This is a genomic window from Antricoccus suffuscus, assembly GCF_003003235.1.
Lineage (GTDB): Bacteria > Actinomycetota > Actinomycetes > Mycobacteriales > Antricoccaceae > Antricoccus > Antricoccus suffuscus.
The window spans coordinates 1-45,940 of record NZ_PVUE01000026.1 but is presented as its reverse complement, the minus strand read 5'-3'; the positions used below and the strand labels follow the sequence as shown (position 1 = coordinate 45,940).

Annotated in this window: 44 protein-coding genes and 1 riboswitch; of the genes, 14 read left to right on the top strand and 30 right to left on the bottom strand. The window is 64.3% G+C overall.

The genetic code is table 11. The features are described from left to right. Positions 1–1,401, top strand: a 1,401-nt coding sequence (locus tag CLV47_RS22180; protein ID WP_170111186.1) for an HNH endonuclease signature motif containing protein, incomplete at its 5' end; no start/stop codon positions are given. A 75-nt stretch (positions 1,402–1,476) separates the two neighbouring features. On the opposite strand, the gene fbaA is transcribed toward CLV47_RS22180, so the two are convergent. The 16 genes from fbaA to CLV47_RS20280 all read right to left on the bottom strand — a co-directional run bounded on the left by fbaA (position 1,477) and on the right by CLV47_RS20280 (position 16,796). Continuing rightward, positions 1,477–2,514: a class II fructose-bisphosphate aldolase gene (gene fbaA / locus CLV47_RS20355; RefSeq protein ID WP_106350964.1), complete on the bottom strand. Its 1,038-nt coding sequence runs from the start codon at positions 2,512–2,514 to the stop codon at positions 1,477–1,479. Positions 2,515–2,616: 102 nt separating this feature from the next. Continuing rightward, positions 2,617–3,573 (bottom strand): lysophospholipid acyltransferase family protein, encoded by a 957-nt coding sequence (locus CLV47_RS20350; protein ID WP_106350963.1) that lies wholly within the window; start codon positions 3,571–3,573, stop codon positions 2,617–2,619. Beyond that, positions 3,573–4,331 (bottom strand): GNAT family N-acetyltransferase, encoded by a 759-nt coding sequence (locus CLV47_RS20345; protein WP_106350962.1) that lies wholly within the window; start codon positions 4,329–4,331, stop codon positions 3,573–3,575. The genes CLV47_RS20350 and CLV47_RS20345 overlap by 1 nt, the downstream gene beginning before the upstream one ends. Before the next feature lie 98 nt (positions 4,332–4,429). Then, positions 4,430–4,849 (bottom strand): hypothetical protein, encoded by a 420-nt coding sequence (locus CLV47_RS20340; RefSeq protein WP_146135471.1) that lies wholly within the window; start codon positions 4,847–4,849, stop codon positions 4,430–4,432. 129 nt (positions 4,850–4,978) lie between these two features. Continuing rightward, a complete protein-coding gene (locus tag CLV47_RS20335) occupies positions 4,979–6,370 on the bottom strand; it encodes an FAD-binding oxidoreductase (RefSeq protein WP_106350960.1) in 1,392 nt (463 codons plus the stop codon). A gap of 85 nt (positions 6,371–6,455) precedes the next feature. Continuing rightward, entirely contained in the window at positions 6,456–6,806 is a 351-nt protein-coding gene (locus CLV47_RS20330) for a hypothetical protein (protein ID WP_106350959.1), read from the bottom strand. 9 nt (positions 6,807–6,815) lie between these two features. Next, positions 6,816–7,673: a LemA family protein gene (locus tag CLV47_RS20325; RefSeq protein ID WP_106350958.1), complete on the bottom strand. Its 858-nt coding sequence runs from the start codon at positions 7,671–7,673 to the stop codon at positions 6,816–6,818. Positions 7,674–7,848: 175 nt separating this feature from the next. Then, positions 7,849–8,385 (bottom strand): orotate phosphoribosyltransferase, encoded by a 537-nt coding sequence (gene pyrE, locus CLV47_RS20320; RefSeq protein WP_106350957.1) that lies wholly within the window; start codon positions 8,383–8,385, stop codon positions 7,849–7,851. Positions 8,386–8,390: 5 nt separating this feature from the next. Beyond that, positions 8,391–9,416, bottom strand: a complete 1,026-nt coding sequence (locus CLV47_RS20315) for a TAXI family TRAP transporter solute-binding subunit (RefSeq protein ID WP_106350956.1) — start codon at positions 9,414–9,416, stop codon at positions 8,391–8,393. 17 nt (positions 9,417–9,433) lie between these two features. Further along, on the bottom strand, positions 9,434–11,605 hold the full coding sequence (locus tag CLV47_RS20310) for a TRAP transporter permease (RefSeq protein ID WP_106350955.1): 2,172 nt from the start codon (positions 11,603–11,605) through the stop codon (positions 9,434–9,436). Positions 11,606–11,719: 114 nt separating this feature from the next. Then, positions 11,720–12,367: a fasciclin domain-containing protein gene (locus tag CLV47_RS20305; protein ID WP_106350954.1), complete on the bottom strand. Its 648-nt coding sequence runs from the start codon at positions 12,365–12,367 to the stop codon at positions 11,720–11,722. Continuing rightward, positions 12,364–13,086, bottom strand: a complete 723-nt coding sequence (locus CLV47_RS20300) for a DUF3137 domain-containing protein (RefSeq protein ID WP_146135470.1) — start codon at positions 13,084–13,086, stop codon at positions 12,364–12,366. Before CLV47_RS20300 ends, CLV47_RS20305 begins: the two co-directional genes overlap by 4 nt. Positions 13,087–13,173: 87 nt before the next feature. Then, entirely contained in the window at positions 13,174–14,172 is a 999-nt protein-coding gene (locus CLV47_RS20295; RefSeq protein WP_106350952.1) for a C40 family peptidase, read from the bottom strand. Between the two features lie 48 nt (positions 14,173–14,220). Continuing rightward, a riboswitch (cyclic di-AMP (ydaO/yuaA leader) is annotated at positions 14,221–14,400 on the bottom strand. A 226-nt stretch (positions 14,401–14,626) separates the two neighbouring features. Continuing rightward, positions 14,627–15,412 (bottom strand): SDR family NAD(P)-dependent oxidoreductase, encoded by a 786-nt coding sequence (locus tag CLV47_RS20290; protein WP_106350951.1) that lies wholly within the window; start codon positions 15,410–15,412, stop codon positions 14,627–14,629. Beyond that, on the bottom strand, positions 15,413–16,246 hold the full coding sequence (locus CLV47_RS20285; RefSeq protein WP_106350950.1) for a hypothetical protein: 834 nt from the start codon (positions 16,244–16,246) through the stop codon (positions 15,413–15,415). Between the two features lie 16 nt (positions 16,247–16,262). After that, entirely contained in the window at positions 16,263–16,796 is a 534-nt protein-coding gene (locus CLV47_RS20280) for a hypothetical protein (protein ID WP_106350949.1), read from the bottom strand. Positions 16,797–16,972: 176 nt separating this feature from the next. On the opposite strand from CLV47_RS20280, the gene CLV47_RS20275 reads away from it, so the two are divergent. Beyond that, positions 16,973–17,935: a DUF389 domain-containing protein gene (locus CLV47_RS20275; RefSeq protein WP_106350948.1), complete on the top strand. Its 963-nt coding sequence runs from the start codon at positions 16,973–16,975 to the stop codon at positions 17,933–17,935. 6 nt (positions 17,936–17,941) lie between these two features. Here the strand turns inward: CLV47_RS20275 and clpB are convergent, their stop codons facing one another. The 8 genes from clpB to CLV47_RS20235 all read right to left on the bottom strand — a co-directional run bounded on the left by clpB (position 17,942) and on the right by CLV47_RS20235 (position 27,759). Then, positions 17,942–20,518 (bottom strand): ATP-dependent chaperone ClpB, encoded by a 2,577-nt coding sequence (gene clpB / locus CLV47_RS20270; protein WP_106350947.1) that lies wholly within the window; start codon positions 20,516–20,518, stop codon positions 17,942–17,944. Between the two features lie 235 nt (positions 20,519–20,753). Then, positions 20,754–21,218 (bottom strand): MarR family winged helix-turn-helix transcriptional regulator, encoded by a 465-nt coding sequence (locus tag CLV47_RS20265; RefSeq protein ID WP_106350968.1) that lies wholly within the window; start codon positions 21,216–21,218, stop codon positions 20,754–20,756. Positions 21,219–21,237: 19 nt separating this feature from the next. Beyond that, entirely contained in the window at positions 21,238–21,816 is a 579-nt protein-coding gene (locus tag CLV47_RS22825) for a heat shock protein transcriptional repressor HspR (RefSeq protein WP_272946814.1), read from the bottom strand. A gap of 22 nt (positions 21,817–21,838) precedes the next feature. Further along, positions 21,839–22,852, bottom strand: coding sequence for a DnaJ C-terminal domain-containing protein (locus CLV47_RS20255; protein ID WP_106350946.1), 1,014 nt, complete (start codon positions 22,850–22,852; stop codon positions 21,839–21,841). 82 nt (positions 22,853–22,934) lie between these two features. After that, entirely contained in the window at positions 22,935–23,693 is a 759-nt protein-coding gene (grpE, locus tag CLV47_RS20250; RefSeq protein WP_238145535.1) for a nucleotide exchange factor GrpE, read from the bottom strand. Then, complete coding sequence (gene dnaK, locus CLV47_RS20245) at positions 23,694–25,571, bottom strand: molecular chaperone DnaK (RefSeq protein WP_106350945.1); 1,878 nt, start codon at positions 25,569–25,571, stop codon at positions 23,694–23,696. A 241-nt stretch (positions 25,572–25,812) separates the two neighbouring features. Beyond that, positions 25,813–26,913, bottom strand: a complete 1,101-nt coding sequence (locus CLV47_RS20240; protein WP_106350944.1) for a fatty acid desaturase family protein — start codon at positions 26,911–26,913, stop codon at positions 25,813–25,815. 114 nt (positions 26,914–27,027) lie between these two features. Further along, positions 27,028–27,759 (bottom strand): GAF and ANTAR domain-containing protein, encoded by a 732-nt coding sequence (locus CLV47_RS20235; protein ID WP_106350943.1) that lies wholly within the window; start codon positions 27,757–27,759, stop codon positions 27,028–27,030. Positions 27,760–27,876: 117 nt separating this feature from the next. On the opposite strand from CLV47_RS20235, the gene CLV47_RS20230 reads away from it, so the two are divergent. Beyond that, the gene (locus CLV47_RS20230; protein WP_106350942.1) at positions 27,877–28,545 is read left to right on the top strand and encodes a formylglycine-generating enzyme family protein; all 669 of its coding nucleotides are present in this window, start codon (positions 27,877–27,879) and stop codon (positions 28,543–28,545) included. Here CLV47_RS20230 and CLV47_RS20225 read toward each other — a convergent pair. Next, positions 28,542–29,288 (bottom strand): TetR/AcrR family transcriptional regulator, encoded by a 747-nt coding sequence (locus CLV47_RS20225; protein WP_106350941.1) that lies wholly within the window; start codon positions 29,286–29,288, stop codon positions 28,542–28,544. The genes CLV47_RS20230 and CLV47_RS20225 overlap by 4 nt on opposite strands. 137 nt (positions 29,289–29,425) lie before the next feature. On the opposite strand from CLV47_RS20225, the gene CLV47_RS20220 reads away from it, so the two are divergent. Continuing rightward, entirely contained in the window at positions 29,426–30,976 is a 1,551-nt protein-coding gene (locus CLV47_RS20220; RefSeq protein ID WP_106350940.1) for an MFS transporter, read from the top strand. Between the two features lie 68 nt (positions 30,977–31,044). On the opposite strand, the gene CLV47_RS20215 is transcribed toward CLV47_RS20220, so the two are convergent. Beyond that, the gene (locus CLV47_RS20215) at positions 31,045–31,521 is read right to left on the bottom strand and encodes a MarR family winged helix-turn-helix transcriptional regulator (RefSeq protein WP_106350939.1); all 477 of its coding nucleotides are present in this window, start codon (positions 31,519–31,521) and stop codon (positions 31,045–31,047) included. A gap of 62 nt (positions 31,522–31,583) precedes the next feature. Between CLV47_RS20215 and CLV47_RS20210 the strand changes: the two genes are divergently transcribed. Further along, positions 31,584–31,952, top strand: a complete 369-nt coding sequence (locus CLV47_RS20210) for a VOC family protein (RefSeq protein WP_106350938.1) — start codon at positions 31,584–31,586, stop codon at positions 31,950–31,952. A 62-nt stretch (positions 31,953–32,014) separates the two neighbouring features. On the opposite strand, the gene CLV47_RS20205 is transcribed toward CLV47_RS20210, so the two are convergent. Together CLV47_RS20205 and CLV47_RS20200 are read right to left on the bottom strand one after the other, a co-directional pair. Further along, positions 32,015–33,052 (bottom strand): patatin-like phospholipase family protein, encoded by a 1,038-nt coding sequence (locus tag CLV47_RS20205; RefSeq protein ID WP_106350937.1) that lies wholly within the window; start codon positions 33,050–33,052, stop codon positions 32,015–32,017. 132 nt (positions 33,053–33,184) lie between these two features. Then, on the bottom strand, positions 33,185–33,847 hold the full coding sequence (locus tag CLV47_RS20200) for a hypothetical protein (RefSeq protein ID WP_106350936.1): 663 nt from the start codon (positions 33,845–33,847) through the stop codon (positions 33,185–33,187). 160 nt (positions 33,848–34,007) lie between these two features. Between CLV47_RS20200 and CLV47_RS20195 the strand changes: the two genes are divergently transcribed. From CLV47_RS20195 to CLV47_RS20185, 3 genes are all read left to right on the top strand, one after another. Then, positions 34,008–35,243, top strand: coding sequence for a sensor histidine kinase (locus tag CLV47_RS20195; RefSeq protein WP_106350935.1), 1,236 nt, complete (start codon positions 34,008–34,010; stop codon positions 35,241–35,243). Then, the gene (locus CLV47_RS20190) at positions 35,240–35,911 is read left to right on the top strand and encodes a response regulator (RefSeq protein WP_106350934.1); all 672 of its coding nucleotides are present in this window, start codon (positions 35,240–35,242) and stop codon (positions 35,909–35,911) included. Before CLV47_RS20195 ends, CLV47_RS20190 begins: the two co-directional genes overlap by 4 nt. An 86-nt stretch (positions 35,912–35,997) precedes the next feature. Continuing rightward, on the top strand, positions 35,998–36,690 hold the full coding sequence (locus CLV47_RS20185; RefSeq protein WP_106350933.1) for a L,D-transpeptidase: 693 nt from the start codon (positions 35,998–36,000) through the stop codon (positions 36,688–36,690). Between the two features lie 13 nt (positions 36,691–36,703). On the opposite strand, the gene CLV47_RS20180 is transcribed toward CLV47_RS20185, so the two are convergent. Beyond that, positions 36,704–37,339: a class I SAM-dependent methyltransferase gene (locus tag CLV47_RS20180; protein WP_106350932.1), complete on the bottom strand. Its 636-nt coding sequence runs from the start codon at positions 37,337–37,339 to the stop codon at positions 36,704–36,706. A gap of 138 nt (positions 37,340–37,477) precedes the next feature. Between CLV47_RS20180 and CLV47_RS20175 the strand changes: the two genes are divergently transcribed. The 3 genes from CLV47_RS20175 to CLV47_RS20165 all read left to right on the top strand — a co-directional run bounded on the left by CLV47_RS20175 (position 37,478) and on the right by CLV47_RS20165 (position 40,888). Then, positions 37,478–39,736, top strand: coding sequence for a (Fe-S)-binding protein (locus tag CLV47_RS20175; protein WP_106350965.1), 2,259 nt, complete (start codon positions 37,478–37,480; stop codon positions 39,734–39,736). Then, complete coding sequence (locus tag CLV47_RS20170; RefSeq protein ID WP_106350931.1) at positions 39,736–40,272, top strand: hypothetical protein; 537 nt, start codon at positions 39,736–39,738, stop codon at positions 40,270–40,272. Before CLV47_RS20175 ends, CLV47_RS20170 begins: the two co-directional genes overlap by 1 nt. 79 nt (positions 40,273–40,351) lie before the next feature. Next, complete coding sequence (locus tag CLV47_RS20165; protein ID WP_106350930.1) at positions 40,352–40,888, top strand: gamma carbonic anhydrase family protein; 537 nt, start codon at positions 40,352–40,354, stop codon at positions 40,886–40,888. A gap of 3 nt (positions 40,889–40,891) precedes the next feature. Here CLV47_RS20165 and CLV47_RS20160 read toward each other — a convergent pair whose 3' ends face one another. After that, entirely contained in the window at positions 40,892–42,403 is a 1,512-nt protein-coding gene (locus tag CLV47_RS20160) for a long-chain-fatty-acid--CoA ligase (RefSeq protein WP_106350929.1), read from the bottom strand. Positions 42,404–42,531: 128 nt separating this feature from the next. Between CLV47_RS20160 and CLV47_RS20155 the strand changes: the two genes are divergently transcribed. From CLV47_RS20155 to CLV47_RS20145, 3 genes are read left to right on the top strand one after another with little or no spacing between them, the layout of a single operon-like run. Then, the gene (locus CLV47_RS20155) at positions 42,532–43,368 is read left to right on the top strand and encodes an esterase/lipase family protein (protein WP_106350928.1); all 837 of its coding nucleotides are present in this window, start codon (positions 42,532–42,534) and stop codon (positions 43,366–43,368) included. Between the two features lie 4 nt (positions 43,369–43,372). Next, on the top strand, positions 43,373–44,284 hold the full coding sequence (locus CLV47_RS20150) for an alpha/beta fold hydrolase (protein WP_106350927.1): 912 nt from the start codon (positions 43,373–43,375) through the stop codon (positions 44,282–44,284). 38 nt (positions 44,285–44,322) lie between these two features. Then, positions 44,323–45,810, top strand: coding sequence for a WS/DGAT/MGAT family O-acyltransferase (locus CLV47_RS20145; protein WP_146135468.1), 1,488 nt, complete (start codon positions 44,323–44,325; stop codon positions 45,808–45,810). Positions 45,811–45,940: the final 130 nt, after the last annotated feature.

The following is a 45,940-nucleotide window of genomic DNA, read 5'->3' as shown; positions in this document are numbered from 1 at the left end:
CTCGGCGACCTGCCCCTCCCCCACGCACGCGCGCTGGATCTCGCCCTCGACGCGCTGGCCGACACCGCCGACGCCGATGATCCGCGTACCCACGCCCAACGCCGTATCGACGCGCTGCTGGCCTGCGTCCTAGGACCCGCGGTATTCCACACCCACCCCGCCAAAACCACGAACCACCGAACCGACGGCGACAGCGGTCGCGGTCGCGGTCAGGACAATGAACCCGGCGACACCAGCCAGCACCGCGACGACAGTGACGCGCCGGCGTGGCCGGCACCGCGAGACGAAGACGAACCGGTACCGGACTACGGCCACGGACAACCCGACGACCGCGATAACGACACCGTGGCGCCAACGGGAAACAACAACAACACCACCGGTAGCGACGAGGCCGAGACCAAGGGCGAGCACGTGGTGGATCTCGACGCGGACGAACAGAACCCCTACCGCGCACTACCACTACCGGTATTCGGCGACCGGGACGAACCCCAACCCGATCCGCACGCCCCCGACAACGACGACGCGGACCCCCTCACCCGCGCCCTATGGGACCCCGACGACCGTGGCGTGTTCGCGTTGATCGACCCGGCACAGGCTGAACGGGTCACCGAGCTCTGGGACCTGATCCGGCAACTCGCCGCCCACATCAACCTCACCATCCCCACCCCACCAGAGGTGCATTTGGATGTCACGATCCCGGTCGACCTCCTCGCCGGCAGCGACCACGCCACCGATCCCGACACCAGCACCACCAGCCCCGACGCAAACAGAAGCCACGCACGCGACGACGGGAGCAGTCTGCCTCCAGACACCGACAGCCCACCCGACCGGTCAGATCCCGGGGACACCAGCACCAACGACGTCCGAAACAGCAGCGGCAGCGATACGTCCTGCCCACACACCGGAACGACCCGGCGGCGCGCCGGTGACCTCATCGATGAACGACACACCGCGATCATCGACGGCATCGGGCCGGTCGACCCCGACCTCGCCCGCCACCTCGCCGCCGACGCCCGCTGGCGCCGGGTCCTTCACGACCCAGTCACCGGCATCGTCTACGACGTCGGGAAAACCCGCTACCGCCCACCAGCAGACATGCGCCGCCGCGTCATCACCCGGGACGTGACGTGCCGCTTCCCCGGCTGCACCCGCACAGCCGCATACTGCCACCTCGACCACGTCATCGAATACCCGAACGGGCCCACCGCCGACACGAACCTGATCGCGCTATGCGAACTCCACCACCGCGTGAAACACCAAACCGGATGGCAACTAGTCCTCCACGACGACGCCAGTATCGACTGGACCAGCCCCACCGGCCGCCGCTACACCACCCACCCGCCAGGACGTAAAACACCACCCCGCCGCCGCAAGCGCAACAAGAAGAGAACCGCCGCCTGATCCGTGCAGGTCCGCGTCCCGTGCTCACCCGACTAGCGGATGAGTAACTAAAGGATTTAGATCCGCGTCAATTGGCTAGGCACGGGCGAGCGAGGTACCGCTCGACTGCAGGTCGGCGCACGCCTCGACGACGCGCTCAGACATCGCCTGTTCGGCCGACTTCATGTAGGAACGCGGATCGTAGAACTTCTTGTTACCCACCTCGCCGTCGATCTTGAGTACGCCGTCGTAGTTGGTGAACATGTGCGAGACGATCGGCCGCGTGAACGCATACTGGGTGTCCGTGTCGACGTTCATCTTGACGACGCCGTACGACAGGGCTTCCTTGATCTCCTCGGGCGCGGAGCCAGATCCGCCGTGGAAGACCAGGGAGAACGGCTGCGATCCCGCGGCCAGGCCGAGCTTTTCGGAGACGGTGTCTTGGCCCATCTTCAGTACGTCGGGGCGCAGCTTGACGTTGCCCGGCTTGTAGACGCCGTGCACGTTGCCAAAGGTCGCAGCAAGCAGGTAGTAGCCGTGCTCGCCGGTGCCGAGCGCCGCGGCAGTCTTGAGGAAGTCCTCGGCCGTCGTGTAGAGCTTGTCGTTGATCTCGTTGGCGACGCCGTCCTCCTCGCCGCCGACCACGCCGATCTCCACTTCGAGCACGATGTTGGCCTTCGCGCACTCGGGCAGCAGCTGCTTGGCGATGTCCAGGTTTTCGTCGATGGGTACGGCGGAGCCGTCCCACATGTGTGACTGGAACAAGGGGTTCTTGCCGGCGGCGACCCGATCTTGCGAAATCTTGATCAGCGGCCGCACATACGTGTCGAGCTTGTCCTTCGGGCAATGGTCCGTATGCAGTGCGATGTGTACGTCGTACTTATCGGCGATGACGTGCGCGAACTCGGCCAGGGCGCTCGCGCCGGTCACCATGTCTTTGACATTGAGGCCGGACGCGAACTCGGCGCCACCGGTCGAAACCTGAATGATTCCGTCAGAACCAGCGTCCGCGAATCCCTTGATGGCGGCGTTGACCGTCTCCGACGAGGTGATGTTGATGGCCGGGTAGGCGAAACCCTGCTTCTTCGCGCGATCGAGCATCTGCGCATAAACTTCCGGCGTTGCGATAGGCATTTAAGGGCTCCTAGTACGACGTCATTGTCTTCGCGGTGTGGCTGGTGCGGCCCAAGTATCCCGCATCGACAAACCGTCAGGGCAGCCACCTCGCCGTTCTGCCTAGCCGATCAGCGTCGACGGCAGCTCGAGCTCGGCCACCAGGTCGTCACGTTCGGGTACGACGATCGGCCGCGCCTGGCAGGTGCTCGGCCGGCGGTGCTCGGCGTACGGGTCGACGTATGGCGCCAGTGCCTCACCGATCGAGTCAACAGCGGCCTGCCGCAACGCCTTTCGGCTGCCGATCGGACGCACTTGCGTCGGCATGATGAGCGGTCGAATCGACACTCGCACGGTCATCTCGCGTTGCCCGAGGACGCTGCGGATCGAGTCCCACAGCGACATATCACCGATGAACGACGCTGCCGTGGTCAACTTCGCGTCCCGGTCCAGGAAGCTCAAGGCGACCGGCCGGACCGGCGTGCCGGTGTCCGCGGCCGCCTGGAACATCGCCGATCGGAAGTCCCCCAGTCCTCGCCCACACGTCGTCGTACCCTCCGGGAAGGTCGCGACGAGCGCACCCCCGCGCAATGCATGACCGGCGACGACACGGGTCCGCGCGACGTCGTCGTACGAGGTGCGGTCGAGAAAGATCGTGCCCAACTTCGCCGCTATGGCGCCAATCAGCGGCCAATGCTCGACCTCGGCCTTAGAAATCATCGTGACCGACTGCAGTGAGCCAAGCACGATCACGTCGAGCCACGACACGTGGTTCGCGACGACAAGTACCGGCGTACCCGGCGCGGCGAAGGTGGTGCGTGGCCCGTCGACCGCCACCTTGACCCGGCAGGTCTTCAGCAAGGTCTTGTACAGATGGCGCATATATGTGGAAACTAGTCGGCGCGTCACCGGAATGACGCGCGCCAGGGCCAACAACGCGAAGATGACCATCGCACCGATGAGCACCCGCGAGACGAGGGCCGCGAGCCTTACCCAGACCGCAAACGCCGCGACCTCGTGTCGTTTCGTCGTACCCTGACGAGCACACAGATCCGGACAGGTTGTCACCGAGATCGCCATTACGCCGCCTGAAGGAAGCGGCGCGCAATGCGCCGGTCGATACGCTCCATGTCGAGCAAGATGTACAGGTCCGCCGTACCGAAGTCGAAGTCGATCGCGGGACCTCCGCACACCCACGCACCGAGTCGCAGGTAGGCCCGCAACAGTGGTGGCACCGTTGGCCGCGCCACGTCCGCCCGCTCAGCGTAGTTCCACGGCTGGAGTGGAAGTACCGAAAAGCCGCGGGGCGGTGGACTGTTTGACATTGACTGACGTACGACGGAGGCCGCGTTGTCGAGCCCGTCGCGCAGCGGAATCGAGGCGCATCCACCGAGATAGCGGTGGCCAGACAGAAGCATGTAGCGCGCTAATCCGCTCCACAGCAGACCGATGACGGCGCCGTTGCGGTGCGCCGGGTCGACGCACGAACGCCCCACCTCGACCAAAGATCCGGCGATAGAGGCGAGCTCGGAAAGGTCGAACTCTCCGGCAGAGTAGCTGCGACCCAACTGCATCGCAACGCGCGGAGGAAGGATCCGGTAGGAACCGACAACCTCACCGGTCGTGTCGTCGCGGACCATCAAGTGGTCGCAGTGCGCGTCCCACTCGTCGAGGTCACGGCCGGCGTTGTTTGGCAGGTGTGCGCCCATCTCGTCGGCGAAAACACGATAGCGAAGGCGCAACGCCAACTCGGCCTGCGGGCCGGGCGGGACTATCTGTAGCGAATAGGTCGTGGACTCGGTCTGGGCTGTCTGCGTTGCAGGACGCGAAGTAACCATGTCTCACTAGGTAACAAGGCGACCAACGCGGTACGGCGTCATCCACGTTGCGGCCACATGTCGACCCGATGAATCATGGCCAACTCAGCCTTGTTCAGTTATGACACCGTCTCCTCGGACAGCAGGTAGGCGTGATGCGACGAGGTCAGACGACGTATCGCATAAGGCAGATCGTCTTCGAGGAGAAGCCATTCGATAGTCGCGGCCGCGGTGCGTAAGGGAATAGTCACGAGCATCCGGTGGTCGTGATGACGACTCCCCTCGCGGCGGGCGCGGGAAACGAGCACTCTTTCAACAGGTACCGGCAGTCCATTTTGGCGAACAAGACCGGGAATTACCTTGGCCGAACCGCCGAACCGATGAGAGTTCAGTCCGGAAAATTTGCCGTCGAGAACCCGCATCTGGCTGAAGATACTTCCCGACAGGCGCAACTCCGAGTCGTCTATCCAGTGTTGTGGTCCAACGACACTTCCAACAGTGGGCGCATCTTGCAACTCTAAGAGGAACTCGTTGTCCATCTTGGTTCCTTCCTCAAGTACCTGGCTCAAGTGTGCGCCTTGAGCAGGTTTCTTGTCACGTAAGCGATCGCGCACCAAAACGCAGTACTCACGGCCATGTAATCGAGGTGAGGAAATGGAACTGACGGGCTACGGCGTGAAGAGCTTGCCCGGGTTGAGGATCCCTTGCGGGTCGAGCGCGTTCTTGATCGTCCGATGCACACGCAGACCGATGGGGCCGATCTCCTTGGCAAGGAAGTCGATCTTGATGCTCCCGATGCCGTGCTCACCGGTCACCGTCCCGCCCATCGACAGCCCGAGGTCGAGAATCCTGCCAAACGCGTCACGGGCCCGGACCATCTCGTCTTCATCTGCGGGATCGACGCAGATAGTCGGATGCATGTTGCCGTCACCCGCGTGCCCGCACGTACCGATCGTCGTGTCGGTGTCGGCGGCGATTTGTTCGCAGCCGCCGAGGAAGTTGGCCATCTGGGAACGGGGTACGGCGACGTCGTCGACCAACGAGCTGCCCTTGAGCGCTTCCAGCGCGGGCAGTGCCTGTCGCCGCGCGAAGAGCAGCATGTTGCCCTCTTCGAGGTCGTTAGTGCGGTGGATTTCGTTGGCGCCGGCTTCCTTGCACGCCAGCTCGAGTCCGTCCATCTCCATGTCCGCTCGCGCGCCGCCGCTGTCTGACTGCGCCAGCAGAAGCGCCTCGGCATTTTGGTCGAGGCCGAGCTTGTGCATCTTATCGACCGCGCGAATCGTCGTACGATCCATAATCTCCAACAGCGACGGCACCAAGGATGCGCCGATCACTTTCTGCACCGCCTCGCCCGCGTCGTAGACCGAGCCGAAGGTCGCGACCAGGGTGCACGGCGCCTGCGGCAGCGGTTTGAGACTGACCGTCGCCTCAGTGATCACGCCCAGCGTGCCTTCAGACCCGACAAACACGCGGGCCAGGTCGTAGCCGGCGACGCCCTTGACGGTACGACGCCCAGTCCGCAGGACCTCCCCGTCGGCTAGCACGACCTCCAGACCCATGACGAAGTCAGTGGTCACGCCGTACTTCACGCAACAGAGCCCGCCCGCGTTGGTCGAGAGGTTTCCACCGATCGTGCACCAGTCGTACGACGAGGGGTCCGGCGGATAGAACAACCCATGCGGTTCGAGGGCCTTGCGAAAGTCGAGATTGACCACGCCCGGCTGCAGTCTGGCATAGCGATCGACCGTATTGATCTCAAGGATTTCGTTCATCGACGCGAGCGACAGCACGATCGAGTCCGTCGTCGCATTGGACGAACCTGCCAGGCCACTCCCGGCACCGCGCGGATGGACCGGTACGCCGTACTTCGAGGCGATCTTCATAACGGTGCTGACGTCGGCGGTGTCCCGCGCACGTACGACGACCGCGGGAATTTCGCTGGACGCGAGCATTGCCATGTCCCGCGAGTAGCTCACGGTGATGTCGGGATCGGTCGCCAAGATCGACGCGGGCAGGGCACTGGACAACTCGGCCACGGCCGAGGCGATATCGAACGTCATCTTTCGACTGTAACCGCGCGCCCGCGACGCAGTTCCCGTTACCCGCGCCGTCGGGCGCTGTGATCACCGGCTCAAGGCGTTTCGGCTACGCTCGCTCGCTCGCTGCGCTCAACGACTGCAGTTCAATCGGGCCGAGGCTGACGGCGGACTTACACTTCTGCGCGAGGCTGTCGTCGGGGATTTTCAGTTTCAGGCCGAAGAAGCTGCACGCACATGTCTTGGGGCATTCAGCGAGGTTGTCGCGTTCGATATACACCGCTACCGCCAGCGCCAGCACCAACGCGATCGTGATCACCTTGGAGACGATTTTCCGGACGATGAACAGCGCGGCGACCGCGAGCAACACCAACACACCAATGATGATCACGCTCACCGTCTGCACGGTGCTGACATCGAAGGTCGCGGCGAGCGGGTTCGAAACGGTTGCGATCGGCATCGCCCCAGATTACTGGCCCGGCTGGCCGAACTGTGGAGGCTGCCCACCGCCCGGGTTTTGTCCTGGATTCGGTACCGGCGGCTGACCGTACGGCTGCTGGCCATAGGGCTGCTGCTGCGGGGCAGGCTGCTGGGCCGGCATCGGCTGGCTCTGCGGGAACTGCTGCTGCGGCGCGCCGAAAGCGGGCGGCGCCTGCGGTGCTTGCTGGATCGACTGCGGCACGAACGGCTGGTTGCCCTGCTGCGTGTAGGTGCTCTGGTCCGACGGGCCGGCGCCGGTCAGCGAGGAGAAGTCGGCGCGTACGGCGTCCCGCGCGGCTGGCTCGTCCAGCTCGAAATACTGCTCCTTCTCAAACTTGAAAGCACCCGCGATCAGGTTCGAGGGGAACGCTTCAATCCGGGTGTTGAGCGCGCGGACATTGCCGTTGTAGAAGCGGCGACCGGCGGCGATGCGGTCCTCGGTATCGGTCATCTCATTTTGCAGACCGAGGAAGTTCTGGTCCGACTTCAAGGTCGGGTAGTTCTCGGCGACCGCGAACAGCCGCCCCAGGGCACCGCTGAGGTTCTTTTCGGCACCTGCCTGCTCGGCAGCGTGGATGCCCTGCTGCGAGCGCACCTGCTGCGCCTGGGCGCGGGCCTGTACGACCGACTCGAAGACCTGGCGCTCGTGCGTCGCGAAGGCCTTCACCGTCTCGATCAAGTTGGGGATGAGGTCATAGCGACGCTTGAGCTCGACGTCGATCTGTCGCCACGACTCGGTCACCAGATTTCGCTGGGTCACAAAGCGGTTGTAGCTCACGATCAGCGAGACAACCACCAGCACGACAATGATGCCGATGATCAGCAGGACAATTCCGATGGCACTCATTAAGGGCTCCTCGCACCTGTCCCCGCAGAACGTCCGCAGGCAGTCAGGTCAATTGATCAGTGTCAGTCAAATCGGGACTTCAGATTTCGACGCGCACGCGTGTCGAGATCAACGGTATCCCACGCAGTTAGTCGCCGCCGCACAACGAACGGTTCCAGCGGTAACAAAAGACGTCCTAGCCGATGTCGAGCTCTTCGAGACGGAACACCGCGCTGAGGCCGAGTCCGGTCATCTCGATCGACTCATGCGCGCCGCGGTCGACGATCAGGCCGACGCCGACGACGTCCGCGCCAGCCTCCCGGAGGGCATCGACGGCCTGCAGCACCGAGTTGCCGGTCGTCGAGGTGTCATCTACCGCGAGTACTTTGCGTCCTTCTACGCCGGGGCCCTCGATCTGGCGCTGCATCCCGTGCGCCTTCTTTTCCTTGCGTACGACGCACGCGTCGAGGGCACGCCCCTGCGCGGCCGCGGCGTGCATCATTGCGGTGGCCACCGGGTCGGCACCGAGCGTGAGTCCGCCGACTACGTCGAAATCGAGGTGTTTGGTGACCTCGAGCATGACGCGGCCTACCAGCGGACCACCCTCGTGGTGGAGGGTGATCCGCCGTAGATCGACATATCGATCGGCCTTCTGCCCACTCGACAGGGTCACGTCGCCACGGACCACCGCGATCTGGTTGACGAGTTCGAGGAGCCGGGCACGATCGGTCATAGCTACTACTTCCCTGAGAGGTCTTCCAGCGCTTGCTTCGAACCCGCGTTGAGCTCGATCGGGCCGGTTTTCGTTGCGGTCTTGGGGTCGAACTCGTTAGCCGCGGGGTGAACTTTAGCCAAGTCCGATTTCTTCTCCATGATCAGCTTAGTAATCGCGCACGCGTTGTTGTCGGCGAAGTCGCCGCGGACCACCAGCACATTGGGTACGACGACGGTCTTGACGTCGCTGGCCAGGCCGTAGGTGTCGGCCGGGATCGTGCCCTGGTCGTAGACGTCATTGACCTTCTTCAGTTTCGGCAGCAACGGCGTGATGTCAAGGAACTCGACCTCATCCTTCTTCGACGTAAACAGGTCGGTCAGCGCCGGCGTCGGCAGCCCGCCGGACCAGACGAACCCGTCGATCGAGCCGTCTTTCATCGAGTCGACGGTCTTGCCCAGATCGAGCCGCTGGGCGTTGAGGTCGGAGTCGATGTTGAGACCAGCCGCCTCGATCAGTCTGGTCGCGATGACCTCCGTACCGGACTTCGGCGAGCCGGTCGAGATCGTCTTGCCCTTCATGTCCGCAACGGATTTGATGCCGGCGTCCTTGCGTACGACGACCTGCGTGTAATTGGCGTAGATCCGTCCGAGCGACTGGATGTCCTGCTTTTGGCCTTCGAAGGCGCCCTTGCCATTGACCGCATCGGCCGCCGTGTCGGCCAGGGAGAACGCGATATCGAACTGCTTGGTACCCAGTTGCTGGATGTTCTGCACCGACGCGCCCGTCTCGGCCGCGGTGGCCTTGACCTTGCCGCCGGAGTTGTCGTTGATCAGGTTGGCGATGCCGCCGCCCATGACGTAGTAGACGCCGGTCGAGTTGCCGGTCGCGATCGTGTACTGCGCCTGCGTGAAGTCGCAGGTGACCGATCCGTCGGCCTTCTTGGCGGACTCTTTCGCTTCTTGCTTGCCACCACATGCGCTAAGCGTGAGACCACATGCGGCGACAAGGGCAAGCGCCGCAACCGTACGGCGCTTGCGTAGGGGATTCATAGATTTGTGTAGGGATTTCATAGAGTGGCCTCCAAGCCAGATGTATTCGTCTTCGTGCGGATGAAGTTGAGCGCGACGGCGACGACGAGGAACGCCATGCCGATCCCGATCGACAGTGGCTGCAGGTAGAGCAGTAGAAGCGCGCCGGGCACGCACAGCAGCCGTTCGTACCAGGTCGCTGCGTCGAAGATCCAGCCGCCGGTGATGGCGGCGAGCGCGGCGACGGCGATGATCGACACGGCCGTGGTCCAGACGATGCTGATGAAGTTGCCTTGCATCAGCAGGTGCGAGCCGTTGTCGGTGATGACGAAGGCTAATGGCGCGAGGAATGCAGGCAGCGTGTATTTCCACGTCTGCCACATTGTCTTGATCGCGTTTCCTCCGGTAATCGCCGACGACGCGACCGCGGCCAGGGCTGTAGGCGGCGACACCTCGGACAGGACCGCGTAGTAGAAGATGAACATCGCCGTCTCCGGACCGCTGACGCCCAGCGTCTGTAGCGCCGGCCCGAAGATGACCCAGGAGATGATGAAAGACGCGGTGACCGGGACCGCCAGCCCGAGTATCGTCACCGCGACGGCCGCGAAGATCGCGGTCAGGATGAGTACCCCGGTCGGGTCCTCGGTGATCCCCTTCGCGGCCTTGACCAGAATATTGCCGAGGGTCAGGCCAAGGCCGGTCTTCGCGATGACCGACGTGATGATGCCGGCCGCGGCACACACGGCCGCGACCGGAAGCACGGAGCGGATTCCACTGGATAACGCGTGGTAGAGGTCGCCTAGGTACGCCACTAATGCCGCGCTCGCGCTGGCCCGTTCGGGGGCCGGTACGCCGGTCTCCTCCGGTTTGGCGAAGTCTGGGTCAAGCGGGTCTCCGCGCGAGATGAGCCGTTCGATCAGGCCAAACGCCGCCGCGACAACGCTCGCGTAAACAACCGCCTTGAACGGCGGGATATCCAACGCGAGGAACACGACGATCACAATCAGCGACAAGAAGTGGTAGCCGAAGCGGCCGATCAGCTTCAGCGCGCTGCGCTCAGGCAGGTCGACCGACTTCGCGCCGAACTTCCGGGCATCGATCTCGACGGCGAGGATGATGCCGACGTAGTACAAGATCGTCGGGATGGTCGCCCACAACAGCACCGTGAGGTACGACGTCTGCAGAAACTCCGCGATGATGAACGCGGCCGCGCCCAGCGTCGGCGGCGACAGGATCGCGCCGATGCCCGCTGCGGCGAGCAGCCCGCCCGCGGCTTCCTTCGGGTAGCCGGCCCGCTTCAGGATCGGCCATGCGACCGCACCGAGGCTGACCGCGGTCGCCGTACCGGAGCCGGAGACCGTGCCCAGCAGAAAGCCGGACAGCGTCACGGTCCGGCCGGGAGCGGTCTTGGACCTGCGGAACGCGGCGAAGCTGACGTCGATGAAGAACCGACCGGCGCCCGTGGCGTCGAGAACTGCGCCGTAGATCGTAAAAAGCACGATGTACGTCGCGCACACATCGAGCGGGGTGCCGTAGAAACCCGACGCATCGTTGTAAAAGCCGTTGATGATCTGATCGAAATCGACCCCGGCGTGGCTGATTGCCCACGTCTGCGGCATCAATCCGCCGTAGTAGGCGTAGGCGAAGAACGCGATACACACCAACGGCATGATCATCCCGGTGGTGCGGCGTACGGCCTCGAGAATCAGCAGCGTCAACAGCGTGCCCATGACGATGTCGAGCGGCGTCAGCAGCCCTTGCCTGTCCAAGAACGCGTCGAATCCTCCCCCGCCTTTGCCGATTGAAATCGGCAGCACGGGATAGATGCAGACGATGAACGAGACCACGGCCAGGGTCCAGTCGAGGACCGAGGGGTTGTCATTCTTGCGCGCCTTTGTGGTCGACGGTTTGCGCGAGCCGGTCCGGTAGCAGACGAAGACGAACGGCAGGATCAGCGCCAGGAAGATGATGAGGAAGTACTGATTGCCCTTACTCTGCGGGTAGAAAACTTGGTAAAGCACAAACAGCGAGACCGCGAATGTCAGCGCGACAATGACCTTGTTGAGTTTCGCGGTGAGCTGGCGTTGGGGACGCTCCTCGTCGTACTCCGCGATGAGCGCATCGACATCCGGCCGGGCCTGGGCGACCGTCTGGTTGGTGTCGTTTTCTGTTTCGGGGGGATCTTGCTCGGCAGTCGGGGGAGAATGCATTGCCAAAACTTAAGGCACCGCACACCGTCGTAACACCCCAACGGGGTCATCCTGACCGATCGTTACCGAGCCTCAACCTGCAGGTATGTGGTTCGCGTGTCCTGTCGCCGCGGGTTAGGCCGGCGGGAAGAGCACGGTGTCGGTGAGGTAGATCGTCGCGCGGGCGGTTGTAATCGCGCCGCACACGACGGTCGCTGCCGCATTGAGCCGAAGCCCGGTATCGCTCTTGGTCAACGTGAGCGGTGAGGAGGTGCCGTTGACCGTCGGCACCTGCTGCGCGTCCTTGAGACTCGCGGGATCAACCGGGACAGCGGTGATCATGTATGTGAGCATCGAATCACGCAGCGTCGCGTCGGAATCGAGCGTGGCAAGCTGCTCAGGAGTGAGCTTGGCGAACGCCGCATCGTCCGGGATGAAGATCGCGTACTTTCCCGCCTTGTCCAACGACGCGCGCAGCGACGTGTTGAGCTTGAGGTACGCGGAAAACTTCGTCGTACCCGGAAACTTCGCGACAGCCTCGCTCAGCATCAGGTCGCCCATGGCGGCAAGTTGTTCAGGAGTCCCGGCATCGGTCGCGCATCCTGGCCCGCTCGCCGCCTGAGGTGGCGGCGACGCAGAACTCGACTTGCTGGCGATCGGGTTCGAGGAGTCAAGGGGCTTCACACCGGAACATGCGCTCAGGCCGAGGGTGATGGCGATCGCGGCGAGTGCGGCGAGTGCGGCGAAGCCACGAGACGCAGCGGGACGGCGGGCTCGGCTCAACGCGCGTTGGCCCAGACGAAACCGGGCATGTGCTCGATGACCGCGGAGATGTAGGCGAAATTGGCGTCGATTTCCTGCTCCTTGAGACGGCCCGTCCGGTGGATGACGACGTACGGTCCTGCGATCGTAAAACCGTTGGAGTCGATAGCGGTCATCCACTCCATAAAGCGGGGATGCAGTACGTCGTACGCGAACTTCCGATTATCGCACTGGATCTTGTATTTCCGGTTAAACGCCTCGCTCTCCAGCTCGATGTCTTTGAACCCGAGCTTGCGCGCGAACCGTCCGGTGATGCCCTCGAGCCCGACCTCGAGCTTGGGGAAGGCTCGCGGGATCTGGATCGCGGTCACCATCGTGTGCACCGTCCGACGGTCATCGCCAGACCCGGTCGTGTATTCGTGCGCGAACGTCACGACCGGCCGGCCGTTGAGGTGACCGGTCATCACGTGCCGAGCCTTCTGAGCACGGCCTGCGCCGAACGGATAGCCCCAGTCCATGTTGGCCCACGCATCGTTGCGCTTCTCGTAGGTGAGCCCTTTTGCCTGGGCAAAGCGCATGAGCTGTTCGGCGCGCTTCTTCTGCGCGAAGTATCCGCCGACAATGATGAGCACAACCACGGCGATCACGAGAATCGAGCCGATCATCCCAGCGGCCGAACTCGAGTCAGCTAAAGCAGGGATTGCGGCGCCGTGATCGGGCGGGACGAGGGCGAAAATCATGAATCGGACTCTCTCGGTGCGACGAAAATAAGGAACGGATGCTGGTCTATGACCAGCATCCGTTCCTTTTCGTTCCGTGCTACGTGGCTAGACCAGTCGGCGTGCCGCATCGAAGTTCATGTACTTCATAGGCATCGTCCGGACCGGTGAGCCCGGGGTGGGGGCGTGCACGACGGTGCCGTTACCGATGTAGATCGCGACGTGCCCTGGCGCGAAGACCAGGTCACCGGGTGCGAGTGCGGACAGCGAGACCGGCGTACCGTAGCCACGCTGAGCGCCCGACGAATGCGGCAGGCTGATACCGATGGAAGCGTATGCGTACATCGTCAGACCCGAGCAGTCGAACGAGCCGGGGCCCGCAGCACCGAAGACGTACGGCTTGCCCTGCTGCGCCATCGCGGTGGTGACAACCTGTGCGGCCGAGCCGGACGCGGCCGGAGCGGCAGTCGGCGCGGCGGCCGGAGCGGTGACGGCCTTGGGCGCGCTGGCTCCCTGAGTCTGGCCCGAGGCCTGGTCGACCTGAACCTGCTGCGCGGCGGTCAGCGTCGCGAGCTTGGCTTGCAACGTCGGCAGTTCAGCCTCGTAGTAGGCCTTTTTATCGCTGATCTGCTTCTCGGCGGCCGCAGCGGCGGCCTTGGCGCCGTCGATAGCGGTCTTGTTTGCGGCGGCGGACTTCTGGGCCTTCGCGTACTTCGCCAGCGTCTGGGCGTTGTAGGCGGAGATCGTGTCGAGCGTGCCGAGCTGATCGATGAGGTCCTGTGGCGAGGAGCTAGTCAGGATGGCCTGCAGGCTCTGCGCATTGGAAGTCTTGTACGACGTCGCACCTATCGCCGCAACCTGCACCTTCGCGGCATCGACGTCGGCCTTCGCCGCGTCGAACTGCGTCTGCGCCGCGGCCGCGGCCGCGGTCTGCTTGTCGAGCTCGATCTTGGCATCGAGGTACTTCTCGTTGGCGTTGGCGAGGTCGCCCTGCATCTTGATGACCTGGGCCTGCACGGAGCTGGAGGTCTCGCTACTGGTCGCCGGGTCGGCGTGCGCGGCGGATGGGAGCAGGCCTAGTCCGAGTGATGCAACAACTGTGGCCATCGTGCAAACGACGGCATTTCTCTTCGAGGGCGCCATACAGGCGGCTCTCCATTCTTCCTATTCCGCCTGCCGAGTTAGCTGTCGGGTTCGGGCCGGGAAGTATTCGGCCCTACAACGCGTCCACCCGCGGCATTCGCTACGGGCCCACACGCCGATTCACCCCGGATACCACTGTGGGTCCCCGGCACGCTCCCCCTCAAACGACTCCATTGCTGGCGCTGTCCGATCGGTGATGCGTTTAGGCGTGTCTCGCGGTGTCGTTCCGATCGAACGACAGACCTCCGTGAGACTCGGAAGACGTTACCCGTCGTAACCAGTTCGAGACACTCTCGTCACCGGTTATCCACCAAGACCACACTGTGCGATGAGCCACATGAGGGTTTGGCTGTGCGTCGACTGAGAGCTTTTCGGCGTACGGCCGCTCTTTCGCGGTGCGCTCGGTCACCCAGCGTCTTCAGTCCGGACGGTGCTGCAGGGCCCGACTCTTAACCAAGACTCGACGCAGCGCAGCCCGCGGCACCACCCTGAGTACCTGCACGACGGACTTGTATTTGACCGACGGCACGCTGCGATGGCGCCCGGCACGATGATCGCGCAGTGAGGTCGCGACCACCTCCGGTGCCTTAAGCCACGCCCAGCGCGGAATCCAACTGACGTCCTGCTCGATGCGCTCGTGGAACTCGGTGCGTACAAACCCCGGGCAGACCACGCTGACGTGTACGCCGGTGCCTTGCAAGGTCACGGCCAGCGAGTCGGTGAAGGCCACGACGTATGCCTTGCTGGCGGCGTACCCGGGGCCGGTATCGCTCGGCAGGAAGGCGGCCACCGAGGCAACATTGATCACTCCGCCCGTCCCGCGCCGCACCATGCCGGGTAGCGCCGCGTGGCACAGCCGCATGAGCGCGGTCACGTTGACATCGAGCATCTGCTGCTCGCTCTCGACGGGTGAGGCCAGAAATTCGCCCTTCGTGCCGAACCCGGCGTTATTGACAAGCAGGTCGACCGGCTCGTCGTCACTGGCGACCCGCCCCTCTACCAGCGCGAGGCCCTCAGGCGTGGACAGATCGGCCGGGAGTACGTCGCAGCGCCCGCCAAAGCGACCAGTCAGGGTGCCGGCCAACGCCTGCAAACGATCCTCGCCGCGCGCGACAAGGATGAGGTCATAGCCGGACCTAGCGAGCTGTTCGGCGTACTGCGCGCCGAGTCCGGCCGACGCTCCGGTGACCAGCGCGCGAGGCACTCACTCGCCTCGCGGCGGACGTGGCCGGAACAGGCTGCCGAAGATGCCGCCGGCGCCGCCGGGTCGACCGCCGCCGATTGGCACCGGCGCAACGAGGCGTCCTTTCATCAAGAAGAAGAACGCCGCGCCGCCGCTCAGCACAATCGCCACCACGATGATGCTCAGCGAACCGTTGACCACCTGCATCACAAACATGATGGTGACCAGGCCCGAGACAAACATGCCCAGCATGCGGGCCCAGTTGGCGCCTTGCCGGTAGAAGTACGCCGCCGCGGCCGCGGCCAGCCCGACGATGCCGAAGATGATCGTCTGGGTACGAATCGAGCTGTCGAGCTCCTTGATCGTCGGGATCGTGAGCGTGACCTTGTTTTTCTTCAGCGAGTCCGCAACCTGCTTCTCGGTGACTTGCTTCTTGTCACCGACCGATGCGTTGAGCACTTCGGCCATCTGCGCGGCAGTCGGGGTGATCGTCGTACCCATCGACTTCCACTTGTCCGCGGCCTTCTTGGTCTCGCTGTCGGTGTAGTTGACGACCTTGTCCTTTTTCAGCACCTGCGCCGTCACCGTGACCTGGACCGGGACGTAACTACTTTGCAAGTCCTTGGAGTTCTGCGAGAGCCCAAGTCCGGTCATCGTGAACATGATCAGCGCGAGTACGGCGAGCGCGATCCAGGCCGACTTCTTCGGCGCGAACGTCTGCGGCCCGTCATCCTCGGCTTCGGCGGCGTCCGCTGGATAGACGACCGAGTCACCGAGCTCGTCTTTCGACGGCTCACGTGGGACGTCGTCCGGTTCTTCGGACGCAGATCCGGTGGGGTTGTCGCGATCGGTCACGCTGAGGCTCCTTGTGTTAATTATGAGAAAGATATGTCTTGACCGCGGGGCGGCTAGTCAACACGATCGCCCACACGGCCAACAGCCCCATGAGCAGGACCGGATAGCTCATCGCGCCACTGAACATCGATAGCACCGTCAACGCGACAAGCAGCCCGCTGAAGACGAAGCCGACCGGACGCGCCCACGTCTTGCGGCTGCGCAGCCCGTGTGCCGCGGCACCGTGCCCAAGACCGATGATCAGCAGGACCACCGCCGCGGTCCGCACGACGCTGGCGAGCTGAGCGATCGAGATGTCGGCGACCATTTTCGCGTCGACCGACTCCATCGCCCGCATGAGCTCGCTGGTCAGGTTGTCCGTCTGGGTCAGGTAGAACACGCCGAAGAACACCAGGATCACCGCGATAACCGTCTGCACGACCGACGCGCGTCGTACCTCTCGAGGCGGTTTAGGCGCCTCGCTCTGCGGCCCGTCGGCGCGATCTGGTTGTTCCGGAGCGCTCTCGAAGCCGCCGAACGGTTTATGGCCGTCGTCGGGCTGCTGCGACAAGACGCACTCCTCATACCTACGCGCGAGCGCGGGTGCTACTTGGGTTGGTGGGCGAAACCGCCATGGATATCCACGCCACTTTACTCGAACTATGTGGCGCTGACCGTCGCGTCGCCGGCTCCTTGTCGCGCGTTTACTGCCGTCATGGAGCGCCGCGATGCAAAGATCAAGACGTGATGCAGCTACAGATCGTCGTACCCACCGACCGGTCCGACACGATCACCGACCGTCTGCGCGACGACCCTCGGGTCACCAACGTCGTACGGTTCGACCGCGTCGCGCTGCGACCGGAAGGCGACTTCGTGCAGTGCGACATCGCCCGTGAGGCCGTTTCGGACGTGCTCGACTGGCTGCACACCAATGGAATCGACGAGGACGGTTCGGTCTCGCTGATCGAAGTTGACTCTTCGCCCAGCCCCAATGCGTGGGCGGCCGAAAAGGCGGCACCTGGTGCTCCCGACGACGCGATCGTATGGGACGCGGTCCTCGACACGGCGTGGACGCAGGCGAAGGGCTCGTGGTCCTTCTACGCGTTTCTCACGGTCGCCTGCATGATCGCGGCGGTTGCGGTCGTCACCGACTCGCCCATCCTGGTCGTCGGCGCGATGGTGGTCGGACCAGAGTTCGGCGTCATTGCCGCTTTCGCGGTGGCCGTCGTGCTGGGCAAACGCCGTCTGGCGTGGCGGTCGGCGTACCTATTATTTCGAGGGTTCCTCGTCGCGCTCATCATCACGATCAGCTTCGCGCTGATCCTGCGCTCCATCGGCTGGATCAGCCCCGCCTCACTCAGCGGCCCCCGGCCACTCACCGGTTTCATCTGGCAGCCAAACCACTGGTCACTGGTGGTGGCGCTGCTCGCCGGGGCGGCCGGCGTGCTATCGCAGACCGCCGGGCACAGCAACGCACTAGTGGGCGTCTTCATCTCCGTCACGACCATCCCCGCGGTCGGAGAGTTCTCGCTATCGGTTGCCGTGTGGGCGCCCAAGCACCTGAGCGGGTCGGCCCAGCAACTGGGCATCAACTTGCTCGGGATGACCGTCGCCGGGGTCGTGACCCTCGCATTCCAACGACTGATCTCGCGGCGTAACGAACGCCGGCGGGCGGCCACGACGTCGTACGCCGAACCGCCCGCCGACTAGAACCCGCTACTTCGCGCCGACTACCAGCGCCGTGTCGCCAACGTCGACCGTTACCGTGTCGCCATCGACGATCTCGCCGGCCAGCAGCTTCTTGGCCAGCTGGTCGCCGATCGCGGATTGGATCAGGCGACGCAACGGACGGGCGCCGTAGACCGGGTCGAACCCGTCGATGGCCAGCCAGTCGCGCGCGGCCGGCGTGACCTCGAGCTCTAGGCGCCGATCGATGAGCCGCTGCGCCAGATTCTGCAGCTGGATATCGACGATCGAGCCGAGCTCCTCAGTGCCAAGGCTGCTGAAGACGACGACCTCGTCGAGCCGGTTGAGAAACTCCGGCTTGAAGTGACCGTGCACGACCGACATGACCGCGTCGTACTTGCCCTTCTCGTCCAGTCCCGGGTTCGTGATTGCCTGCGAACCGAGGTTGGAGGTCAGGATCAGGATCGTGTTGCGGAAGTCGACCGTGCGACCCTGGCCGTCGGTCAGCCGGCCGTCGTCGAGCACCTGCAACAAGATGTCGAACACGTCCGGGTGCGCCTTCTCCACTTCGTCGAGGAGTACGACGGTGTAGGGGCGGCGGCGTACTGCCTCGGTGAGCTGGCCGCCCTCGTCGTACCCGACGTAGCCCGGAGGCGCGCCGACCAGCCGCGAGACACTGTGCTTCTCGGAGTACTCGCTCATGTCGATGCGGACCATTGCGCGGTCATCGTCGAAGAGGAAGCCCGCGAGCGCCTTGGCCAGCTCGGTCTTGCCCACGCCGGTCGGACCGAGGAACAGGAACGAACCGGTCGGCCGGTTGGGGTCAGCGATACCGGCCCGGGACCGGCGTACGGCGTCGGCGACCGCGGTGACGGCCTTACTCTGACCGACGACGCGGCCCTGCAAGCCTTCCTCCATGCGCAGCAGCTTGGCGGTTTCGCCCTCGAGCATCCGGCCCGCGGGGATACCTGTCCAGGCGCTCACGACGCCAGCGATATCGTCCGCGCTGACCTCTTCTTTGAGCATGAGGTCGGCTTGGTTCTCGGCCTGTGAGGCCTCGTCGATTTCCTTGAGCAGCTGCGGAATCTTGCCGTAGCGCAACTCCGCGGCGCGCGCCAGGTCGCCGTCGCGTTCGGCGCGTTCCTCCTCGCCCTTGAAGGCATCGAGCTGTTCTTTCAGCTCGCGACCCTTGTCGATCGAGCCCTTCTCGCGCTGCCAACGTGCGGTGAGCTCACTCAGGGTTTCGCGCCGGTCGGCGAGGTCCTTGCGCAGCGTCTCGAGGCGGATGCGCGACCCTTCGTCCTCCTCCTTGGCCAGCGCCATCTCCTCGATTTCGAGGCGTCGTACCGCTCGTTCGACCTCGTCGATCTCGACCGGCCGGGAATCGATCTCCATGCGCAGCCGAGACGCGGCCTCGTCGACGAGATCGATGGCCTTGTCCGGCAGGAACCGCGAGGTGATGAACCGGTCGGACAGCGTCGCCGCCGCAACCAGCGCCTGGTCGAGGATGCGGACGCCGTGATGCACTTCGTAGCGGTCCTTGAGCCCGCGCAGGATGCCGATCGTGTCTTCGACGGTCGGCTCACCGACGAACACCTGCTGGAATCGACGTTCCAACGCAGGGTCCTTCTCGATTCGCTGTCGGTATTCATCGAGGGTCGTCGCCCCGACCAGCCGCAGCTCGCCGCGCGCGAGCATCGGCTTGATCATGTTGCCGGCGTCCATCGCGCCCTCACCGGATGCGCCGGCGCCCACGATGGTGTGTAGCTCGTCGATAAACGTCACGATCTCGCCATCGGACTCGGAAATCTCGTGAAGGACAGCCTTGAGCCGTTCCTCGAACTCCCCGCGGTATTTCGCACCGGCCACCATCGAGGCCAGGTCCAGGCTCATCAGGCGTTTGCCCTTGAGCGACTCGGGTACGTCACCGGCGATGATCCGCTGCGCCAGACCCTCGACGATCGCGGTCTTACCCACACCGGGCTCGCCGATGAGCACGGGGTTATTTTTGGTACGGCGCGAGAGCACCTGAATGACCCGCCGGATCTCCGAATCACGCCCGATAATCGGGTCGAGGTCGCCTTTACGCGCCTGCTCGGTGAGATCGACGGCGTACTTCTCGAGCGCCTGGTACGACGACTCGGGGTCCGGCGAGGTGACGCGTCGCGAACCACGCACCGTCTTGAACGCGTTGATCAAGTGATCGGGACTCGCGCCCTCGCCCACCAGGATGTCTCGCGCCGCGCCGCCGTCCTGCGCGACGCCGACCACGAGGTGTTCGGTCGAGACGTATTCGTCGTTAAGGGTGGAGGCGAGCTTGCCCGCAGCGTTGAGTACGGCGAGCAGCTCGCGGCTGGCTTGCGGGGCATTCGTGGTCGCACCGCTCGCGCTGGGCAACTGCTCCATCCGTTGCAGGGCAGCGTTTTTCACCGACGCGGGATCGGCGCCGGCGGCCTGCAGTAAGGGCCCGGCAATGCCGTCGGCCGGTTCCAGCAGAGCAATGAGGAGGTGCAGCGGCTCAAGCTGCGGATTTCCACGATCGGTCGCGAGGCGCTGCGCTGCGGCAAGAGCTTCGGCAGACTTCGTGGTGAACTTGTTTTGATCCACGCGGGGCTCCTTTAGAGATCTGTCAAATACTGCCAGGTACAACGCCCGTCAAAGTTGAGTCTATTCCGCTCAACTCTGCTTTTCCCGCGATCCGTCACAAAATCCAGCCCATCCGTCACCGCTGCGTCCCCGGGTCACGCCGATGTCGAGGCGGACTCCTCCTAATCACGGCTGATGCGGCGTGATTAGCAGGGGTTTGGCGATACAAGGAAGCCGAACGGCGATACTGGCCCGGCTAGTCGGTGATGTCGGCGAGGTCCTTCGTGATCCGGCTGACTAGCGTCAGCAAAACCGTGGCGTCTTCCTCGGACCAGTTACGCAACCCGGTCTTGAAGATCGCGACGCGCCGGCTGAGTCCGGCCGCATGCCGCTGCCGACCATAGTCGGACAGGCTCAACATCGTTACCCGCCGGTCTTGATCATCGGCCCGCCGACAGATGCAGCCGGCCTCTTCGAGGGCGCCGACCTGCCGGCTCACGACCGACATGTCGCTGCCGACCCGCGCGGCGAGGGTTTGCATGCGCATCTCGCCTTCATTGCGAAGAATTGACAGGAGCGCGAAAAGTGGCGAGCTGATGATGATCCCGGACTCAGGATCCTCTTCCGCTCCCCACTTGGCGGACCGGGCGCGCCCGGTCCGCACTAGCTGGCCAAGGGTTTGGACGAGATCGGCGCACGTCTCGTCCTGAAGGTCAGTCATCGCGGGTTCCACTTCTCAATCAACGCCGCCAGCGGATGATCGCTGAGGGCTGTACCGGCACGAGGTCGCGACGGTATGACGCATGGACGGCCGCCTCGGCCGAGGCGACGCGGGCCTGTGCCTCGGCCACGTCGACAACGAGTTCCTCGACCCGCGACTGCAAAGCACGGACCTGGTCTTCCAGATCGATGATCCGCTTGATGCCGGCGAGGTTGATCCCGTCGTTCTGACTTAGGTGCTGCACCATCTTCAGCAGCGCGACGTCGCGCGCCGAGTAGCGCCGCCCGCCACCGCTGGTCCGACCGGGCTTCACCAGGCCGACGCGGTCGTACTGGCGCAGGGTCTGCGGATGCATCTGGGCAAGTTCGGCGGCAATGGAGATGACAAATACCGGCGTCTCGAAATCGACGTACGACGCCGCCTGCTGCGAGCCGGTTGCTCGCTGATCGCCAGCTACCGGCTGACCAGGCACCGAGGAACCAGGCACCGATGAATCGGTCATCGGTCGACGGCCACCGAGTGGCCGTGACTGGCCGAGCGGTTCGCTGCGCACACGGCGCGACGACGCCCCGTCGTCGCGGTTTCGCGGTGCAGTCATCTCGACCTCCTTTACGTAGATCTTACGTGGCGAAGAATTGTTCGCGCGGATTGTCCGTTTGAAGCGCGGCGTAGTCCTCAAGAGCCTTCTTGGCCTCGTCGGACATCTTGGCCGGTACGGCGATCTCGACGGCCACGATAAGGTCGCCGGTCGTCTTACCGACCGTGACGCCTTTACCTTTGACCCGGAACTTGCGCCCATTGGAGGTGCCGGCCGGAAGCTTGAGGCTGACCGACGAGTCGAGGGTCGGCACCTTAATCGTCGCGCCGAGTGCCGCCTCGACGTAGGTCACCGGGACCGTGAGCTGCAGGTTGGCTCCCTTGCGGGTGAACATGCCATGCGGTTTGACCGTCACCTTGACCAACAAGTCACCGGCAGGGCCGCCATTAAGACCAGGCGACCCCTTGCCCCGGACGCGGAATTTCTTTCCATCGTCAATACCCGAGGGCACTCGCACGGTCAGTGTCTTGCTGGTCCCGTCGGGGGCCGTCAAGCGTAGCGGCAGGCTCACGCCATTGATCGCGTCCTCGAAGCTGAGCGTGACCGCGGCGTCGAGGTCTTGCCCCTTCATCGGGCCAGCCTGCCGGCCGTAGCCGGCGCCGTCGTTGAAGCCTTGTTCACCGAAGACGTCTCCGAACAGGTCGGAGATATTGGGCCCGCCGCGACCGCCTCCCCTGGCGCCGCGTGCGGCGCCGAAAAGATCGTTGAGGTTGAACGACTGGCCACCGGCGCCGGCCGAGAAGTCTCCCGGGTAGCGCCCCGGATAGCCGCCCCCTCCGCCAGGGAACCCTCCGCCGTTGGAGACCAGACGCTGCGCCTCGTCGTATTCCTCGCGTCGTTTGGCGTTACCGAGTACGTCGTAAGCCTCCGAGACTTCCTTGAATCGGGTCTCCGCGGCCGCATCGCCCGGGTTTTTGTCCGGATGTGACTGCGATGCCAGCTTGCGGTAGGCCTTCTTGATCTCGCTGGTGCTGGCGTCTTTGGACACGCCCAGCGCGGCGTAGTAGTCCTTCTCGAAGTAGTCCTTCTGGCTCACTGGGCGCCTCCCTTCCTACGAACTTCCAACAAATTTCCTACTGATGCGCGTTGCGTGAGTACGGCGTCGCGTGCGTGCGCCGTTACTCCGGCGCGACCACTGCGACCATCGCGGGCCGCAGCACGCGATCACCCTGCCGGTAGCCGCGGCGCATCACACCGGAAACCGACTCCGACTCCACGTCCGGGCTGGTGGCGTGGGCGACCGCTTCATGCACGCTCGGGTCGAACGGCTCCCCGTCGGACCCGAACGCCTCTAGGCCGGCGCGTTCGAGTACACCGCGCAGCGAATCTGCGACGTTCTTGAAGCCACCGTTGAGATCGCCGTGCTGGTCGGCGCGGTCGATGTCGTCGAGCACCGGAAGTAGTTCGGCGATCAGCGATGCCTGCGCAATGGACACCAGTCCCTCACGCTCACGTTCGGACCGCTTGCGGTAATTGGCGTACTCGGCATTGACCCGTTGCAGGTCGTTGGTGCGCTCGGCCAACTCACTGGTGAGTCGGTCGACGTCGGAGAGCCGGTCATCGGTCTCCGCTTCGTCGGTAGCCGAGTCTGGGACCGACCCGGATGCTGGCTCCGGTGCTTCTTGCTGCTCTGGTTCGGCATCGATAATGGGTTCGACCGAATCGTCGGGCTGTGGTTCTGGCACTGAAGACTCCATTGGTTGACGTGTCTCGCCCGCGTGCGGGTCGATCCGTCGTTTGTCTCGTATGACGATCCGCGGCTGCTCGTCGTTACCGGACTTGCCTGCGCTGGCTGACTTATCGTGGTCGCCGGGACGTCCGGGGCCGCCGTTGCCGGCGGCACCCGGATCGACCGAGTCAGCGTGGAATCCGCTCACTTACTTGCCCTTGCTGTCCTCATCGTCGACGATTTCGGCGTCGACAACGTCATCGTCACCGTCCGTCGCCGACCCGCCCTCGGCACCCGGAGCGCCGGATGCACCTGCATCGCCCGGTGCGCCTTCTGCGCCAGCGGCCTGAGCGTCGGCGTAGATAGCGGCGCCGACCTCCTGGAACAGCGTCGAGACCTTCTCGTGCGAGGCCTTGATGGCGTCGATATCGCTACCGCCAAGAGCCGAGCGCAGCTCGCCGATCGCGTCGGTCAGTGGCTCCTTCTTGTCGGCCGGGACCTTGTCGCCACTCTCGGCGAGGAACTTCTCGGTCTGGAACAGCAGCGAGTCGGCGTTGTTACGCGTCTCTGCTTCTTCCTTACGCTTCTGGTCCTCTTCGGCGTGCGCTTCGGCGTCCTTCATCATGCGGTCGATCTCGTCCTTGGACAGTGCCGAACCACCGGTGATCTGCATGGACTGTTCCTTGCCGGTCGCGGTGTCCTTGGCCGCGACGTGCACGATGCCGTTGGCGTCGATGTCGAAGGTGACCTCAACCTGCGGAACGCCGCGCGGGGCCGGCGGCAGCCCGGTCAGCTCGAACATGCCCAGCCGCTTGTTGAACTGGGTCATCTCGCGCTCACCCTGGAAGACCTGGATCTGCACGGACGGCTGGTTGTCGTCTGCCGTCGTGAAGATCTCCGAGCGCTTGGTCGGAATGGTGGTGTTGCGCTCGATGAGCTTGGTCATCACGCCGCCCTTGGTCTCGATACCCAGCGACAGCGGGGTGACATCGAGCAGCAGGACGTCCTTGACCTCGCCCTTGAGCACGCCGGCCTGCAGGGCCGCTCCAACGGCGACAACCTCGTCCGGGTTGACGCCCTTGTTGGGCTCACGACCGCCAAGCAGTTCCTTGACCAGGTCGGTCACCGCTGGCATGCGAGTCGACCCGCCGACGAGTACGACGTGGTCGATATCGCCGAGCTTGACTCCGGCATCCTTGATCGCCTGGTTGAACGGCGCCTTGGTGCGCTCGAGCAGATCCTGCGTCATGCGCTGGAAGTCCGCGCGAGTGACAGTGATGTCCATGTGCAGCGGGCCGTCAGCACCGGCAGTGATGTAGGGCTGGTTGACCGTTGTGGACTGCGAGCCGGACAACTCGATCTTGGCTTTCTCCGCGGCCTCACGGATGCGCTGCATCGCGAGCTTGTCGCCGGAAAGATCCACGCCCGAGGAGTTCCTGAACTCCTTGACCAGATGGTCCATGAGCCGCTGATCCCAGTCGTCACCACCGAGGTCGGTATCACCGGAGGTCGACTTGACCTCTACGACACCGTCACCGATCTCGAGCAGCGAGACGTCGAACGTGCCGCCACCAAGGTCGAATACGAGGATGGTCTGTTCTTTTTCGCCCTTGTCGAGGCCGTAGGCAAGCGCCGCAGCCGTGGGCTCGTTGACGATGCGCAGCACGTTGAGGCCCGCGATGTCGCCGGCTTCTTTGGTGGCCTGACGCTGAGCGTCGTTGAAGTACGCCGGAACGGTGATGACAGCGTCGGTGACCGTGTCACCGAGGTAGGTCTCGGCGTCACGCTTGAGCTTCTGCAAGACGCGCGCGGAGATCTCCTGCGGCGTGTACGCCTTGCCGTCGATGTCGACGGTCCAGTCGCCGCCCATGTGGCGCTTGACCGAGCGAATCGTGCGGTCGACGTTGGTGATGGCCTGGTTCTTGGCGGCCTGCCCGACCAGCACTTCGCCGTTCTTCGCGAAAGCGACGATCGAGGGAGTGGTGCGTGAGCCCTCGGCGTTGGCGATGACTTTTGGCTCGCCACCTTCGAGGACGGATACAACGGAGTTGGTCGTACCGAGATCGATACCGACTGCTCGTGCCATGGTGTTCCTGCTTTCTGTGGATCGGTCTTGCGGTCAGAGCGCAGTGCCGTACGACGCGGTAGCATCGGCGGATACTGCAACTGGCCACGGGGTTTGCATCATGCTTATGTGAGTCGCATCAGAAGACTTGAGTCGCTCTTGCTCAACTTTACATGTTGTCCAACGGGCGATGCACAGGAATCATTCCCGACCGGCCAAGAATTTTTGACGTGGGCAGATCAGCATGGCGAACCGGGCACGATCAGGCGTGGTACTCCCGAACTAGCGGGCATTCGAACGGATCGCGCGAACCGATCCCGACTTGGTTCAGATAGCGCACGACAATCCCGTAGGACTCGGTGAGCGTCTTCTCCGTGTAGTGCACTTGCTGCTGAGCACAGTGCGCCTTGACCAGCGGCTGGGCCATGCGCAGATTCGGCCGCGGCATGCTGGGAAACAGGTGGTGTTCGATCTGGTAGTTCAGCCCACCCATCGCGAAGCAGAGAAACGGGCCACCGACGACGTTGCGCGACATCAGCACTTGACGGCGTAGGAAATCCACCCGCATCGACTTCGGCACCAACGGCATACCCTTGTGGTTGGTCGCGAACGTGCCGCCGAGCATCAGCCCGAACAGCGCCAGTTGTACGCCGATAAACGCGGCCGCGATCCCGAGCGGCATGAACACCAACGGCAGCACGATCCCGACGGCGATGCGCAGCACGATGGCGCCCAGCTCAGTGAAGCGGTGCCGCTGGCCGCGTGCGGTGACCAGCATCGTAATGCTGGCCACGTGCAGCGCGACGCCTTCGAACATCAGCAACGGGAAGAACAGCCAGCCCTGCCGACGGGTGAAGGCGGCCTGCCAGCCGGTGCGCGCCGCCGCGGTCGCCGGCGTGAACGCGATCGGGCCGCCCACGATGTCCGGGTCGGTCGCGATCTGGTTGGGCGCCTGGTGGTGTTTCGTGTGTTTACCCATCCACCAGCTGTAAGAGAGGCCGGTGAAGCCGCACGAGAGCACCCGTGCGACCCACCGGTTCCACTGGGGGGAGTGGAACATTTGTTGGTGCGCGCCGTCGTGGCCCAGATAGCCGAACTGCGTGCTGACGGTCGCGAGCGCGGCCGCCAGAGCAAGCTGCCACCACGAGTCATGGACGAAAGGTACGGCGACCCAGATGGCAAAGAATGCGGCGACAGTCAGCACGATTCGGGTCCAGTAGAAGCCGTAGCGACGGCGCAGCAACCCGGCTGCCTTGATCTCGCGTGACAAATCCGTATAACTGCTCACATAAGAGTTACGAGGCGCAACGGCGCCGGACGCACGCACGGACGGTCTTGGAGACGAGGCGACGATTTCGGACATATTGGCGCTCCTCGTGGCTGATTAAGCCAGATGGAGTCGCCGGGGTCCGGGGCAACTGATTTGTTCTAGTACAGCAACTCTACCGCCATAACGCCGCGCGCGTCATAATTCGAGCTATTCGGCAACGACCGCCGAGGGATCGAGACGTCCGTCGACGAGATCGGTGGCCACCTCAACTAGGCGCCTGCGGCTGCTGCGAGCGGCCCGTCGCAGATGCGCGAACGCGGCATCGACATCAAGGCCGACCGCTTCGGCCAACACACCCTTCGCCTGTTCGATCACTATTCTGCTGTTCAATGCCCCTTCAAGCTGCGCGACGAGGAGCTCGCGGTCGTGCAGGGCGCGTTCAGACAAAATGGCGATGGTCGCGACGTCGGCGAGCGCCTGAGCTACCTGCTGATCGTCCTCGGAAAACGCAATAGGCGAATTAGAAAAGAGGTTGAGCGCACCGATCACCTCGCCGCGCAATCGGAGGGGAAACGCCTGCACCGCAGCGAATCCCACCTCGCGCGCAACGGGCACGAACCTCGGCCAGGCGCTAACGGCGGCCCGCAGATCTGGCTCGGCTATCTGTTTACCACCGCGGAAGCAGTCCACACACGGACCCTCGTCGGCCTGCAGTTGAAACAGCTCCAATCGACGAGCACCCTCGGTCGATGAGGCCATTACTTGCAAGGTTCCGCGATGATCAGACAGCACCAGTCCCGCAGCGTCGGCGTCCAACAGCTGGACACTTCGCTCAACCAGTCCCTGCAGTAGATCGGCTACGTCGAAATCGCCCACCAACGCACCAGCCAGCTGGACGAATGCGCGCGCCAGTTCGCTGTGACGATCCGTCGTAGTCATCTGGTCACCGCCCCCTGACGACCCTCTTCTGGTCACTTTAACTCTGCTTGTGCCCTCGCTGCCCAGCACGTGGCGATGCACTCCTGGCCAGTCCGCACTGGTAGCGTCCGATCGATCATGCAGACTCCTGCCGCAGACGCGACCGTCACTGTTCCTGCAGGTCAAGTGACCCTGTCGGATCGACGTACCAGCCGTAGTTGGCAGGTCGAGGTGGCCGCTTTCGAGATCGCCATTCATCCGGTGACGCAAGGCGAATACGCCGATGTCACCGGCGAGCGGCCGGGCACGACGCGTGGCGATCGCGTGCCGGTCGAGGGCGTGTCGTGGTGGGACGCCGTCCGCTACTGCAACCTGCTTTCGGCGCAAGCCGGACTGAGCGACGCTTATCGGATCATCGGAGATGACGTCAAGTGGGACACCTCCGCGGACGGCTACCGGTTGCCGACCGAGGCCGAATGGGAGTACGCCTGCCGCGCGGGCACCACCACTGCGCGTTACGGCGACCTCGACGCGATCGCCTGGTACCGCCACAACTCCGACGGCCGGCCACGCGACGTCGGCGGCAAGGAGCCGAACCACTGGGGATTGCACGACACTCTCGGCAACGTCTGGGAATGGTGCTGGGACTTCTATGACCCAAAGGTGTACGGCGAGTATCGGGTACTGCGCGGCGGTGGCTGGTTTGACGAGCACTGGAGCTGCCGAGCCTCGGTACGCCGGCGAAGCCATCCGACCCACCGAATCGACGACATCGGCTTCCGCCTCGCCCGTAGCCGGCCCTGCTAGCGAGCCTGCTTTTCGACTAGCGTGGCGATGCCGTCCAGGATCAACTCGAGACCGAACTCGAACTCATCCACCGGGAAGTCGCCCTCATCGGCGAACACCTCGGTCGCCGCGGCCCGCGCCACCTCCGGAAATCGCTCGGGCGTGGCCAAGAGCCGAAGACGATTGGCGTAATTGTCGCCAAGCTCCGCGCCGCTATCCCCGCCTGGCATGAATTGCTGCGCCATCGCGACATTGTTTCGCACGTAGCCCTCCAGCATCAGCAGCGCGGACAGCTTCGGCTGCATGTCGAGCCCGGCACCCGATAGCGCGCGCAGCCCGGCCTCCATCCAGGCCGTGGAATTGGGCCCCACCGGAGGCTCTCTGAACTGCACCTCCAACACCCACGGGTGCTGCCGTAGCTGAGCTACGTCGGCGCGCGCCCATTCTGCGATCTGCTTGCGCCAGTCCTGCGTCGTCCTGATCTGCGGAGGGTCGCCGTACGACGCGTCGACCATCATCTCAGCGAGATCCTGCTTCGAGTCGACGTACCGGTAGAGGGACATCGCGGTGAATCCGAGCTCCTTGGCGACACGCCCCATGGAGACCGCGCCTAGGCCCTCCGTATCGGCGATCTTAATTGCGGTCGTCGCGATCGAGTGCGCGGTGAGGCCCGGCTTGGGCCCGCGGCGGCCGCCTTCGTCCAGCCCCCACATCGACTTGATGCCGCGCGGCAGCCGGGCCCGATCCGACGGCATTTCAGTCATGTGCGGCCTCTCGCTAGGGGTGATTTGTGTCGGTCCGCCAAAAACATCCTAAAAACTATTTACACCTTACACAAATTGCGGTTATCTTCTGTGTACGTCATCTACTGTTTATTACATACGCAATTGGAGAGACACCTATGACTGCCGCATCCGACCTCCCTGTCGAGACCCGGCCATCCCGCGCGGGGCGCAAGGAATGGACCGCCCTCGCGGTCCTCGCACTTCCCCTTCTACTCGTGTCGATGGACGTGTCCGTGCTGTACTTTGCGGTCCCGTTCATCAGCCGAGACCTCGATCCCAGCGCCACCCAACAACTGTGGATCTTCGATATATATGGATTCGTGCTCGCCGGCCTACTGATCACGATGGGCTCGATCGCGGACCGGATCGGCCCGCGCCGGCTACTCCTGATCGGGGCGGCCGCGTTCTCACTAACGTCGGTGCTCGCGGCGTACTCCGGCAGCGCCGAAATGCTGATCGCCGCACGGGCGATGCTCGGCGTCGCCGGCGCGACCCTGATGCCCTCGACACTCGGCCTGATCCGCCGGATGTTTCGCAATGACAAGCAACGCGCGAAGGCGATCGCGATTTGGACCGGCGTACTCACGGGCGGAATCGCTCTCGGGCCGGTGCTCAGCGGCGTACTGCTCGAGCACTTCTGGTGGGGCTCGGTGTTTCTGATCAACGTGCCGGCCATGATTCTGCTGCTCGTCGTCGGCCCGATGTTGTTGCCGGAGCACCGCAGTACGACGGCGGGCCGGTTCGACCTGGTCAGCTCGGTCCTGTCGCTGTGCGGCGTACTTCCAATAATCTTCGGCATCAAGAAGATCGCCGCCGACGGTTTCGAGCTGCGCTGGATCGGCTGCATTGCCCTCGGACTCGTGATCGGCATGCTGTTCATCCAACGGCAACGGCGGCATCACGACCCGATGATCGACCTACGACTGTTCCGTAGCCGCGGCTTCAGCGCTTCGCTCATCGCCAACTCCGTCGGCACGTTCGCGCTCGTCGGCAACGCCATCTTCATGACGCAATACCTGCAGTTAGTGCTCGGCCAAAGTCCTTTGGTCGCAGCACTGTGGAGCCTCGTGCCGTCGATCCCGGTCGGCGCCGCCGCACCACTGGCGACCACGCTGGCCCAGCGCATCCGGCCGGCGTACGTCGTCGGTGGCGGCTTCATCATTGCCGCTGTCGGCTTCGTCGCACTGTCATCGGCCGGAACTGACTCCCTGATCACGATCCTGATCGGCGCCGGGCTGCTCGCCGTCGGGCTGGTCGTCGTGATGACCCTTAGCGGCGTATTAATCCTCAGCGAGCTCACACCCGAACAGGCGAGCACCGGCTCGGCACTGTCGGAAACCTCGACCGAGTTCGGCGGCGCGCTGGGGATCGCGGTCTTGGGGAGCATAGGCGTTGCGGCGTACAAGTCGCACATCGCAGACCAGATCCCGACTGGTCTGCCGGCCGACGTACACGCCGCAGTCAGCGAGTCCTTCCAAGGCGCGCTCGCGGCGAGCCTGCACCTGCCCGGCCAGCTCGCCGGTCAGGTCCTCGGCGCCGCGCGTACGGCGTTTGTCGATGGCATGACGCTCGCAACGACCGTCGGCGCCGTAATACTCGTCGCCGCCGCGATCTTCACCGTGAGTGCGCTACGACGCATCGGTCCACAGTCGGGCGATACGCGATGATCGACGGCATGGCAGCGAGAGCGGTTCCAGACTCTCGTGCAGCAGGTCGAGATAGGCGGCCGAGACGATCACCCGTTGTCACCGCTGAACTCACTCTCGTTGTCGTAGCGCAAGGATTGGATCATGTGGCGCAGGATCGTGAACGCGCTGGACTGCTCGTCCTGCGTCAGGCCACCCAGCATCCTGACCTCGACAGATCGGACCGCAACGGTCGCCTTCTCGAGGCTCCGTCGACCGCGTGGCGTGAGGCGCGTGGGAAGAACCTTTCCGACGCGGGCCTCTGCCTGTCTGGCGACATATCCGTCGCGTTCCAAGGCTTGCAACAGCACATTCATCGACTGCCGTGTCACAAACGCTCCTCGCGCGAGCTCGGAGTTCGACAGGCCCGGGCGCTGTGCGAGCAGTTCGAGGCAGGAGTAGTGGGTCACGCTCATCCCGAGCGGGCGCAGCACCGCCTCCATGGCAGTACGGAGGGCACTTGACGCCTCCTTCAGCAGATAGCCCAGAGATGTTTCAAGGTCGACGCCGACTCCATCTTGACTCATGTCAGTATTCTGACATAGATTGTCCGTGTCAGTAAACTGACACGAAACGAAGGAGCAATACCATGCCCGTTACCGGCCCAGACTTCATCTCCCTCCAGGCTCGCGGTCTCGATGCGTCGCAAGCGTTCTACGAGCAGTACCTCGGCCTCGTCCGCTCTCAGGCAGGCCCCCCGCACGCAGTCGTCTTCGAGACGACGCCAATCGCGTTCGCCCTGCGGGACATCGTTCCCGGTACCGATCTTGGGTCCGTTGCCCGGCCTGGCATCGGAGCGGCGATCTGGCTCCACGCCACCGACGTCCAAGCTATCCATGACGCACTCGTCGCCGACGGCCACACGATCGTCTCGGCTCCGATCGACGGCCCATTCGGTCGCACCTTCACCTTCGCCGACCCGGACGGTTACCAGATCACCCTCCACGACCGCGCCTAAGACGCCGGGCGTACATGACTAAGACCCCTGGCCGGCCGTACCCAATCGCGTGACCGCGAAGCTCAGTCTGAAACGCGAGCCTGAGCATCGGTGGGCGGTCGAGTCCCGTAACGGCGTTGCCACTCATCAAAGTCCCACGTCGCAAGGAACTGCTCGGCCGCTACCCTGCCGGCTCGCACCAGCTCGTCGCGCTGCTCCCGAGTGATGCCGAAGTCGAAGACCGACACCGCATCAGTATCGACGAACACCGTGCGGCGTTGCGTCGAGGGAAGGTCGATGTGCCGCGCGTCCGTACCTTCCATCGCGGTCTCCACGACGGCGATCGCAATACCGATCGGTGATGTCACCGGTTCGCTATGCGGCCGTACCGACTCCCGCGCGCTGAGCCGGATGCCGAACGTCGGCCAGCGCGCGGATGCGTCGCGGCGGTCGAACACCCCGATCGGGTAGTTCGACAAGATCCCGCCGTCGACGAGAGTGACGGTGCCGTTCGGCGTACGCAGTTTGTACGGTTCAAAGATGAACGGCGATGCGGACGAGGCACGCACGGCGTCGGCGACGATCTGCTCGTCCGGATCTAGCCCGTAGTAGCGATAGTCCCACGGCAACAGTGTCATCCGGTGATCAGACAAGTCACTCGTCACCGCGATAAAGCTGTATTCGCGGTCCAACGGCAAAGCCGATTCAGGATCGTCTCGGCGCAAGTCTGCGAACGTCGTGACGCCGAGATCTTTCAGTACGCCGTACACCCAGTCGCGTGCGTAGGCCCCTTCGTACAGCCCGCCCTCGAAGATCAGCGACGCCCCGTCGGCAATGACATGAAGCGGACCGAGAGCCTTACCGACCCGTCCACTGTCGCGCACCTTCGACAGGTCAAGCGTGTTGGTGACGTCGACGATCCGCTCAAGCGGCTCGCCAGCTTCCTGTAGGGCCGCAACGACTGAACCTGCGATCGCGCCGGCCGACGTACCGACGACTCGCGGAAACCGATAGCCGGCCTCGGCAAGAACCGCGATCGCGCCCCCGAACGCGATACCTTTGACGCCGCCGCCCTCCAGGACAAGGTCAGCCTTGAGCTTCGCATCACCGTATTTACTCATCAGCCCCACCTGCCACGGCCTCGGGTACCTGACCACCAATCTATGTCAGCACGAATGCCCATGTCCCGACCATTCGAACAGGACATGGGCATTCGCTTTCTCGCCCCCGATTACGCGACTACGCTGCGCCGTTCAGGCCGCAACCGGTACCGCGCCGTCGACCCTCGCGGCCGGAGGCGGCGTCGGCGACTTCCGCACTGTCAAGGCGATGCAGACCGCGCCGTACCAGAGCGTGATGATCGCCATCGGCAGGAAGACATTGGTCAGCATCAACACCGCGGCGGGTATCCCGATCCACGCGAGCGACCGCGGCAGCAGGCCGGTGCGCAGCGAGGTGATACTCAGCGTCACGGCCAACAGCGCGGCGGCGAATGCGCAGAACAAAGTCAGCGTCCCGTAGAAAAGCCCGCCGCCGAGACGGAAGGTGTCCCCGTTCGGCGCCTGCGGTCCCATGAACATCTGAGCACTCGGCACGGCCGCGAACATCGCGGCCGCGGCCACGGTCAGAATGCCCCAGGCGGTGCCCGCGACTAGGGTCAGGTGGCGGCCTACGGCCCCCGCGCCGACGATCTCCTGACGCGCGACGAGTACGGCGGTGAAGATCAGTAGGAAGATCCCGCCGAGCCCGAATCCGATGGCCGACAGCATCCAATGAAGCATGCTGTGGGTCGCAAACCACTGGTGCAACTGGGGATCGGTCATCTCGCCGCCCGGTGAATCCATCGTCCACAGGCCGGCGAATATTCCGCCTAGCCCGAGCAAACCCGTCAATGGTGCCATGCGTTGCAGTGACATGATCTCTCCTCAGGTCGTCACGTTCGGTCGAGAATTCGACGCCAACCGAACGTAGGTCTGCCGGCCTCGACAAAACGTCCACCCAGCGACCGAAAAGCCATCGACTCTGTCCATCGCGCGATCGATTCCCAGCAGGCACTTCGAGGATTACCGTCAATCCATGGGTACGACGCACGCGCTGCCGCAGACCGCCTTCTGGCGTCGCTACTGGCTGGACATCGCACTCGTGATTGTCGCGATCGCGATCAACGCCGGTGCGCTCATCGGCGGCTCGTCGGCCGATCAGATTATGACGGCGGTAGGCAGTTCCTTTGCGCTGCTGATCTTTCTCGGCAGGCGCTGGCAGCCGCTCACCGTCTCACTACTCGCCTTCGCCGTGCTGGCCGTCGGCAGCACGTTTTCACGTGAGCTCACTTCAGGCCAGTTCTTCGGCATCCTGATCACGTTCTGCCTCGTCGGCGCGGTCAACCGCGAGCGGGACGCGGTCATCGGATGGGCGGGCGGCGTGCTGGCGATCGGTTTCGTATCGGCGGGCGACCCTCACGGCACGTGGGCCGACTTCGCTTTGACAGCCTCGATCTGCACGATCATCTGGGCAGCGGGCCTAATCGTGTCGCGGCGATCGCGCAACGTCGTCGCCGCCGAGGCGCGGGCCTTTGAGGCCGAGCGCAGCCGCGCCCTGCATGCCGCGCAAGCAGCGGCCCACGAACGCGCACGAATCGCCACCGAGCTCCACGACATCGTCAGTCACAGCCTGTCGATCGTGATCGTGCAAACCGTCGCGGCCCGCAGCACGCTCACCGATATTGCCGGGGCGGAGGATAGCCGTCAGGTGCTTGAACGACGACTAGCCGCCATCGAGGAGACGTCGCGCGAGGCGCTCCAGGACATGCGGCGCATGCTCGGGCTGATCCAGCAGCCTCCGCTCGCTGTCGATCTCGACGGCGCCGAGCGCACCGCTCCAAGCCCCGATCTGCAGCACGTCGCACAATTGATATCTCGCGCGAAGTCCGCCGGGCTCACGATCGACGCGGCTGCGATCGACCCGGGCATACATTTGTCGTCCGGCCTCGCCCTGACGACGTACCGGATTGTGCAGGAGTCACTCACCAACGCGATCAAGCACGCTCCCGAATCCCGGGTCAGGGTGGCAGTCCAACAGGTCGATGGGCAGCTGGCGATCGACATCACGAACGGCCCGGGGCACCCCAGCCAGGCACTCGACCTCGGCGCCGGCCAGGGACTGATCGGCGTACGGCAGCGCACCGAGCTGTACGGCGGTCGGTGCGTCACACGCGCGACCACAGATGGCGGCTTCGAAGTATCGGTCACGCTACCGCTCGACCATGAGTCTGCTCCTGTCACGCGACCCGAGCCACTCGAGTCTTCGCCGTGATCGACGTACTCCTCGCCGATGACCAAGCCTTGATCCGTGACGGGTTCCGCGCTCTGATCGACCGAGAAGACGACATGCGGGTGGTCGCCGAGGCGTCCGACGGCGCCGAAGCCGTCACGCTCGCGAGACAATTTCGGCCCACCGTTGTCCTGATGGACATCCGCATGCCCAACCTCGACGGGCTCGCCGCCACCCGCCGGATCCTCGAGCAAGACCCTGCACCCCGGGTGCTCATGCTGACGACGTTCGACCGTGACGACTGGATTTATGAGGCGCTGCACGCCGGCGCAAGCGGGTTCCTTCTGAAGGACGTGCGCGGCACTCAGCTGACTGACGCCGTACGCACCGTCGCCGGCGGCGAGTCGCTGGTCGCGCCGTCAATCACCCGCCGGTTCATCGAGCAATATCTTCTCGCGCGCCAATCCTCGGTGCCGCCCGTCGCCATGGCCGCGCTAACCGAACGCGAGGTCGAGGTGCTGCGACTAATCGCACTTGGCCTGTCCAACGCCGAGATCGCACAGCGACTCTTCATCGGACACTCCACCGTGAAGACCTACGTCAACCGGCTACTGACAAAGCTCGCGCTACGCGACCGGACTCAGGCAGTGATCTACGCATACGAAAGCCGCATCGTCGTCGCCGGTCGCGCCGATCAAACCGACTCATGAGGCCGGCACGTGTGTGGTCCCGGTAAACTACCGGAGAGTCGCAGGCATCCCGCCGACGCCGCAATCGACCCGCCCGAAAGGACAGCATGGTCACGACCATCGGACCGCACGCTGCTCACCGTCTCGCTCGGTCAGTGATCGCACTAGCGCTCGGTGCGGCGCTTCTCGCCGGATGTTCGCCGGCGACCACTAAGTCAACTGCGCAGGCAAGCTCGTCGGCGACATCGGAAGCCGCGGGGAGTGCGCGCTCGGGTCCGGCCAAGTCAACCGACGCGCAGGCCTCGAATGCAGAGTCACCGACCCCCGCCGAAGCACCGGCCACTACCGCCCAGCCGCCCGTCACGTCGTACTCCGCCGATCCCAGCGTCGCGCCCGTCGTCAACCTCGGGCCGCCTCCTGCAGGGTATGTAACGCCGCGCGCCGACTGCCCGACCGAGGCCAAAGCCTGCGTCGACCTCACCAACAACATGACGTGGCTGCAGGTCGACGGCGCAGTCATCTTCGGCCCGGTCCAGCACATCGCCGGACGTCCGGGCTATCGCACAGAGCCTGGCATGCACAAAGTCTTCTGGAAGAATATCGACCACGTGTCGTCGATCTTCGGCACACCGATGCCCTACGCGGTGTTCTTCACTGCCAGTGGAATGGCCTTCCACGAGGGAGCTCTGTCGGAGCCGTCACACGGCTGCGTCCACCTCACCCACGACATCGCACTCGCCTACTGGAACAACCTGCAGTCCGGCGACGAGGTGTATGTCTTCGGTGAGGCGCAGTACTGAGCCGGTCGAAACGCTAAAGCGCTTCGAAGATGGCGAGGTGCGCAGGATGCGCCTTCAACACCCGCCACAGTGGCGCGCCGACGAACGGCGCGTACGTCTGAAACGTGCACTTGAACCCAGCCGACGAAACGAGCCGCTGGTACGCCGGACCGCTGGGGCGATAGATATGGGTCGGGTCCTGATCGTAGGAACTCTTGTAAAGACGCGCCTGCACCTTGTTGCCGATCGTCGGCAGGTGCGTGACAAACAGCCCGCCCGGACGTAGCCGAGACCGTACGACGCTCGCGGCGCCGAGTGGATCTTCCAGGTGTTCCATCACGTTGATGGCGCTGATGACGTCGAAGGTGCGGTCGAACGGAAGACCCTCGATGAGGCTGCCCACCGCAAGCTTGGCATCCGGCAGACGCTGCGCGCACACCTTGATCGCGTAGTCGGAGATGTCGACGCCGTAGAGATCAAACTCGCCGGCCATGGTCTCGAGGAACATTCCAATGCCGCAGCCGACATCGAGCAGCGCACCGCCGGACACCCGCTTGAGAACCTGGCGACGGATGAAGGAGTCACGGATTGTGTCAACTTTGCTCTTGATGCCAGACTCCGGACGAGAGAAGTCGTAGTAGTCCTCGGCGTACTCGTGTCCCTCTGGCATCGCGCCATCCTATCCACGCTGGTAACGGCGGGTCGCTTGTGATCGGTACGGCGGTAGGTGAAGACTTAAGCAACGCTGGGCTCACACGTGTCGGATGCTCTCCGGTATCGTCGGGCGCGACCTGGAGGAATGCCTGAGATGACGCTGTATAACTGGATCTTGTTCGTGATCGGCGCCGCGGTGACCATTGTGGCCGTCGTGCTGTTCGTCAGAACCATCCGGCGGATGTTCGCGACGATTAAGTTCGGACAGCCGGACAAGAGCCGGACCAACGACCCCGGCGCGCGTACCAAGACCATGCTGCGCGAGAGTGTCGGTCACACCCGCATGCTGAAGTGGACGTGGATCGGCGCTGCACACTGGTTCGTTTTCGCCGGTTTCATCGGACTGTTCCTGGTGCTCGTCGAGAGCTTCGGCCTAGTAATCAATCCCGAATGGGATCTACCGATTATCGGGCACTGGGGTCCCTGGGGCCTGTTCACCGAGATCCTCACGTGGGTGGGCCTAGTCGGCATCATCGCGCTGATGCTGGTCCGCCAGTTCAACCATCCGCGCAATCCCGAACGCAAGAGCCGCTTCAGCGGATCGTCGTTCTGGCAGGCGTACTACGTCGAATACACGATCCTCGGGGTCCTGCTCGCGCACGTGGTGGTCCGCGCGCTGAAGTACTCGGCCGAGGCGCCATTCTTCTCGACCTGGGCCGCGCCCCTGTCCAAGGCTCTCGGCAACGGCTTCCACGCCGCAGGCCTGAGTCCCTCGGCCTCGCTCAAGCTGATCAGCCTGGTTGCCCTCATCGACATCCTGATCTCGTTCGCGTGGATGATTACGATCTCACTCAACCCCGCCATGGGCGTTGCCTGGCACCGCTTCCTCGCATTCTTCAACATCTACTTCAAGCGCAACGCCGACGGCGCGGTCTCGCTCGGTGCGCTGCAGCCGATGAAGTCCGGTGGCGAACCGCTCGACTTCGAGGAAGCCGATCCAGAGAAGGACCTCTTCGGCGTCAGCCAGGTCGAGCACTTCACCTGGAAAGGTCTGCTCGACTTCTCCACCTGCACCGAGTGCGGCCGCTGCCAGTCACAGTGCCCCGCATGGAACACCGGCAAGCCACTGTCGCCCAAGCTGATGGTGATGGGGCTGCGCGATCATCTGTGGGAGAAGGCGCCGTACCTCGCCGCCGGCGGCGGTAAAGACACCATGGGTGAAGAGAAGGCGACCGAGGAACAGCTCGCGCACGCGGGTCTCGACGTACTGGCACTGGCTGGGGCCGAGCGTCCCCTGATCGGTGACGCTTCGGACAACGCGGTCTTTGACGTCGATGCTCTCTGGTCCTGCACGATGTGCGGTGCCTGCGTAGAGCAGTGCCCCGTCGACATCGAGCACATCGACCACATCGTCGACATGCGTCGCTACCAGGTGCTCATCGAGTCGGCGTTCCCGTCCGAAGCCGGCGTTATGCTCAAGAACATCGAGAACAAGGGCAACCCGTGGGGCATGAGCCCCAATGCCCGCGAAGACTGGATGAGCGGCCTCGACTTCGAGGTACCGAAGATCGAGGGCGAGATCCCCGAGGACATCGAATACCTCTTCTGGGTCGGTTGCGCCGGCGCTCTGGAGGACCGCGCCAAGAAGGTCACCCGCGCCGTCGCCGAACTGCTCAACATCGCCGGTGTCAAGTACGGCGTACTCGGCTCCGGCGAGTCCTGCACCGGCGACCCGGCACGTCGACTCGGCAACGAGTTCGTCTTCCAGGGCCAGGCCATGCAAAACGTCGAGGTCCTCAACGCGGTCTTCGAAAACCGTCCCGAAAAGGCGCAGCGCAAGATCGTCGCGACGTGTCCGCATTGCTTCAACACGCTCTCCAACGAGTACCCGCAAGTCGGCGGCGACTACGAGGTCATGCACCACACGCAACTGCTCGGCAAGCTCCTCGAAGAGGGCAAGTTGACGCCGGTGCAGCCGGTCGACGGCAAGGTCACCTACCACGACCCGTGCTACCTCGGCCGCCACAACAAGGTCTACACGCCGCCGCGCGAGGTCCTCTCCGCGGTCATGGGCATCCAGACCGAGGAGATGCACCGTTGTAAGGACCGCGGCTTCTGCTGCGGCGCCGGCGGCGCGCGCATGTGGATGGAAGAGCGGATCGGCAAACGCATCAACGTCGAGCGCATGGACGAGGCCTTGTCGCTGGATCCGGACATCGTCTCCACGGCCTGCCCGTTCTGCATCACGATGCTCAGCGACGCCGTGACCGCCAAGAAGCAGTCCGGTGAGGCCCGCGAAGAGGTCGAGGTCCTCGACGTCTCGCAGATCCTCATGCGCTCGCTCAAAGCCAACCCGCCCGGCGCCCATGCCACCGATGCCGCACCGGAACCGGAGCCGGCTCCCAGTAGCTGATGCCGAGCGGTCGGTCTCGGGACCGCCGCAAGGTCCGCGAAGAACAACAGCGAGCAGCCCGCTCGCAGCGCGAGCATTTTGCCCGCGACATCGGCGACGAGCGTGCCCTTGGCGGGGTACGCCGAGCCACCTTGCGGATCAGCAAGTTCAACTGGCTGGTGCTGGCCGGCGTCGTACTCCTCATGGCGATCTTCACCGTGACGTTAATTGCCCGTCAGAGGCCTGCCCAGCTCGATGTCAAGGCGGACTGCAGCAAGGTCGCTGTGCATTTCGACCAAACGTCGTACGGGTCGCAGGCGCAGATGCTGTTTCGGGTCACCGGGCCGGCGGGGCCGACGTACCGCATCGTGTTGCATCCCCACGCCGGCGGTTCGGACATCGCGATTACGCCGCAGTTCACGATGCCCGGTTGCATCTCGCATTCGATGGCCGACCGCGCGCCCACCGTGGGCACCTACGACGTGACCTATGAGACGGTCGATTCCAAGGGCAACGTCGAGCAGACACATGTCGTCGATGACCTGATCGTTGCCTAGCGTGACCTTGGCTGGTGTCATCAACGTCGCGCCATGTGCTTAGAGTGTGGGGAACTTTAGCCGCAAAAGGGGAGCCACGATGCAGTCTGACTATGTCTACGAAACCGCGATCGGCCGGCCAAAGGTCGCCGAGGATGCGTTCATCGCGCCGACCGCATGCGTCGTCGGTGACGTGGAGTTCGGCCCGCGCTCGAGCCTCTGGTACGGCGCGGTCGCCCGCGGTGACACCTCGTCGATCAAGATCGGCGCTGACACCAACATCCAGGACTGCAGCACGCTGCACTCCGACCCGACGTTTCCGCTCACCGTCGGCGACCGCGTGTCGGTCGGGCACAGCGTCGTACTGCACGGCGCGACCGTGCACGACGACGTACTGATCGGTATGGGCGCGGTCGTCATGAACGGCTGCGACATCGGCTCCTGGACGATCGTCGCCGCCGGCGCCGTCGTCACCCAGGGGACCATCGTCCCCGAAGGCAGTCTGGTCGCCGGCGTACCGGCGAAGGTCATCCGTCAGGCCACCGACAAGGACCGCGCCCAGATCGCCGCCAATGCCGAGTCGTACACCGGCCGGCTCGACATCCACCGGCGCGCAAAGCGCGTGCCGCTGCGCTAGGCGCTAGTCGCGCAGTTCGGTCTTCAGGATCTTCCCCGTCGGCCCCTTCGGTAGTTCGGTGACGAAGCGAATCTCTCGTGGGTATTTGTACGCCGCCAGCTGCGTCTTCGTATAGGCGACGATGTCCTCAGCAGTGAGCTGCGCGTCGGGGACCAGCGAGATAACCGCGACGACCTCTTCACCGAGTCGTTCATCGGGCTTGCCGATCACTGCCGCCTCGGCGATCTGCGGGTGCGCGAAGAGCACTTCCTCAATCTCGCGCGGATAGACGTTGTAGCCGCCGCGGATGATGAGGTCCTTGGACCGGTCGACGATGAAGAAATAGCCGTCTTCGTCCCGGTACCCCAGATCGCCACTGTGGAACCAGCCGTCCTTGAAGGCCTCCGCAGTCGCCTCGGGCCGACCCAGGTAGCCGGTCATCACGCTAGGTCCGCGGATCACGATCTCTCCGACGTTCTCCGGCCCACGCGGCAGTTCGACCCCTTCTGCGTCGACGATGCGCATGTCCGCACCCCACATCGGCACGCCGATGGACAACACCTTGCGCTCCTCAAGGCTGCGGTTGAACGCCGCGACCGCGGACGTCTCGGTCAGCCCATAACCCTCCAGCACCCAGATCTTGAACTTCTCCTCGAACTGCGCCATCACCGCGCCCGGCAACGACGCGCCGCCGGAGATCGCCACCCGCAGCGCACCCAGGTCACGCTCCTGGGTGTCCGACAGCATCGCCTGCAGCATCGTCGGTACGCCGGACACCACGCTTACGCGGTACTTCTCCACGGCATCCATCACGGCCGCGACCTCGAACCTAGGAATGACCACGATGCTGGCGCCGAACCGAATACAGGTGTTGATCACGGTGCACAGCCCGAAGACGTGGAAGAACGGCAGTACGCCGAGCCCGACGTCATCGGCGCGCATCCCGAAGAGGTTGCCGGTGATGTCGCAGCCGGAATACAGCTGGAAGTGGCTGAGCATCGCGCCCTTGGGCTTGCCCGTCGTACCGCTGGTGTAGACGAGCACGGCCGTCGACTCCGGTTTGGTGGGGGCGATGTCGCCGTACACCGGGTGCACGCTGGTGTCGCCGAGCAGCTCGTCGTAGCCGTGCTGACCAGGAGCCGCGGCGCCACCGAGCAGATAGAGCGGTACGCCGGTCGACGCCGACGCCTCCCCCGCGGACACGGCGACCATCGGGAAGGCGAGGAAGAGCTTCGAGTGCGAGTCCTCGAGGTGATAGATGACCTCGGGGGCCGTCAGCAGCGGGTTGATCGGCAGAAACGTCATGCCGGCCTTGAGCGTGCCGAAGTAGGCGATCAGAAACTCCGGACAGTTGGGCAACTGCGCGCAGACCACGTCGCCGATCGAGAGCCCGGCCGCGCGCAATCCGTTGGCAAACTCGGTGCTGCACCGATCCAGGTCCGCGTACGTCAGGTCGCCGGCCGCCCAGTACGCCGCGGGCTTGTCCGGCGTACTGGTCGCGGATTCGCGCAACATGACGGCAAGGTTGAAACTCATACTTCCTCCTCTTAAAAGGGCCCGGCACCACGGCGTACGCCGACTTGGTCGGATCCCCCATCACGGACCACACCCATGCGGCTAGCATGAGTGACCTAGGACACTCTAGTTGGAGGCACCGCAGCACGATGACACACCCCGAGCAACCGCAACGCGATCGGCGCACCGGCGCCTCGAAGTTGCGCTCTGTCCCGCCCCAACCGCCCCGCGGCGCGCCGTCGTACTGGCTGACCGGGACCGAGCCGGTCCGCGGACTGATGGAGTTCCAGAACACGCTGTGGAGCATCCCGTGGCTGATGAGCGCCCGCCACGGCGACGGGCATGCGGTCTTCGTGCTGCCCGGCCTGATGGCCTCCGACGGCTCGACGCTCGTGTTGCGCAACTATCTAGACTTCCTCGGATACCGCGTCTACGGCTGGCATCTGGGCCGCAACGTGGGGCCGACCAACGCCGTCGTACACGAGTTGCCGGCGGCCGTCGAACGCATCGCCCAACGATCCGGCGGCAAGGTCACGCTGATCGGATGGAGCCTCGGCGGCATCTATGCCCGCAACCTCGCTCAGCGGCGGCCGTCCGACGTACGCCAGGTCATCACGCTCGGTAGCCCCTACCGCCTGAATGATCCGGCGCAAAGCCGCGCTGACCGCACCTTCCAGCGCTACTCGCACCTACACGCCACCGAGGGGCCGGTCCCCAACATTGAGCTCAGCGCGAAACCGCTCACGGTCCCCTCCACCTCGATCTACTCACGGTTGGACGGCATTGTGGCGTGGGACCGCTGCATCGAGCCGACCGGGCCATTCAGCGAAAACATCCGCGTCCGGGCCAGCCACCTCGGCTTCGGCGTCGACGCCTACACGCTGTGGGCGATTGCCAATCGGCTCGCCCAGCCGGCCGACAGCTGGACGCCGTTCAAGGCGCCGCTTCCGCTGCGCGCGTTTTATCCGACCCCCGACGAAGGCTGAGCCGATGACCTTGTACGCCGCACCCTGGAACGGCACCAACCGCACCGTCGACATCGACGGCCCCACCAACTACGTCGACTTCGGTGGCCCGACGGACAGCACCCCGGTCCTGTTTGTGCATGGGCTCGGTGGTTCACACCTCAACTGGGTACTTCTCGCGCAGGAACTCGCCGCGGACCACCATGTGATGGCGCTCGACCTCGTCGGATTCGGGCTGACGCGCTCGGCCGGCCGCACCAGCAGCGTGGAGTCCAATGTCGCGCTCGTCGCGCGGTTCCTCGATGAGGTCATCGGCCAGCCGACCATCCTTGTCGGCAACTCGATGGGCGGCATGATCAGCGGCCTGGTCGCGAGCGCGTATCCGGCGTACGTCGCGGGCGCGGTGCTCATCGACCCGGCCCTCCCGCTCGAGGTCAAGCGCCCGGATCGCCAGGTATTCACGCAGTTCTTGCTATACACGCTGCCCGGCGTCGGGGAACGCTATATGGCAAAGGTTGCGCGCACGACCACGCCGCGCGAACAGGTGCAGGACACGCTGGACATCTGCGTCGCTGACCAGAGCGATATCGACCGAGACTTCGTCGAGGCCAGCGTCGCGCTCGCGGCCGAGCGCCGCGAGTTCCCCGAGTCCGACCATGCCTTCCTCGTCGCGACCCGGTCGCTGATGCTGCAAAACATGCGCTCCAAGCGTTACCTCTCGCGACTGCATGCGATCACCGCGCCGGTGCTGCTCATCCATGGCGAAAAAGATCGCCTCGTGCCGGTCAGCGCCGGGCGCGCCCTCGCCACGGCGGAACCGTCCTGGACGTACGACGAGATCCCCGGCGTCGGGCACACGCCACAGGTCGAGGCGCCGCAGCGAGTCGCCGAATCAATCACTACTTGGATGAAATCGACTTTGCCGAAATCGACCTGACTCAAGTTGACCTGAACGACATCGACCGAGGAGACACAATGAGGCAGCTATCTGGCATGGACGCGGCGTTCCTCTCATTGGAAACGTCCAACTCGACCGGCCACGTGGGAAGCATCAGCATCCTGGACCCGAGCGGCATGAGCGAACCGTTCGACCTCGCTCACCTGACCGCGATGCTCGAGGGCCGACTCGGGAAGATCCCGATGTTCCGGCGCCGCCTCAAGGACGTGCCGTTGGGCCTGGACCACCCGTTCTGGGTCGACGACGTCGATTTTGACCTCGAGTTTCACATTCGCGAAGTCGGCCTGCCCGCGCCCGGCTCGCAGAAGCAGCTCACCGACCAGGTCTGCCGCCTGCACGCACGTCCACTGGACCGCAAACGGCCGCTGTGGGAGGTCTACCTGATCTCCGGGCTTGAGCACGGCAAGATCGCGGTCTACATGAAGGTCCATCACGCGATGATCGACGGCGCGTCCGGAGTCGAGCTCCTCAACGTCCTCATCGACCTCTCACCGAATCCAGAGTTCAAAGACGACCCCATACCGTTCCGGCCGCGCAAGGAGCCCTCGGCGCGCGCCCTCCTAGCGAAGGGCGCGATCGGGCTCGCCTCACGGCCGGTCGACGCGTTGCGGATCGCCGGCACCTTGGTGCGAGTGGCTCCCACCCTCGGCAAGGCCGTCACACCCTTCGCCCAACTGCTGCGCCGCCGCCGAAACAGCGGCGACGGCGAGATCATTCAGACCGCCAACAACCGTCCACCGGAGACTCCCTTCAACGGCCAGATCAGCGCGCATCGTCGACTGGGCATCTCGCACGCGGCGCTATCCGACGTACGCAAGGTCAAAAGCACGTTCGGTACGTCGGTCAACGACGTCGTACTCGCCATCTCCGCCGGCGCGCTGCGGCGATGGCTCGACCAGCGCGGAGCGCTGCCGGCCGAACCGCTCATCACCATGATCCCGGTATCGGTGCGCGACGAATCTCAACGCTCCTCGATGGGCAACAAGGTCTCGGCGATGTTCACTCCCCTGCCGACCAACATCAGTGACCCCGTCAAACGGCTGTTGGCCTGCAACCAGACGACTCAGGCCGCCAAGTCTGCGCAAGCGGCGATCCCGCCCGGCTTGGTAGATGGCGTCACCAACTTCGCGCCACCGCTACTGATGGCGCGCGCGGCGCGGGTCGCCTTCGAGACTGGCCTGATCTATCGCCTGTACCCCTCCAACTTGGTCATCTCCAATGTGCCGGGGCCCGATGTGCAGGCCTACATGGGTGGCGCGAAGCTCGAGGCGATCTATCCGGTGTCGGTGATCCTCGACGGGCAGGGCCTCAACATCACCGTGCAGGGTTACCGCGGCCAGCTCAACTTCGGACTACTGGCCGACCGCGAGATGGTTCCCGATGTGGACCGGCTGGCGGCGTACCTGATCGACGAACTCGACCTGCTTATCGCCGCCGCGGACAAGAAGATCGCCGCCGACACGACACACAAGTCAACGCCTCGGAAGAAGTCCGCCACCGCCTGACGGTGTCCGCGCGATCCGTCACGTAATCGCGCCCATCCGTCGGTGAATTCAAGGGGTGGTCGCAACACGTTCTTGGTTTTCTAGGTCCTGGTTGAGGAGTTTAGTGAATACCTCGCGGGGAGTGTAGAAG

Coding starts and splice junctions, on each gene's coding strand:
- fbaA (WP_106350964.1), bottom strand. CDS start 2,514: ATGCCTATCGCAACGCCGGAAGTTTATGCGCAGATGCTCGATCGCGCG.
- CLV47_RS20350 (WP_106350963.1), bottom strand. CDS start 3,573: ATGGCGATCTCGGTGACAACCTGTCCGGATCTGTGTGCTCGTCAGGGT.
- CLV47_RS20345 (WP_106350962.1), bottom strand. CDS start 4,331: ATGGTTACTTCGCGTCCTGCAACGCAGACAGCCCAGACCGAGTCCACG.
- CLV47_RS20340 (WP_146135471.1), bottom strand. CDS start 4,849: ATGGACAACGAGTTCCTCTTAGAGTTGCAAGATGCGCCCACTGTTGGA.
- CLV47_RS20335 (WP_106350960.1), bottom strand. CDS start 6,370: ATGACGTTCGATATCGCCTCGGCCGTGGCCGAGTTGTCCAGTGCCCTG.
- CLV47_RS20330 (WP_106350959.1), bottom strand. CDS start 6,806: ATGCCGATCGCAACCGTTTCGAACCCGCTCGCCGCGACCTTCGATGTC.
- CLV47_RS20325 (WP_106350958.1), bottom strand. CDS start 7,673: ATGAGTGCCATCGGAATTGTCCTGCTGATCATCGGCATCATTGTCGTG.
- pyrE (WP_106350957.1), bottom strand. CDS start 8,385: ATGACCGATCGTGCCCGGCTCCTCGAACTCGTCAACCAGATCGCGGTG.
- CLV47_RS20315 (WP_106350956.1), bottom strand. CDS start 9,416: ATGAATCCCCTACGCAAGCGCCGTACGGTTGCGGCGCTTGCCCTTGTC.
- CLV47_RS20310 (WP_106350955.1), bottom strand. CDS start 11,605: ATGCATTCTCCCCCGACTGCCGAGCAAGATCCCCCCGAAACAGAAAAC.
- CLV47_RS20300 (WP_146135470.1), bottom strand. CDS start 13,086: ATGATTTTCGCCCTCGTCCCGCCCGATCACGGCGCCGCAATCCCTGCT.
- CLV47_RS20295 (WP_106350952.1), bottom strand. CDS start 14,172: ATGGCCACAGTTGTTGCATCACTCGGACTAGGCCTGCTCCCATCCGCC.
- CLV47_RS20275 (WP_106350948.1), top strand. CDS start 16,973: ATGCAGCTACAGATCGTCGTACCCACCGACCGGTCCGACACGATCACC.
- CLV47_RS20265 (WP_106350968.1), bottom strand. CDS start 21,218: ATGACTGACCTTCAGGACGAGACGTGCGCCGATCTCGTCCAAACCCTT.
- CLV47_RS22825 (WP_272946814.1), bottom strand. CDS start 21,816: ATGACTGCACCGCGAAACCGCGACGACGGGGCGTCGTCGCGCCGTGTG.
- dnaK (WP_106350945.1), bottom strand. CDS start 25,571: ATGGCACGAGCAGTCGGTATCGATCTCGGTACGACCAACTCCGTTGTA.
- CLV47_RS20240 (WP_106350944.1), bottom strand. CDS start 26,913: ATGTCCGAAATCGTCGCCTCGTCTCCAAGACCGTCCGTGCGTGCGTCC.
- CLV47_RS20235 (WP_106350943.1), bottom strand. CDS start 27,759: ATGACTACGACGGATCGTCACAGCGAACTGGCGCGCGCATTCGTCCAG.
- CLV47_RS20230 (WP_106350942.1), top strand. CDS start 27,877: ATGCAGACTCCTGCCGCAGACGCGACCGTCACTGTTCCTGCAGGTCAA.
- CLV47_RS20225 (WP_106350941.1), bottom strand. CDS start 29,288: ATGACTGAAATGCCGTCGGATCGGGCCCGGCTGCCGCGCGGCATCAAG.
- CLV47_RS20220 (WP_106350940.1), top strand. CDS start 29,426: ATGACTGCCGCATCCGACCTCCCTGTCGAGACCCGGCCATCCCGCGCG.
- CLV47_RS20215 (WP_106350939.1), bottom strand. CDS start 31,521: ATGAGTCAAGATGGAGTCGGCGTCGACCTTGAAACATCTCTGGGCTAT.
- CLV47_RS20210 (WP_106350938.1), top strand. CDS start 31,584: ATGCCCGTTACCGGCCCAGACTTCATCTCCCTCCAGGCTCGCGGTCTC.
- CLV47_RS20205 (WP_106350937.1), bottom strand. CDS start 33,052: ATGAGTAAATACGGTGATGCGAAGCTCAAGGCTGACCTTGTCCTGGAG.
- CLV47_RS20200 (WP_106350936.1), bottom strand. CDS start 33,847: ATGTCACTGCAACGCATGGCACCATTGACGGGTTTGCTCGGGCTAGGC.
- CLV47_RS20195 (WP_106350935.1), top strand. CDS start 34,008: ATGGGTACGACGCACGCGCTGCCGCAGACCGCCTTCTGGCGTCGCTAC.
- CLV47_RS20185 (WP_106350933.1), top strand. CDS start 35,998: ATGGTCACGACCATCGGACCGCACGCTGCTCACCGTCTCGCTCGGTCA.
- CLV47_RS20180 (WP_106350932.1), bottom strand. CDS start 37,339: ATGCCAGAGGGACACGAGTACGCCGAGGACTACTACGACTTCTCTCGT.
- CLV47_RS20175 (WP_106350965.1), top strand. CDS start 37,478: ATGACGCTGTATAACTGGATCTTGTTCGTGATCGGCGCCGCGGTGACC.
- CLV47_RS20170 (WP_106350931.1), top strand. CDS start 39,736: ATGCCGAGCGGTCGGTCTCGGGACCGCCGCAAGGTCCGCGAAGAACAA.
- CLV47_RS20165 (WP_106350930.1), top strand. CDS start 40,352: ATGCAGTCTGACTATGTCTACGAAACCGCGATCGGCCGGCCAAAGGTC.
- CLV47_RS20160 (WP_106350929.1), bottom strand. CDS start 42,403: ATGAGTTTCAACCTTGCCGTCATGTTGCGCGAATCCGCGACCAGTACG.
- CLV47_RS20155 (WP_106350928.1), top strand. CDS start 42,532: ATGACACACCCCGAGCAACCGCAACGCGATCGGCGCACCGGCGCCTCG.
- CLV47_RS20150 (WP_106350927.1), top strand. CDS start 43,373: ATGACCTTGTACGCCGCACCCTGGAACGGCACCAACCGCACCGTCGAC.
- CLV47_RS20145 (WP_146135468.1), top strand. CDS start 44,323: ATGAGGCAGCTATCTGGCATGGACGCGGCGTTCCTCTCATTGGAAACG.